Origin of the sequence: Streptomyces sp. ATexAB-D23, assembly GCF_000373645.1 — a bacterium.
GTDB lineage: Bacteria > Actinomycetota > Actinomycetes > Streptomycetales > Streptomycetaceae > Streptomyces > Streptomyces castrisilvae.
Window position 1 is genome coordinate 57,672 of sequence record NZ_KB892019.1, and the last position, 55,307, is coordinate 112,978.

Annotated in this window: 58 protein-coding genes (1 of these 58 only partly in view); 36 read left to right on the forward strand and 22 right to left on the reverse strand. The window is 71.9% G+C overall.

What is annotated here, in order from left to right:
- From B082_RS0118600 to B082_RS0118610, 3 genes are all read left to right on the forward strand, one after another.
- Positions 1-126, forward strand: the final stretch of a protein-coding gene (locus B082_RS0118600) for a class II aldolase/adducin family protein (RefSeq protein ID WP_018553328.1). 534 nt of this gene lie to the left of the window's left edge; the window shows 126 of its 660 coding nt (coding positions 535-660); its start codon lies off the left edge, out of view; its stop codon occupies positions 124-126.
- Between the two features lie 72 nt (positions 127-198).
- Entirely contained in the window at positions 199-1,326 is a 1,128-nt protein-coding gene (locus B082_RS0118605) for an alpha/beta hydrolase (RefSeq protein ID WP_018553329.1), read from the forward strand.
- Positions 1,327-1,512: 186 nt separating this feature from the next.
- Positions 1,513-2,823 carry a hypothetical protein gene (locus tag B082_RS0118610; protein ID WP_018553330.1) on the forward strand — a complete coding sequence of 437 codons (1,311 nt, stop codon included), beginning with the start codon at positions 1,513-1,515 and terminating at the stop codon, positions 2,821-2,823.
- 34 nt (positions 2,824-2,857) lie between these two features.
- On the opposite strand, the gene B082_RS0118615 is transcribed toward B082_RS0118610, so the two are convergent.
- Positions 2,858-3,271 carry a VOC family protein gene (locus tag B082_RS0118615; RefSeq protein ID WP_018553331.1) on the reverse strand — a complete coding sequence of 138 codons (414 nt, stop codon included), beginning with the start codon at positions 3,269-3,271 and terminating at the stop codon, positions 2,858-2,860.
- Between the two features lie 285 nt (positions 3,272-3,556).
- On the opposite strand from B082_RS0118615, the gene B082_RS0118620 reads away from it, so the two are divergent.
- The 3 genes from B082_RS0118620 to B082_RS0118630 all read left to right on the forward strand — a co-directional run bounded on the left by B082_RS0118620 (position 3,557) and on the right by B082_RS0118630 (position 6,640).
- Positions 3,557-5,155 (forward strand): ABC-F family ATP-binding cassette domain-containing protein, encoded by a 1,599-nt coding sequence (locus tag B082_RS0118620; protein ID WP_018553332.1) that lies wholly within the window; start codon positions 3,557-3,559, stop codon positions 5,153-5,155.
- A 319-nt stretch (positions 5,156-5,474) separates the two neighbouring features.
- Positions 5,475-5,696, forward strand: a complete 222-nt coding sequence (locus B082_RS0118625) for a helix-turn-helix domain-containing protein (RefSeq protein WP_018518904.1) — start codon at positions 5,475-5,477, stop codon at positions 5,694-5,696.
- A gap of 152 nt (positions 5,697-5,848) precedes the next feature.
- Positions 5,849-6,640, forward strand: a complete 792-nt coding sequence (locus B082_RS0118630; RefSeq protein WP_018553333.1) for an enoyl-CoA hydratase/isomerase family protein — start codon at positions 5,849-5,851, stop codon at positions 6,638-6,640.
- A gap of 45 nt (positions 6,641-6,685) precedes the next feature.
- Here B082_RS0118630 and B082_RS0118635 read toward each other — a convergent pair whose 3' ends face one another.
- Positions 6,686-7,396 carry a hypothetical protein gene (locus B082_RS0118635; protein ID WP_026249931.1) on the reverse strand — a complete coding sequence of 237 codons (711 nt, stop codon included), beginning with the start codon at positions 7,394-7,396 and terminating at the stop codon, positions 6,686-6,688.
- A 93-nt stretch (positions 7,397-7,489) separates the two neighbouring features.
- On the opposite strand from B082_RS0118635, the gene B082_RS0118640 reads away from it, so the two are divergent.
- The 5 genes from B082_RS0118640 to amaP are packed head-to-tail and all read left to right on the forward strand — an operon-like array spanning position 7,490 to position 9,822.
- Positions 7,490-7,972 carry an Asp23/Gls24 family envelope stress response protein gene (locus tag B082_RS0118640; protein WP_018553335.1) on the forward strand — a complete coding sequence of 161 codons (483 nt, stop codon included), beginning with the start codon at positions 7,490-7,492 and terminating at the stop codon, positions 7,970-7,972.
- A 32-nt stretch (positions 7,973-8,004) separates the two neighbouring features.
- Positions 8,005-8,196: a hypothetical protein gene (locus B082_RS0118645; protein ID WP_018553336.1), complete on the forward strand. Its 192-nt coding sequence runs from the start codon at positions 8,005-8,007 to the stop codon at positions 8,194-8,196.
- The gene (locus B082_RS0118650) at positions 8,193-8,555 is read left to right on the forward strand and encodes an Asp23/Gls24 family envelope stress response protein (protein ID WP_018553337.1); all 363 of its coding nucleotides are present in this window, start codon (positions 8,193-8,195) and stop codon (positions 8,553-8,555) included. Before B082_RS0118645 ends, B082_RS0118650 begins: the two co-directional genes overlap by 4 nt.
- Positions 8,552-9,238 (forward strand): DUF6286 domain-containing protein, encoded by a 687-nt coding sequence (locus B082_RS0118655; protein WP_018553338.1) that lies wholly within the window; start codon positions 8,552-8,554, stop codon positions 9,236-9,238. The genes B082_RS0118650 and B082_RS0118655 overlap by 4 nt, the downstream gene beginning before the upstream one ends.
- On the forward strand, positions 9,235-9,822 hold the full coding sequence (amaP, locus tag B082_RS0118660; protein WP_018553339.1) for an alkaline shock response membrane anchor protein AmaP: 588 nt from the start codon (positions 9,235-9,237) through the stop codon (positions 9,820-9,822). The genes B082_RS0118655 and amaP overlap by 4 nt, the downstream gene beginning before the upstream one ends.
- A gap of 57 nt (positions 9,823-9,879) precedes the next feature.
- Here the strand turns inward: amaP and B082_RS0118665 are convergent, their stop codons facing one another.
- The 5 genes from B082_RS0118665 to B082_RS0118685 form a co-directional block, all read right to left on the reverse strand.
- The gene (locus tag B082_RS0118665) at positions 9,880-10,635 is read right to left on the reverse strand and encodes an SDR family oxidoreductase (protein ID WP_018553340.1); all 756 of its coding nucleotides are present in this window, start codon (positions 10,633-10,635) and stop codon (positions 9,880-9,882) included.
- 4 nt (positions 10,636-10,639) lie between these two features.
- Positions 10,640-12,469, reverse strand: a complete 1,830-nt coding sequence (locus B082_RS0118670; RefSeq protein ID WP_018553341.1) for a glycoside hydrolase family 15 protein — start codon at positions 12,467-12,469, stop codon at positions 10,640-10,642.
- Positions 12,470-12,551: 82 nt separating this feature from the next.
- Complete coding sequence (locus B082_RS0118675) at positions 12,552-13,361, reverse strand: SURF1 family protein (protein WP_018553342.1); 810 nt, start codon at positions 13,359-13,361, stop codon at positions 12,552-12,554.
- Positions 13,362-13,432: 71 nt separating this feature from the next.
- A complete protein-coding gene (locus tag B082_RS0118680; protein ID WP_026249933.1) occupies positions 13,433-13,666 on the reverse strand; it encodes a hypothetical protein in 234 nt (77 codons plus the stop codon).
- A 64-nt stretch (positions 13,667-13,730) separates the two neighbouring features.
- Positions 13,731-14,735 carry a DEDDh family exonuclease gene (locus B082_RS0118685; RefSeq protein WP_026249934.1) on the reverse strand — a complete coding sequence of 335 codons (1,005 nt, stop codon included), beginning with the start codon at positions 14,733-14,735 and terminating at the stop codon, positions 13,731-13,733.
- Between the two features lie 114 nt (positions 14,736-14,849).
- Here B082_RS0118685 and B082_RS0118690 point away from each other — a divergent pair, with 114 nt between their 5' ends.
- The 3 genes from B082_RS0118690 (at position 14,850) to B082_RS36285 (ending at position 17,280) form a co-directional block, all read left to right on the forward strand.
- Positions 14,850-15,563 carry a VIT1/CCC1 transporter family protein gene (locus B082_RS0118690; RefSeq protein WP_018553345.1) on the forward strand — a complete coding sequence of 238 codons (714 nt, stop codon included), beginning with the start codon at positions 14,850-14,852 and terminating at the stop codon, positions 15,561-15,563.
- A gap of 122 nt (positions 15,564-15,685) precedes the next feature.
- The gene (locus B082_RS0118695; protein WP_018553346.1) at positions 15,686-16,582 is read left to right on the forward strand and encodes a sterol desaturase family protein; all 897 of its coding nucleotides are present in this window, start codon (positions 15,686-15,688) and stop codon (positions 16,580-16,582) included.
- A complete protein-coding gene (locus B082_RS36285; RefSeq protein WP_018553347.1) occupies positions 16,579-17,280 on the forward strand; it encodes a lysoplasmalogenase in 702 nt (233 codons plus the stop codon). The genes B082_RS0118695 and B082_RS36285 overlap by 4 nt, the downstream gene beginning before the upstream one ends.
- Here the strand turns inward: B082_RS36285 and B082_RS0118705 are convergent.
- On the reverse strand, positions 17,255-17,746 hold the full coding sequence (locus B082_RS0118705) for a pyridoxamine 5'-phosphate oxidase family protein (protein ID WP_018553348.1): 492 nt from the start codon (positions 17,744-17,746) through the stop codon (positions 17,255-17,257). The genes B082_RS36285 and B082_RS0118705 overlap by 26 nt on opposite strands.
- 240 nt (positions 17,747-17,986) lie before the next feature.
- Here B082_RS0118705 and B082_RS0118710 point away from each other — a divergent pair, with 240 nt between their 5' ends.
- Positions 17,987-18,466 carry a hypothetical protein gene (locus B082_RS0118710; protein WP_018553349.1) on the forward strand — a complete coding sequence of 160 codons (480 nt, stop codon included), beginning with the start codon at positions 17,987-17,989 and terminating at the stop codon, positions 18,464-18,466.
- A gap of 141 nt (positions 18,467-18,607) precedes the next feature.
- Here the strand turns inward: B082_RS0118710 and B082_RS0118720 are convergent, their stop codons facing one another.
- Positions 18,608-19,930 (reverse strand): globin domain-containing protein, encoded by a 1,323-nt coding sequence (locus tag B082_RS0118720; RefSeq protein WP_018553350.1) that lies wholly within the window; start codon positions 19,928-19,930, stop codon positions 18,608-18,610.
- A gap of 328 nt (positions 19,931-20,258) precedes the next feature.
- Between B082_RS0118720 and B082_RS0118725 the strand changes: the two genes are divergently transcribed.
- Positions 20,259-21,002, forward strand: coding sequence for a response regulator (locus B082_RS0118725; protein WP_018553351.1), 744 nt, complete (start codon positions 20,259-20,261; stop codon positions 21,000-21,002).
- Positions 21,003-21,113: 111 nt separating this feature from the next.
- Here the strand turns inward: B082_RS0118725 and B082_RS0118730 are convergent, their stop codons facing one another.
- Positions 21,114-22,784: a GAF domain-containing protein gene (locus B082_RS0118730; RefSeq protein WP_018553352.1), complete on the reverse strand. Its 1,671-nt coding sequence runs from the start codon at positions 22,782-22,784 to the stop codon at positions 21,114-21,116.
- Positions 22,785-23,448: 664 nt separating this feature from the next.
- On the opposite strand from B082_RS0118730, the gene ctaD reads away from it, so the two are divergent.
- Both ctaD and B082_RS0118740 read left to right on the forward strand, forming a co-directional pair.
- On the forward strand, positions 23,449-25,194 hold the full coding sequence (gene ctaD, locus B082_RS0118735; protein ID WP_018553353.1) for a cytochrome c oxidase subunit I: 1,746 nt from the start codon (positions 23,449-23,451) through the stop codon (positions 25,192-25,194).
- Positions 25,195-25,234: 40 nt separating this feature from the next.
- Positions 25,235-25,567 (forward strand): hypothetical protein, encoded by a 333-nt coding sequence (locus B082_RS0118740; RefSeq protein WP_018553354.1) that lies wholly within the window; start codon positions 25,235-25,237, stop codon positions 25,565-25,567.
- 46 nt (positions 25,568-25,613) lie between these two features.
- Here B082_RS0118740 and B082_RS0118745 read toward each other — a convergent pair whose 3' ends face one another.
- Positions 25,614-27,131, reverse strand: coding sequence for a S8 family peptidase (locus B082_RS0118745; protein WP_018553355.1), 1,518 nt, complete (start codon positions 27,129-27,131; stop codon positions 25,614-25,616).
- 287 nt (positions 27,132-27,418) lie between these two features.
- Between B082_RS0118745 and B082_RS0118750 the strand changes: the two genes are divergently transcribed.
- The 3 genes from B082_RS0118750 to moaA all read left to right on the forward strand — a co-directional run bounded on the left by B082_RS0118750 (position 27,419) and on the right by moaA (position 30,582).
- Positions 27,419-27,784, forward strand: coding sequence for a DUF485 domain-containing protein (locus B082_RS0118750; protein ID WP_018553356.1), 366 nt, complete (start codon positions 27,419-27,421; stop codon positions 27,782-27,784).
- Entirely contained in the window at positions 27,781-29,418 is a 1,638-nt protein-coding gene (locus B082_RS0118755; RefSeq protein ID WP_018553357.1) for a cation acetate symporter, read from the forward strand. The genes B082_RS0118750 and B082_RS0118755 overlap by 4 nt, the downstream gene beginning before the upstream one ends.
- Before the next feature lie 174 nt (positions 29,419-29,592).
- Positions 29,593-30,582: a GTP 3',8-cyclase MoaA gene (moaA, locus tag B082_RS0118760; protein ID WP_018553358.1), complete on the forward strand. Its 990-nt coding sequence runs from the start codon at positions 29,593-29,595 to the stop codon at positions 30,580-30,582.
- 10 nt (positions 30,583-30,592) lie between these two features.
- On the opposite strand, the gene B082_RS0118765 is transcribed toward moaA, so the two are convergent.
- Positions 30,593-30,856 carry a hypothetical protein gene (locus B082_RS0118765; RefSeq protein WP_018553359.1) on the reverse strand — a complete coding sequence of 88 codons (264 nt, stop codon included), beginning with the start codon at positions 30,854-30,856 and terminating at the stop codon, positions 30,593-30,595.
- A gap of 216 nt (positions 30,857-31,072) precedes the next feature.
- On the reverse strand, positions 31,073-31,453 hold the full coding sequence (locus B082_RS0118770; protein ID WP_018553360.1) for a DUF3099 domain-containing protein: 381 nt from the start codon (positions 31,451-31,453) through the stop codon (positions 31,073-31,075).
- A 205-nt stretch (positions 31,454-31,658) separates the two neighbouring features.
- On the opposite strand from B082_RS0118770, the gene B082_RS0118775 reads away from it, so the two are divergent.
- Positions 31,659-31,934 carry a GlsB/YeaQ/YmgE family stress response membrane protein gene (locus B082_RS0118775; RefSeq protein WP_018553361.1) on the forward strand — a complete coding sequence of 92 codons (276 nt, stop codon included), beginning with the start codon at positions 31,659-31,661 and terminating at the stop codon, positions 31,932-31,934.
- A gap of 106 nt (positions 31,935-32,040) precedes the next feature.
- On the opposite strand, the gene B082_RS0118780 is transcribed toward B082_RS0118775, so the two are convergent.
- The 4 genes from B082_RS0118780 to B082_RS0118795 all read right to left on the reverse strand — a co-directional run bounded on the left by B082_RS0118780 (position 32,041) and on the right by B082_RS0118795 (position 37,661).
- Positions 32,041-33,105 (reverse strand): 2,3-butanediol dehydrogenase, encoded by a 1,065-nt coding sequence (locus B082_RS0118780; RefSeq protein ID WP_018553362.1) that lies wholly within the window; start codon positions 33,103-33,105, stop codon positions 32,041-32,043.
- 228 nt (positions 33,106-33,333) lie between these two features.
- Complete coding sequence (gene tyrS, locus B082_RS0118785; protein ID WP_018553363.1) at positions 33,334-34,602, reverse strand: tyrosine--tRNA ligase; 1,269 nt, start codon at positions 34,600-34,602, stop codon at positions 33,334-33,336.
- Positions 34,603-34,660: 58 nt separating this feature from the next.
- Positions 34,661-36,055, reverse strand: a complete 1,395-nt coding sequence (locus B082_RS0118790; RefSeq protein WP_018553364.1) for a metallopeptidase TldD-related protein — start codon at positions 36,053-36,055, stop codon at positions 34,661-34,663.
- 82 nt (positions 36,056-36,137) lie between these two features.
- Positions 36,138-37,661 carry a TldD/PmbA family protein gene (locus B082_RS0118795; protein WP_026249937.1) on the reverse strand — a complete coding sequence of 508 codons (1,524 nt, stop codon included), beginning with the start codon at positions 37,659-37,661 and terminating at the stop codon, positions 36,138-36,140.
- A gap of 220 nt (positions 37,662-37,881) precedes the next feature.
- Here B082_RS0118795 and fabG point away from each other — a divergent pair, with 220 nt between their 5' ends.
- The 3 genes from fabG (at position 37,882) to B082_RS0118810 (ending at position 39,922) form a co-directional block, all read left to right on the forward strand.
- Positions 37,882-38,601, forward strand: coding sequence for a 3-oxoacyl-[acyl-carrier-protein] reductase (gene fabG, locus B082_RS0118800; protein ID WP_018553366.1), 720 nt, complete (start codon positions 37,882-37,884; stop codon positions 38,599-38,601).
- 5 nt (positions 38,602-38,606) lie between these two features.
- On the forward strand, positions 38,607-39,374 hold the full coding sequence (fabI, locus tag B082_RS0118805; protein ID WP_018553367.1) for an enoyl-ACP reductase FabI: 768 nt from the start codon (positions 38,607-38,609) through the stop codon (positions 39,372-39,374).
- Between the two features lie 173 nt (positions 39,375-39,547).
- Complete coding sequence (locus B082_RS0118810) at positions 39,548-39,922, forward strand: hypothetical protein (protein WP_018553368.1); 375 nt, start codon at positions 39,548-39,550, stop codon at positions 39,920-39,922.
- A gap of 212 nt (positions 39,923-40,134) precedes the next feature.
- On the opposite strand, the gene B082_RS0118815 is transcribed toward B082_RS0118810, so the two are convergent.
- The gene (locus B082_RS0118815; protein WP_018553369.1) at positions 40,135-40,821 is read right to left on the reverse strand and encodes a FadR/GntR family transcriptional regulator; all 687 of its coding nucleotides are present in this window, start codon (positions 40,819-40,821) and stop codon (positions 40,135-40,137) included.
- A 101-nt stretch (positions 40,822-40,922) separates the two neighbouring features.
- On the opposite strand from B082_RS0118815, the gene B082_RS0118820 reads away from it, so the two are divergent.
- From B082_RS0118820 to B082_RS0118835, 4 genes are all read left to right on the forward strand, one after another.
- A complete protein-coding gene (locus tag B082_RS0118820) occupies positions 40,923-42,233 on the forward strand; it encodes a CynX/NimT family MFS transporter (RefSeq protein ID WP_018553370.1) in 1,311 nt (436 codons plus the stop codon).
- 26 nt (positions 42,234-42,259) lie between these two features.
- Positions 42,260-42,370, forward strand: a complete 111-nt coding sequence (locus B082_RS40265; protein ID WP_018553371.1) for an SGM_5486 family transporter-associated protein — start codon at positions 42,260-42,262, stop codon at positions 42,368-42,370.
- A gap of 145 nt (positions 42,371-42,515) precedes the next feature.
- Complete coding sequence (locus B082_RS0118830) at positions 42,516-42,722, forward strand: hypothetical protein (RefSeq protein ID WP_018553372.1); 207 nt, start codon at positions 42,516-42,518, stop codon at positions 42,720-42,722.
- A gap of 86 nt (positions 42,723-42,808) precedes the next feature.
- Entirely contained in the window at positions 42,809-43,327 is a 519-nt protein-coding gene (locus tag B082_RS0118835) for a SixA phosphatase family protein (protein WP_026249938.1), read from the forward strand.
- A gap of 86 nt (positions 43,328-43,413) precedes the next feature.
- On the opposite strand, the gene serB is transcribed toward B082_RS0118835, so the two are convergent.
- Positions 43,414-44,670, reverse strand: coding sequence for a phosphoserine phosphatase SerB (gene serB / locus B082_RS0118840; protein ID WP_026249939.1), 1,257 nt, complete (start codon positions 44,668-44,670; stop codon positions 43,414-43,416).
- 228 nt (positions 44,671-44,898) lie between these two features.
- Here serB and B082_RS0118845 point away from each other — a divergent pair, with 228 nt between their 5' ends.
- Entirely contained in the window at positions 44,899-47,418 is a 2,520-nt protein-coding gene (locus B082_RS0118845; protein WP_078622597.1) for an FHA domain-containing protein, read from the forward strand.
- 85 nt (positions 47,419-47,503) lie between these two features.
- Here B082_RS0118845 and B082_RS0118850 read toward each other — a convergent pair whose 3' ends face one another.
- Complete coding sequence (locus B082_RS0118850; protein ID WP_018553376.1) at positions 47,504-48,241, reverse strand: transglycosylase SLT domain-containing protein; 738 nt, start codon at positions 48,239-48,241, stop codon at positions 47,504-47,506.
- A 434-nt stretch (positions 48,242-48,675) separates the two neighbouring features.
- Between B082_RS0118850 and B082_RS0118855 the strand changes: the two genes are divergently transcribed.
- Both B082_RS0118855 and B082_RS0118860 read left to right on the forward strand, forming a co-directional pair.
- Positions 48,676-49,821: a GAF domain-containing sensor histidine kinase gene (locus B082_RS0118855; RefSeq protein ID WP_018553377.1), complete on the forward strand. Its 1,146-nt coding sequence runs from the start codon at positions 48,676-48,678 to the stop codon at positions 49,819-49,821.
- Positions 49,814-50,464 carry a response regulator gene (locus B082_RS0118860; RefSeq protein WP_018553378.1) on the forward strand — a complete coding sequence of 217 codons (651 nt, stop codon included), beginning with the start codon at positions 49,814-49,816 and terminating at the stop codon, positions 50,462-50,464. The genes B082_RS0118855 and B082_RS0118860 overlap by 8 nt, the downstream gene beginning before the upstream one ends.
- Positions 50,465-50,537: 73 nt before the next feature.
- Here the strand turns inward: B082_RS0118860 and B082_RS0118865 are convergent, their stop codons facing one another.
- Positions 50,538-51,317 carry a hypothetical protein gene (locus B082_RS0118865; protein ID WP_018553379.1) on the reverse strand — a complete coding sequence of 260 codons (780 nt, stop codon included), beginning with the start codon at positions 51,315-51,317 and terminating at the stop codon, positions 50,538-50,540.
- A gap of 154 nt (positions 51,318-51,471) precedes the next feature.
- Here B082_RS0118865 and B082_RS0118870 point away from each other — a divergent pair, with 154 nt between their 5' ends.
- From B082_RS0118870 to B082_RS0118885, 4 genes are all read left to right on the forward strand, one after another.
- Positions 51,472-52,269 carry an ABC transporter ATP-binding protein gene (locus B082_RS0118870; RefSeq protein WP_018553380.1) on the forward strand — a complete coding sequence of 266 codons (798 nt, stop codon included), beginning with the start codon at positions 51,472-51,474 and terminating at the stop codon, positions 52,267-52,269.
- Positions 52,270-52,348: 79 nt separating this feature from the next.
- On the forward strand, positions 52,349-52,780 hold the full coding sequence (locus tag B082_RS0118875; RefSeq protein WP_018553381.1) for an NfeD family protein: 432 nt from the start codon (positions 52,349-52,351) through the stop codon (positions 52,778-52,780).
- 74 nt (positions 52,781-52,854) lie between these two features.
- Positions 52,855-53,784 carry an SPFH domain-containing protein gene (locus tag B082_RS0118880; protein ID WP_018553382.1) on the forward strand — a complete coding sequence of 310 codons (930 nt, stop codon included), beginning with the start codon at positions 52,855-52,857 and terminating at the stop codon, positions 53,782-53,784.
- Positions 53,785-53,846: 62 nt separating this feature from the next.
- On the forward strand, positions 53,847-54,614 hold the full coding sequence (locus tag B082_RS0118885; RefSeq protein WP_018553383.1) for a sulfite exporter TauE/SafE family protein: 768 nt from the start codon (positions 53,847-53,849) through the stop codon (positions 54,612-54,614).
- A gap of 61 nt (positions 54,615-54,675) precedes the next feature.
- Here the strand turns inward: B082_RS0118885 and B082_RS0118890 are convergent, their stop codons facing one another.
- On the reverse strand, positions 54,676-55,182 hold the full coding sequence (locus B082_RS0118890; RefSeq protein WP_018553384.1) for an HNH endonuclease: 507 nt from the start codon (positions 55,180-55,182) through the stop codon (positions 54,676-54,678).
- Positions 55,183-55,307: the final 125 nt, after the last annotated feature.

The window sequence follows — 55,307 nt, forward strand, 5'->3', positions numbered from 1 at the left end:
TGGCTCTGCCGCGTCTGGCTCACCGCCGGCTCCGTCCCCGGCCGCTCCCCGGCCCTGCTCACACCGGACCAGCTGGACGAGGTGGTGGAGGCGCTCAAGGGGTACGGGCAGCGCCGACGGGGTTGAGTCCGCACCCGTCCGGCCACCGGACGGCCCTGTCCACTGGCATCGTGCCGCCCCGGCCCCGAGACTGATGGCGTGCGCCCGGTAACAGCGACGGCACTGGCCGTCACCACACTCATCGGCGCCGGAGCGGCAGCGGTCGCGGTCGGCCGGTTCGCCGGCGACCGCGCCCTCAGGACACCGCCCGGACGCCCCCTGCCCGCCGACCGTGAACTCACCGTGCACGCGACAGCGGCCGGACAGATCACCCTGACCCGGTCGCTCACCTCGCTGCGCCCCGGCGTCTACGGGCTGACCGGCAAGGACGTCCACGCCGTCGTCGGCCCCGTGATCGACCGCGCCCACCAGGCCGCCGACACCGTCGTACGCCGGCTGGAACGCGTCGACCACGGCATCCTGGCGCCCGGCGACAAGGTCCGCATGACGCCCCAGGTCTACACCGGTGACCCGGAGACCGCGCTCGGCCTCGCCTTCCGCGAGGTGGAGATCCCCGGCGAACTCGGCGCACTGCCCGCCTGGTACGTACCGGCCCCCCGCTCCACCTGGGTCATCATCGTGCACGGCATCGGCGCCACCCGCGAACAACCCCTCAACATCATGGGCTTCCTGCACGGACAGCAGCTGCCCGTGCTCAACCTCGCCCACCGCGGCGACCCGGGCGCGCCCCGCTCCCCGGACGGCCGCGGCCACCTCGGCGAGTCCGAGTGGCGCGACCTGGACGCCGCCATCCGCTTCGCCGTCCGCAACGGCGCCGAGCAGGTCGTCCTGCACGGTTGGTCCACCGGCGCCTCCATGGCCCTGCACGCCTGCGTCGGCTCCGCGCTCCGGGACCGGATCTGCGGCCTCGTCCTCGACTCCCCGGTGCTGGACTGGGCCACCACCCTGCGCAGCCTGGCCTCAGCCCGCGGCGTCCCCGCCGCCCTGCTGCCGCTCGCCGTGCGCGCCGCCCAGGGACAGACCGGGCTGCACGGGGCCAGGCTCCTGGACACCACCCTGCCCGCGACCCTGCACACCCCGACGCTGATCTTCCACGGTCCCGACGACACGCTGGCCCCCTGGCTGCACTCCCGCCGGCTCGCCGCCCGCCGCCCCGAACTGATCGCGCTGCACACCGTGGCCGGGGCTCCGCATGCGTCGATGTGGAACGCCGACCCGGCCCACTACGAAGAGACCTTGCGCCGCTTCCTCACGCCCCTGATGTGAGGTGATGCGCCGCTTCGGCCGATTGGTCCCGGCCGGAGCGCGCTGCCTGCGGACACCGGTGCACCGGGTTCCGTTTGGGCTTTCGGGCCGACAGGGGCAAGACTGCTCCCCGTGACGTCCCGTACCCCGCGCGACTCCAGGCTGCGACTTGTCCGCCCGCGACCCCTCGCCACCGCTCGCAAGGCCGTGACGACCCGGCGCACCAGGCCCGCGCCGCGCCCGCCCGAGGGCACACCGCCCCGGGCGGAACTGGCCCGCCAGGCCAGGAAGGCCCTCGCCGACGCCGTGCGGATCGCCCGCTGGGCGGCCGACGGGGCGGGACCCGGCGGCCCGCCGCTGGCCGCCCAGGCCCTGGAGCACGCGGCCGCCGCGCTGGAACTGTCCCCGGCCCAGGTGCGCTCGGGCTGGGACCGGGCCCGCCTGGCCGGCCTGGTGGAACTGCACGGCGACACCGCACGGCCCGGCTGGCGGCTGCGCGCCTGGGACCGGGACGACTCCGCGGTGCTCCGCGGCTGGGTCGCCCTCTTCGACGCCTGGTCGCTCGTCCACCCCGCGCCCCGGGACATCGAGTCCACCGCCGTCGCCGAGGCCGTCGAGGCCGTGCCCCAGGTGCTCTCGCTGCTCCAGCTCTCGGCGGGGCCGGTCACCGTGCCCGCCCTGCTCGACCTCCTCGGCCAGCGCGTCGCGGAACTCCACGAGGAGCGCTGCGAGGTGCCGTACGGCCCCCAGCCGCTGCCCGCCCCCGCCGAACCCGCGCCCACCGCCCACTCCCCGGAGCTCGTCGCCCTCCTGCTGGACTGGGCCCTGGAAGGGCTGGCCGCCGTCGGGGCGCTCACGCTCGGCGCCGGGCAGGCCACCCTGACGCCGCTCGGCAACTGGGCGGTCTGGGTCAAGCTGGAGCAGATCTGCGTCGCCGCCCAGAGCCCCGCGGGCAACATCGAGCAGGCCGCCGCCGACATGCTGCTCGGCTGCGCCCGCCTCACCCCCGGACCCGCCCGTGCCGAATACCGGGCCTGGCTGGCCGCCCGCCCGGTCGGCAGCGCCGTCGCCGAACTGCTCGGCGTCGCACGGGGCGAGGACGCGCTGCTGCGCGGACTCGCCTTCGAGGCGCTCCGCGTCGTCGGCGCCCCCGCCGAACCCGAGGTCCGGGCCGTGGCCACCGACCCGTCGCTGCGCCCCTACGCCCTGCTCTGGCTCGCCGAGTACGACGGAGCGGACCCGGAGGACGCGCAGGAGGTCCTCAGCCGCGAGGAGGCCACCTGGCTCTGGGTCGACACCGCCGCGGCCGTCGCCGACCACGGGGAGACGGGGCTCCTGGTGCGCCACCTCGACACGGCCGTGCAGGGCACCGTCCCTGCCCTGCTGGACGAGGTCCGGGCCGTCGGCCACCCGCGCACCGTCCAGGTGCTCGTCGCGCTGGCCGCGGCGCACCCCGACCCGGCGCTCGCCAAAGCGGTCCGCAAAGCGGCGTTCCAGGTGCACACCGGGGGAGCCTGACCGCGCCGCCCGTCCCTCCGGCCCGGGGGCGGGCTCAGCCCGCCGCCCCCGGGGCGTACGTCCCGAAGCTCCACACGTTGCCCTCCGCGTCGCGCGCCATGTAGTCCCGGGAGCCGTAGTCCTGGTCGGTGGGCGGCATCAGGATCTCCACCCCGTGCTCCACGGCCCGCGCGTGGTGTGCGTCGACCTCGTCGACCACCACGTAGACGCCGGCCGGGCCCGCTCCCGCCATCGCCTTGGCGAAGACCCCCTCGCGGCCCCGCGAGCCCAGCATCACCCTGCCGTTGCCGCAGGACAGCTCCGCGTGCGCCACCGAGCCGTCCTCGCCCTCGTACACCGCTTCCTCGGTGAAGCCGAAGGCTTCGGTCAGCGTCCTGATCGCGGCCTTCGCGTCGTCGTAGAGGATCGTCGGATACACCGTCGCCACGCCTGTTCCCGCGTCCGCCATCGTGATCGGCCCCTTTCCGTACGCCTGTGCTCCGGGCCGCCGGAGCGCCCGGTTGTGATCTGTATCTCAGTCTGGCACCGGGCACTGACAACGTCGCCCCGGCACCGGGGCCCGGGGGTGAGCGTCGGGCGGCCCGGCCGCCCGGAGCACGCGGAAAAGTCGTTGGACACCGCCAGTAGACTGGTCCCCATGGCAATTCTCCTTGTGCGTGTGCGTGAGTAACGGCGTCGAGTCGTGAACCGCTAGCCGTTCCTCCGCCGTCCATTCCGCCCTGGAGTTCTTCCCGTGATCACCGCTTCCGGCATCGAGCTGCGCGTCGGCGCCCGCCTGCTCATCGAATCCGCCACCTTCCGCATCGCCAAGGGCGACCGCATCGGCCTCGTCGGCCGCAACGGGGCGGGCAAGACCACCCTCACCAAGTGCCTCGCGGGCGAGGGCACCCCCGCCGCCGGCACCATCAGCCGCTCCGGCGAGGTCGGCTACCTCCCGCAGGACCCGCGCACCGGCGACCTCGACGTGCTGGCCAGGGACCGGGTCCTGTCCGCCCGCGGCCTCGACGAGATCCTGCGCAGGATGCGGGAGAACGAGGACCGGATGGCGAACGGCAAGGGCGCCACCCGCGAGAAGGCGATGAAGAAGTACGAGCGCCTGGAGACGGAGTTCCTCACCAAGGGCGGGTACGCCGCCGAGGCCGAGGCCGCCACCATCGCCGCCGCGCTCAGCCTGCCCGACCGTGTGCTCGGCCAGCCGCTGCACACCCTCTCGGGCGGTCAGCGCCGCCGCGTGGAGCTGGCCCGCATCCTCTTCTCGGACGCCGACACCCTGCTCCTGGACGAGCCCACCAACCACCTCGACGCGGACTCCATCGTCTGGCTGCGCGACTACCTCAGGAACTACCGCGGCGGCTTCATCGTGATCTCCCACGACGAAGAACTGGTCGAGACGGTCGTCAACAAGGTCTTCTACCTCGACGCCAACCGCTCGCAGATCGACGTCTACAACATGGGCTGGAAGCTCTACCAGCAGCAGCGCGAGGCCGATGAGAAGCGCCGCAAGCGCGAGCGGCAGAACGCCGAGAAGAAGGCCGCGACCCTCAACGCGCAGGCCGACAAGATGCGCGCCAAGGCCACCAAGACCGTCGCCGCGCAGAACATGGCCAAGCGCGCCGACCGGCTGCTGTCCGGCCTGGAGAGCGTCCGGGTCGCCGACAAGGTCGCCAAGCTGCGCTTCCCCGACCCCTCGCCGTGCGGCAAGACGCCCCTGATGGCGGAGGGCCTGTCCAAGTCCTACGGGTCGCTGGAGATCTTCACCGACGTCGACCTCGCGATCGACAAGGGCTCCCGCGTCGTCATCCTCGGCCTCAACGGCGCCGGCAAGACGACCCTGCTCCGGCTCCTCGGCGGCGCCGAACAGCCCAACACCGGCCGGATCATCCAGGGCCACGGGCTCAAGCTCGGCTACTACGCCCAGGAGCACGAGACCCTGGACCCCGACCGCACCGTCCTGGAGAACATGCGCTCCGCCGCGCCCGACCTCGACCTGGTCGCGGTCCGCAAGACGCTCGGCTCGTTCCTCTTCTCCGGTGACGACGTGGACAAGCCCGCCGGCGTGCTCTCCGGCGGTGAGAAGACCCGGCTGGCCCTGGCGACCCTGGTGGTCTCGTCGGCCAACGTCCTCCTGCTCGACGAGCCCACCAACAACCTCGACCCGGCCAGCCGCGAGGAGATCCTCGGCGCGCTGCGCACGTACAAGGGCGCGGTCGTCCTCGTCACGCACGACGAGGGAGCCGTCGAGGCCCTCCAGCCCGAGCGGATCATCCTGCTCCCGGACGGGATCGAGGACCTGTGGGGTGCGGACTACCGGGACCTGGTCGCACTGGCCTGATCCCCCGCACTGGATCATTCGGCCTACACGTGATCCATCATCTGCGTGAGTACGTCTCGTACCTCGGCGCGGCGCCCGGCAGATAGCTGCCGGGCGCAGTCATTTCGGCGGTCCTTCCCTTGCGGCCCCTGACCTGGACGTTCCTTCGGAGCGGCGCCCAGGAGGGCTTCCGCGGCCCGGTGGAATTCTGGATTCCGGTCGCTCCGGCGCGCTGCCGGGGCGTGAATCCGGTCGCAGAGACCTTGCCGAATGGGTGGCCAGGAAGCGCCCGAGGGGTGATCATGAGAGTCCAGAGCGCACTTCCCATGAGGAGGCACGGGTGGCCGAGACTCTGAAGAAGGGCAGCCGGGTGACCGGCGCCGCGCGCGACAAGCTCGCGGCAGACCTGAAGAAGAAGTACGACTCCGGTGCGAGCATCCGGGCGCTGGCCGAGGAAACGGGCCGCTCCTACGGATTCGTCCACCGGATGCTCAGCGAGTCCGGAGTGACGCTGCGCGGACGCGGCGGCGCTACACGAGGCAAGAAGGCCGCGACGGCCTGACGGCCGGCCGCGGTCCGGGGTGCGTCCCAGGACGGCTCCGGGGGCTCACCGGTTCCGGGTGCCGCCACCCGGTCGACCGTATGGTCGATCAGGTGGTTACTGTTCAGTCACTTAGCTCCACGTGCTGACTGCACCCGATCCGGAGGCTCCCCATGACCTCGCTCGACTCCGTGCTCGACAAGGATGGCGTACGACTCACCGTCGATGACGCGATAGCCACGGTGACCCTCACCAACCCGGCCAAGCGCAACGCTCAGTCCCCCGCTCTGTGGCGGGCGTTGACCGAGGCCGGACGGGCCCTGCCCGGCAGTGTGCGGGTCGTCGTGCTGCGCGGCGAAGGCGTGTCGTTCTCCGCCGGGCTCGACCGCCAGGCGTTCACCCCCGAGGGATTCGACGGCGAGCCGTCCTTCCTCGACATGGGGCGCGGCCCGGAGGCCGAGCTCGACGCGCTGATCGCCGGGTACCAGGAGGCGTTCACCTGGTGGCGCCGCAACGACCTCGTGTCGATCGCGGCCGTCCAGGGCCACGCCATCGGCGCGGGCTTCCAGCTCGCCCTCTCCTGCGACCTGCGCATCGTCGCCGACGACGTGCAGTTCGCCATGCGCGAGACGAGCCTCGGGCTGGTGCCCGACCTCACCGGCACGCACCCCCTCGTCCACCTCGTGGGCTACGCGCGCGCGCTCGAAATCTGCGCCACCGGCCGCTACGTCCACGCCGCCGAGGCCGAGCGCACCGGCCTGGCCAACCTCGTCGTGCCCGCCGCCGAGCTCGAAGGCGCCGCCCGCGACCTGGCCGGCGCCCTGCTGGCCGCCCCGCGCGACGCCGTCATCGAGACCAAGGCGCTGCTGGGCGGGGCCGTCTCGCGCACGTACGACGAGCAGCGCGCCGCCGAGCGGGCCGCGCAGGGCCGCCGGCTCCGCGACCTGGCGGGTGCCCTCGACTGAGACATGTCCCGGGAGCACCGGCCGGCCGGACGCGGTACGCCTCCGTCAGCCGGCCGGGTCCTCCCCGGTCACCGCCGTGACCAGCACCGCGACCGGCGGGCGCCCCTCGACCGCGTCCGCCACCGCCTCCCGTACCGCCAGCGCCACGTCGAGCGCCCGGTGACCGCTCTGCGTCGCCAGCTCGACCCGTACCTGATCCGCACCCGTGTGCACCGCGTCGCCCAGCACACCGGTCAACGCCGCCACACCGCTCACCCCTTCGGCCGCACGCCCCGCCGCGTCTTCCGCAGGCGCCGGGCGCACCTCCACGGGCTCCGGTTCGACCCGTTCGGCCGAGGCGTCGAGCAGGCCGGTCACCCGCAGGTCCACCTCGGCGACCACCAGACCGAGCCGCCGCGCGGCAGCCGAGAGAAGGGCCGCGCGCAGTGCGTCGGCGGCTGCGGGCAGGGGCTGGTCGGCCGTCGCGGTCATCGTCGCCTCGATTCGTAGAGGACCCGGCGGCAGCGCGCTCGGGGGTGGGGGCACCTGGGCGGCGGGCGCCGATTCCGGGTCGGCCACGGAGATCCGCAGCTCACCGATGACCGGTCCGGGCGCCGGACCGCTCACCGCCTGCCGCAGCACCGCGGCGGCGGCCCGCTCCGAGATCCAGGCGCCGTCCGCCGGACCGCCCAGAGGGAGCAGCCGGCCCAGAGAGAGCCGTTGCCGTACCGCAGCCGTCCACGCATGGGCCCTGTTCGGGCTGTCAGCCGTCGTCATGGCCACCAGACTGCCGCATCCACGGCGCGAGTCGGGGCAAGCGCACTTAATGTGTGCAAGGAAGTCAAACCTCCTCCGAAGGGAAGAACGGCGATGACCGAGACCCCACAGCGGAACCGGCCCGAGAACCCCGACAACAACGGTTCCGGCGGCAGCAGCCTGACCAAGCGTGGTGGAGGGGACCCCGGCGGCCGCGGCCGTACCACGATCGCCGACGGAGTCGTCGAGAAGATCGCCGGAATGGCGGCCCGTGACGTCTTCGGGGTGCACGCGATGGGCAGCGGCCTGTCCCGGACCTTCGGCGCGGTCCGCGACCGGGTCCCCGGCGGCACCAAGTCGGTCACCCGCGGGGTCAAGGCCGAGGTCGGCGAGTCCCAGACCGCCCTGGACCTGGAGATCGTCGTGGACTACGGCGTGTCGATCGCCGATGTCGCCCGCGATGTACGGGAGAACGTGATCTCGGCCGTCGAGCGCATGACGGGCCTTGAGGTCGTCGAGGTGAACATCGCGGTCAGCGACGTGAAGCTGCCCGACGAGGACGACGATGACGACGATTCCGAGTCGCGCGTCCAGTAGCCCATGCGCCCACAGCAGTTGAGGAGCACACGATGAGCATGGCTGTGGTCGGCCTGTTGGCCGGCATGGCGCTCGGGTTCGCCGGGTACTTCGGCGGGTTCGGAGCCTTCCTGTTGGTGGCGGCCCTCGGGGCGATCGGCTTCATCGCCGGCCGGTTCCTCGACGGTGACCTGGAACCCGGCGACTTCTTCCGGAGTCGCGAGCGCGGCGACCGACGGCGGTGACGGCGTTGTCGGGGGCGAGCGGCCCGGTCGAGGCGGGGCAACGGGGAGAGACACGGATCGCCGACCGGGTGGTCGCGAAGATCGCCGCGCAGGCGGCGAAGGAGGCGGTCGACACGCCGCCCGATGACGCGGCGACGCCGCGCGCCACGGTCACCGTGCACCGTGACACCGCCCGCGTACGGGTGAGTCTGGAGCTGGGATACCCCGGCGACATCGGCCGGCAGTGCGGTGCCGTGCGTCGGCGGGTCACCGAGCGGGTAAAGGCGTTGGCGGGGATGGAGGTGCCCGAAGTGGCCGTACAGGTCGAACGCCTGCACCCCTCAGGAGCGAGCCTCGCGGCACAGGGGAGGATCCGATGACCGAGCCCCATGACCCGGACGACGGCACGCGGCGCCCGTCCCCCGACGGCGCGGTGGAACACGGCGACGTCCTCGCACTCGACCAGTCCGCCTCGTCCGCGGCGTACGACCCCGCGCCCGGCAAGGAACGCACCGGAGGCCACGCCGGCCGCTTCTGGTCGGGCCGCCGCATCCCGGCGGGCATCGTCGCCCTGGTGACCCTCGGCGCCTGCGGTCTGCTCCTCTACGACGTGTCGGCGGTCCGCGCCGGCCATCCGGCGATGCAGTGGCGCCGCTCGCTGGCCGACGAACTCGCCCATCGGCGGCTCGACGACGTCTGGGTGCTGACCGGCGCGTCCGTCGCCGCGGCCCTCGGCCTCTGGCTGCTGTTCCTCGCGCTGACCCCCGGGCTGCGCGACCTGCTTCCGATGCGCCGTGAACAGCCCGACGTGCGCGCCGCGCTCGACCGGACGGCGGCCGCCATGGTCCTGCGGGACCGGGCCGTCGAGGTCGCGGGTGTGCAGTCGGTCCGGGTCCGGATGGGCCGCGGCAAGGTGGGGGTGCGCGCCGTGTCGCACTTCCGTGAACTCGACGACGTACGGGCCGATCTGGACAACGCGCTCTCCACGGGCATCGGAGAGCTGGGACTCGCCAGGCAGCCGAGCCTGTCGGTCCATGTCCGCCGGCCGGCGAAGAAGGGGTGAACGGCGTGCTGAGGACCGTCAACCGGGTGCTGCTGGGCCTTGCCGGGCTGGTACTGATCTGTGTCGGCGGCGGCGTCCTGGCCGCCGCGACCGGTCTGTCCGTACCGTCCTGGTGGCCCTGGTACGGCAAACACGATGTGCTGCTCAGCGAAGCGGACCGGGACCGCTGGCGCTCCGAGGGCTGGTGGTGGCCGACGGTGATCGCGGTCCTCGCCGTCCTCGTGGTCCTCGCCCTGTGGTGGCTGCTGGCCCAGCTGCGCCGCTCCCGGCTGTCCGAGGTGCTGGTGGACAGCGGCGACGGCGAAGGCGCCCTGCTGCGCGGCCGGGCCCTGGAGGGCGTGCTCGCCGCGGAGACGGGCGCCCTGGACGGGGTGTCCCGCGCCAATGTCACGCTGACCGGCAAGCGCAGCACCCCGGCCGCGAGGGTCCGGCTGCTGATGGAGCCGCACGCCGCGCCGGACGAGACCCTGGACCGGCTGAGCGACGAGGCACTGGCCCACGCCCGGAACTCCGCGGGCCTTGAGCGGCTGCCCGCCGAGGTGCGGCTGAAGGCCGTCAAGCACCGGGCCGAACGGGTCACCTGACGGACGGTGCGGCGGCGCGGGCTCCCGGCTGCGGCGCCCGCGCCGCAGCGCGCGGGCTCAGAAGCCGTGCCGGTACCCGCCGTCGACCGGCACCATGATGCCCGTCAGATACGAGGCGGCGGGGGAGAGCAGGAAGGCCGCGGTGCGGCCGAACTCCTCGGTGGTGCCGTAGCGGCGCAGCGGGATGCGCGCCTCGTTGGCGGTACGCGAGGCCTCCGCGTCGCCCGAGAGCGCGTCCAGCTCCCGCACCCGGTCCGTGTCGATCCGGGCCGGCAGCAGCCCCACCACCCGGATGCCGCGCGGGCCGAGCTCGTCGGCCATCGACTTGGCGACCCCGGCCAGACCGGGGCGCAGCCCGTTGGAGATGGTCAGCCCGCCGATCGGCTCGTGGACGGAGCCGGAGAGCACGAAGCCGATGACACCGCCCTCGCCGAGCGCCGCCGCCGCCGACCTGGCCAGCCGTACCGCGCCGAGGAAGACCGAGTCGAAGGCGGACTGCCACTGCTCGTCGGTGTTGTCCGCGATGCCGCCGGGCGGCGGCCCGCCGACGCTGATGAGGATGCCGTCGAGCCGGCCGAGCCCCTCCCGCGCGGCCGCCACCAGCCGCTCGGCCGACGCCGGGTCGGCGTTGTCGGCGGCGAGTCCGACGGCGGACGGGCCCAGCTCGGCGGCGGCCGCCTCGGCGCGCCGCGCGTCCCGGCCGGTGATGATCACCTTCGCGCCGTCGGCCACCAGGGCGCGGGCGGTGGCGTAGCCGAGGCCGCGCGTCGCTCCGGTGACGATGTACACACGGTCCTTCAGTCCAAGATCCATGGCCCTATCCTGCCGTGCCGCCCCCGGCGTCGTCCTCGGCGGCCCGCGCTTCGGCGGGCTGCGCCTGTTCGGCCAGCGCCACCGCCGTGCCGACCAGGCCGATGTGGCTGAAGGCCTGCGGGAAGTTGCCCAGCTGGCGCCCGGCCGCGGTGTCGTACTCCTCGGCGAGCAGGCCCACGTCGTTGCGCAGGGCCAGCAGCCGTTCGAAGAGTGCGGTGGCCTCGTCGGTGCGCCCGGTCATCCGCAGCGCGTCCGCCAGCCAGAACGAGCAGGCCAGGAACGCGCCCTCGCCGCCCGGCAGCCCGTCGATCGAGGTGCCGTCGGTGCTGTAGCGGCGCAGCAGGCCGTCGCTGCCCAGCTCGTCGCGTACGGCGTCCACCGTTCCGACCACGCGCGGGTCGTCCGGCGGCAGGAACCCGGTTCTGGCGATCAGGAGCGTCGCCGCGTCCAGTTCCCGGGAGCCGTACGACTGGGTGAAGGTGTTGCGCACCGGGTCGTAGCCCTTCTCGCACACCTCCCGGTGCACGGCGTCCCGCATCGCCCGCCAGCGGTCGGCGTCACCGGAGAGCGTGGGGTCCTCCTCCAGGCTGCGCACCGCGCGGTCGGCGGCGACCCAGGCCATCACCTTGGAGTGCACGAAGTGGCGGCGCCGGCCGCGGATCTCCCACAGCCCCTCGTCCGGCTCGCGCCAGGTGGACTCCAGGAACCCGAGCAGGCTGAGCTGGAGGCTCCAGGCGTGCGGTTTGTCGTCGAGACCCGCGTCCCGGGCCAGCCGGAGCGAGTCGATGACCTCCCCGTACACGTCGAGCTGGCGCTGACGCACCGCCGCGTTGCCGATCCGGACCGGGGCGGAGTTCTCGTAGCCGCGCAGCCACGGCAGCTCGGACTCGGGCAGTCTGCGCTCCCCGGCCAGGCCGTACATGATCTGGAGGTCGGCCGGGTCGCCGGCGACCGCGCGCAGCAGCCAGTCGCGCCAGGCGGCGGCCTCCTCCAGGTAGCCGGCCGAGATCAGCGCGCCGAGGGTGAGGGTGGAGTCGCGCAGCCAGCAGAAGCGGTAGTCCCAGTTCCGTACGCCGCCGATCTCCTCGGGCAGCGAGGTGGTGGGGGCCGCCACGATGCCGCCGGTCGGGCCGAAGGTGAGCGCCTTCAGGGTGATCAGCGACCGGATCACGGCGTCCCGGTAGGGCCCCTGGTACTTGCAGCGGGCCGACCACTCGGCCCAGTCGGACAGGGTGTTCTCCAGCGCCTCGTACGGGTCGACGAGCTTGGGGCGGGGCGAGTGCGAGGGGTGCCAGGTCAGCACGAAGGCCACCCGCTCGCCCGCCGAGACGCGGAACGAGGAGCAGGTCGAGAACTGCTGGCCCCACGTCTTGACCGGCGGTTCGCTGCGCAGCCAGGCGGAGTCCGGCCCCGCGACCGCCACCCGGTGGCCGTCCGAGCGGCGCATCCACGGCACGATGGAGCCGAAGTCGAAGCGGAGCCGGATCACCGAGGACATGTCGACGGTGCCGCTGACCCCCTCGACGATCCGCATCACGTCCGGCTCCTTGTCGCGCTGCGGCATGAAGTCGATGACCTTGACGGTGCCGGTGCGCGTCTCCCAGTACGTCTCCAGGACGAGGGATTCGCCCGCGTAGGCACGCCGGGTGCAGGTGTCCGCGCCCTTGGGGGCGATCCGCCAGTGGCCGTTCTCCTCGTCGCCGAGCAGGGCGGCGAAGCAGGCGCCCGAGTCGAAGCGGGGCAGGCACAGCCAGTCGACAGAACCGTTTTTTCCGACCAGGGCGGCCGTCTGGAGATCGCCGATGAGGGCGTAGTCCTCGATGCGTGGGGTCACGTTCTGGCGTCTTCCCGAACCTGGCCCCCGTTAAGCAGGCAGCCGGTGAGGAGAGGCGGGAGTCACCCCCGCGGGCCCGGCGTCACGCCTGCGCGGGCTCGGGCTCCGGTGTCGCGTCCTCGGCCGCGGCGGCAGCGGTGGCGGCCGCCGCGACCCGGTCGCGCTTCTCGCGCCGGGCCAGCACCACGAAGCCGACCGGGACCCCGGCGGCGAACAGCCACCACTGCACGGCGTACGCCATGTGCGGGCCGATGGAGCTGTCGTCGGGGGCCTCGATCAGCTCGGGGGAGTTGTTCTCCGGCGCCGGACCGGTCTGCTCGATGTAGCCGCCGAGCACCGGGCGGGAGAGCAGCTCGGCCTGCTGGGCGCTGTTGATCAGCATCACCTGGCGGTCCGGGAGATCCGAGATGTCCTTGATGCCGCTGGCGCCGGTCGTCTCGTCGGCCTTCAGCCGCCCGGTGACGGTCACCTCGCCCTTGGGTACCGGCGGTACGTCGGGGAAGGCGTGCTGGTCGGCGGCGGAGGGGACCCAGCCGCGGTTGACCAGGACCGTGCCGCCGCCCTTGAGGTCGAACGGGACCAGCACATGGACGCCGATGCTTCCGTCGGTCGCCGTCCGGCGGCGTACGACGACCTCGTGCTTCTCGTCGTACGTCCCGGTGGCCGTCACCGCGCGCCAGTAGTCGGAGCGCGGAACGGTGTGGCCGGGGGAGGTGAGCGCGGAGACGGGAACCGGGGCCGCCTTCAGGTTGCGCGAGATCAGGGCGTTCTGCGCGACCTTGTGCTCATGCCGGTGCAGCTGCCAGAAACCCAGCTCGACCATCGTGGGAATGAGGACGAGGGAGAGGAGGGCGAGGATCAGCCACTGCCGGGTCATCAGGAAGCGGTACACCCCACGACGGTACAACCGGTCGTGGGGCGCATCGCGCAGGGGGTGGCCGAAGGGGCGGGCACCGGTTGATCTCAGACCTTGTCGACGATGCCCACCTTCCCCTCCGCGCGGGCGCAGTGCCCGCCGCAGAACCAGTGCCCGTCGACCTCGACGCCCTGGCCGATGACCTGGACCCGGCAGTGCTCGCAGATGGGCGCCATGCGGTGGATGGCGCAGGCGAAGCAGTCGAAGACGTGCACCGCGCCCTGCGCGTGCACCTCGAAGGACATCCCGTAATCGTTTCCGCAGACCTCACAACGTGCCATGCGCCACAGGGTGGGACGCGAGGGCGGCGGCGGGCGAGCGGAGGGCGGGCGAGTCGCCCCCGGTTCACTCCGATGACGGCGTCGGCGCCGGCACCTTCGCGACGGCCGGGGCGACATCCCGCAGGAGATGGGTGAAGGCGCTCTCGTCCAGGATCGGCGTGCCGAACGACTTGGCCTTCACCGTCTTCGACGTCGCCGAGTCCGGGTCGTTGGTGACGAGCAGGCTGGTCAGCCGGGACACGCTGGTCGCCACATGCAGCCCGGCCTCCACGGCCCGGTCCTCCAGCAGTTCGCGGTCGACCGAGGTGTCCCCGGAGAACGCCACCCGCATGCCCTGCATGAGCGGTTTGTCCTTCTCGTACCGCCCCGGATTCGGATACGGGCAGGCCGGGCGCTTGCGCGAGGGCCGCCAGCTGTTCTGTCCCCCGTACGAGGAGGAGCCGGTCCGCGGGGTCACCGGTGAGTGGGACCACTCGGTCAGCGGACGGCACTCCAGCAGTGGCAGCCGCACCCCGCCCCGCGCCGCCGCGTGCAGGCTCGGGCGGAACGCCTCGGCCAGCACCCGGGCGTCGTCCAGCGCGTGGTGCGCGTGCTGCTGCACGACCCCGAAGTGCTCGGCCAGCGACGCCAGCTTGTGGTTGGCCAGCGGCAGCCGCAGCTCCTTGGCGAGCGCGATGGTGCACAGTCGCTGCCGCACCGGCGCGGTCACCGACGCCCGCGCGTACTCCCGCGCCAGCATCGACCAGTCGAACGCGGCGTTGTGCGCGACGAGCACCCGGTCCGCGAGCCGCTCCGACAACTCGGCGGCGACCTCGGGGAAGAGCGGGGCGCCCTCCAGCACCTCGCTCGTCAGCCCGTGGATCCAGACCGGCCCGGGATCGCGCTCCGGATTGACGAGTGTGTACCAGTGGTCCTCGACATCGCCCCGCGCGTCCAGGCGGTAGACGGCCGCGGACACTATCCGGTCGTCCCGGGCGAGCCCGGTGGTCTCCACGTCGACGACCGCGTACCCCTGCGGGTAGGCGGCCGGCCATGGTGCTGCGGTCTGCGGGTCGTCGAGCATGGTCACAGAGAATACGGGCCACGACCGACAGTCCCCTATTCGGCTGCCGCCCCGGTCCCTGGCGGACCGTCACCCGGGCCGTACGCGTCCGGCGGCGCCGCGGGGTGAGACCATCCCGGGATGACGCGAACCCCGGCGCACGACGAACCCCACGGAACCGGTCTGGGGGCCCGGCTGAACTGGCTGCGGGCCGCCGTGCTCGGGGCGAACGACGGTGTGGTCTCCACCGCCGGGCTCGTCGTGGGCGTCGCAGGCGCGACCGACGACCGGGGCGCCCTGCTCACGGCGGGGCTGGCCGGGCTGCTGGCCGGGTCCCTGTCGATGGCGGCGGGCGAATACGTGTCGGTCTCCACCCAGCGCGACTCGGAGAAGGCGGCGCTGGCGACCGAGAAGCGCGAGCTCCAGGAGACACCGGAGGCGGAACTCGCCGAGCTGACAGGGCTGCTGGAGGGCAAGGGGCTCAGCCGCGAGGTCGCCCGCGAGGCCGCGGTCCAGCTCACCGAGCGCGACGCGCTGCGCGCCCACGCGGAGGTCGAACTGGGCATCGACCCGGACGACCTCACCAACCCGTGGCACGCGGCGGGCGCCAGTTTCCTCGCCTTCACGGTGGGAGCACTGCTGCCCCTGCTGGCCATCGTGCTGCCGCCCTCCTCCCTGCGGGTGCCGGTGACCGTGCTGTCGGTCCTCGCGGTGCTGGCCGTGACCGGCTGGTGGAGCGCCCGGCTGGGCGAGGCGGCGGCAGGGCCCGCGGTGCTGCGGAACATGGGCGGGGGAGCGGTGGCCATGGCCGTGACGTACCTGGCGGGGCACCTGCTGGGGGCGGCCGGGGTCTGACGGCGCGCGGCCGTGCGGCGCACCCGCTGTCGGAACTCACCAAAGACCGCTGACACCACGTCTCACATACTTGTTGGTAACAACGTCTAGCACCCGGCCGGACCCCGCTCTACGGTGCAGGTATGCCGACGAACCTGCCCGACGTAGTGCTCTGGTCCATACCGGCCTTCGTGCTGCTCACCGTCCTGGAAATGGCGCTGCACCACTTCCACCCGGACGAGGAGGCCGCCGGGTACGAGGCGAAGGACGCCGCCACCAGCATCACCATGGGGCTGGGCAGCCTGGTCTTCGACCTGATGTGGAAAGTACCCATCGTCGCCGTCTACACCGCCGTGTACGAGCTGACGCCACTGCGCGTTCCGGTCCTGTGGTGGACCGTCCTGCTGATGCTGCTCGCGCAGGACTTCTTCTACTACTGGTCCCACCGCGGCCACCACGTCATCCGCATCCTGTGGGCGTGCCACGTGGTCCACCACTCCAGCCGGAAGTTCAACCTCTCCACCGCGCTGCGCCAGCCCTGGACCTCGCTGACCTCCTGGCCGTTCTACCTGCCGCTCATCGCGTGCGGGGTGCACCCGGCGGCGCTCGCGTTCTGCTCGTCGGCCAATCTCGTGTACCAGTTCTGGGTGCACACCGAGCGCGTCGGGAAGCTGCCCCGGCCCTTCGAGTACGTGCTGAACACGCCGTCCCACCACCGGGTGCACCACGCCTCGCAGGGCGGCTACCTCGACCGCAACTTCGGCGGCATCCTCATCGTGTGGGACCGGTGGTTCGGTTCGTTCGCCTCGGAGACGGTACGGCCGGTGTACGGGCTCACCAAGAACATCGAGACGTACAACCCGCTGCGGGTCGCCACCCACGAGTACGCCGCCATCGCCCGTGACGTGCGCGCGGCGGGCAGCTGGGGCGAGCGGGCCGGGCGGGTCTTCCGCGGACCGGGCTGGCAGCCGGCCGGAGCGCCCACCGTGCCCGCGTCCGCCGCACCCGTCGCCGCTCCGGCACCGGAGCGCACCGGATGAGCGACGGCCCCGCGCCCGAGCGGCGCGAACGGTACGCACGGCCCCTGCTCATCGCCTTCCTCATCGCCTGCGCCGCCGACCTCGTCGGCGTACTCACCGGCCCCGACGCCCTCCACCTGGTGGCCAAGCCGCTCCTGATGCCGCTGCTCGCCGGGTACGCCGTCGCGCGGGGCGGACCCCGGCTGCTGACCGCCGCGCTGCTGTGCGGCTGGGCCGGTGACGTGTTCCTGCTCGCCGACTCCGATCCCGCCTTCCTCGTCGGGATGGCCGGATTCGCCGCCGGGCACGTCTGCTACCTGGTGCTGTTCGGGCGGGCGCGCGGGGCGCTGCTGCCGGCGATCGGGTACGCCGTCGTACTGAGTGTCTTCGTGGCCCTGCTCTGGGACGGGCTGCCGGGCGGGCTGCGGGTGCCGATGGCGGGCTACAGCCTGCTGCTGACCGCCATGGCCTACCGCGCCGGCGTCCTCGGCCGCTACGCGGCGACCGGCGGGGCTCTCTTCCTGCTCTCCGACGCGCTGATCGCGACCGGTGTCGCTGACTGGCCGCGGCTGCCGGGCCACGGCTTCTGGGTGATGCTCACCTATGTGGCCGCGCAGTTCCTGCTGACCCTGGGCGCGCTCGCCGCGGGGCGCGGGGGCGGCCGGCCGCCGCGGGCCACGGAGCCGCCTCCGGTCAGCCGGTCAGCCGGACCCCGCTGACCAGGTCGGGGCTGATGCGTACCGCGGCCTCCACCGGCCGGTCCGGCCAGGGTCTGATCAGCCGCCGGTACCGCAGCAGGGCCTCCGGTTCGGTGACGGGACGGCAGTACCCCGTGGCGACGACGCTCCAGCCCAGATGGGTCAGCGGATCGATGTCGTCGGCCTGGTAGGCGACGACGACCCCCGCGTCGCCGTGCCGGCGGACCTGGCGGAAGAGGTCCGATTCGTGGTGGGTCCGGATGACGATCCGGCCGCCGTCCAGCAGGTGGTTCACCGGGCGGATCGCGGGCAGCGCCCGCCGGGTGAAGACGATCCGTCCGAGGGGCGCACCGCCGAGCAGCGCGAGTGCCTGACCGGCCGTCAGCTCGACCCTGCGCCGGGGCGCGCCGGGATCCGGTACCAGAGGGGGCGCGGGCTCCGCCGCCCGCGCGGACGTCCGGGACGACTGATGCCGTATGTGGCTCATGGTGCGGCCTCGTCTTCCTCGGTCTGCCCGCCTGCCGCCCGAGTACACCGTGTGCCGCCGCCCGGCGGAAGGGCCGAACGGCCCGGGGCCGAACGGCCCTAGCCGGGCCGGGTCCCCGCTGGGTTCACTCGGGTGTCGCGTGCCTGGGCACCGGTCCGACGGCGGCTCCGGTGGCCGGGCCCAGGCATGCGACACGCTCCGCCGGACGGGCGGGACGCAGACGCGCGGGAGGGGAACGCGGTGATCGCGGTCGTCGGGCACAGGGACCTCAGCAACAGGACCCTGGAACTGGTGGAGGCCGAGCTGAGAGCGCGGCTGGAACGTCTCGCGGAGGGCGCGGCGGCCTTCGTACGGGCCGGAGCCGGGCTGCCCCTGGTGGTCGGGCGGGCCGCCCGGGAGGCCGGCCGGAAGCTGGCCGTCCTGCTGCCGGCCCAGGGCGTGGTGCCCGGACCCCTGCCCGAGCGGGACCGGCGGGCCACGGGCGAACTGCTCGTCCTGGCCGAACAGGTACGGCTCCTGGCCTTCGACGCGGCCGACCGGGATGCCTGTGTCGGCGCCGACGAACGCCTGGTCGAGGAGAGCCGGACCGTGTTCGCCGTGTGGGACGGTTCGCACTCCGACGGCCGGGACGCCACCGCGCATCTGGTCGCCTTCGCCCGTGCGCGGGGAATCCGGGTCGAGATCGTCTGGCCCGAGGGCTCCGCACGGGTGCGGGCGTGACGGTGGCGGAGCGCGGGCCGGGGACGGCCACGGCGAGGGACGCGCCCGACGCCGGCGGGCGTCCGGACCGCGGGGCGCGGCGGGGGTTCGGACGGCTGCTGGTGACCACCGTGGTGCCGGTGACCTGGTGCCTGATGATCCTCACACCGGCAGGCACCCGGTTCTGGCCGCACCGGCAGACGCTTCTGTGACGTCCGCGATCCCGGAGGCGTCCTGATGGACCCGCGCCACCGGCACCCCGGCGGCGGCCAGTGCGGCCGTGAGGGCCGGAGCCGGTCCGGCCGCCGGCGTCTCGGGGGCCAGGGCCAGGAAGGCGTGCGGAGGGACGGCGCTCCCGGGGAGCGGCCGGAGCACCTCGTCCAGGACCCGCAGGGCGCCTCCCGCGCCGTGGACCTCCGGGTGCGTCGGCAGGACGGTCAGCCACGGCCGCCCGCGCCGGAACGTCTCCAGATACGCCGTGTCGTACGGGGCCGCCCCGGACTCCTCCGGCGGACCGGTCTCCAGCAGCAGCCGCACCCGCGTGCGGCCCGGTGACAGGGCGTCGATCTCCTGGAGCAGCGCCTTCATCGGGGCCCAGCCCGTACCGGAGGCGATCAGCAGGATGTCGGAGGCCGGAGCGTCACCGGGGAGCGTCAGCAGGCCGCGGGGAGCACCGAGCCGGAGCGTGTCGCCCGCCCTCGTCCCGTGCGCCAGCGCGTCGCTCACCCCGCCGGCCCGACGGGCTCGTACATGGAATTCGAGTTCGCCGTCCTGGTGGGGGGCCCGCGCCAGGTAGTACGGACGCCAGGCCTGCTCCAGCAGCGGTGTCTCCAGCGAGGCGTACTGTCCCGCCCGGAAGGGATAGGGCTGCTGCGGCCGTACCCGCAGGACCGCGAGGCCGGGCGCGCGCAGCTCGTGCGCCGTCACCGTCGCCTCCCAGCTGGAGGGTTCGGCGATCGCGTCATTCTCGCCCCGGACCATCGAGGACACCGCCAGCCGCAGCATCCGCAGCCAGGCGTCCTCCAGCACACCGTTCCACCGGACCCCCGCACGCGCCCGCAGCGCCTCGACGAGCGCCGCTTCGAACGCGGCGAAGTGCGCCGGGCGCACACCGAGCTTGCGGTGGTCGCGGCCCAGCTGCGTGAAGCGCTCGGCCACCGCGTCCGTACGGTGCAGATTGCCGATCAGATACCGGAAGGCGACGGCCAGATGGGCCTGCTGGAACGCCATCGACTCCGGGAACAGCGACCGCAGATACGGATGCCGGTCGAACAGCGCCCGGTACAGATCCGCGATCAGCTCGTCCAACGGGCCCACCAGAGGCAGGAACTCCTCGACGAGCAACTGGTCGGCCGTCCCGTCGTACGTCTGCGGGGCGGCGGTACGCCCGCCGGAACTTCCCTCCGGCAGCAGAATGCGTCGTCGCAGCCGCATCGCGTCGTGCCGCGCGAGCAGTGCGTGATAGTCCTCGCTCGGGGTGTTCATGGGCAGGTGACTCCTCGGGACAGCACGGTGGGGGACTTCCCGGCGGGCGTACGGCGACGGCTGCGGCACCGCGCGGCACGCTCGCCGCGCCGGGCGGCCGGGCCGGCGGGGCGGGTCTCGGCCGCGCAGGGCCGGCCGTGACGTGGGGACCTGCGGGGCGGCGCCAGTATGGCACCGCGTGCCGCCTGCTGACCGGCCCTGGTCACAGGGCCTTTCGGCCCCTTCCGCACAGCGGCCGACCGTGCCGCGGAACCCCACCGCCGCCCCGTCCGCGAGCGCCCACATACTGGTTCCGGTCCACCCCGAACCCCGACCGATCGAGCATGGTGTGAACGACGATCCCGCCCAGCCCCCGAGCAGTACGCCCCCGTCCGGTTCCGCCTCGCCGGTACGCGTCTTCATCCTCGACGACCACGAGGTCGTACGGCGCGGTGTACGCGATCTGCTGGAGGCCGACGACGGCATCCGGGTCGTCGGCGAGGCCTCCGACGCCCGGGAGGCGCTGGCCCGCGTACCGGCGGTCGCGCCCCAGGTCGCCGTGCTGGACGTACGGCTCGGCGACGACCGGGACGGGGACCACGCCGGCATCGAGGTGTGCAGGGAACTGCGGGCCCGGATGCCCGGACTGGCCTGTCTGATGCTGACGTCGTTCGACGACGACGAGGCGCTGTTCGACGCCATCATGGCCGGGGCGGCCGGTTATGTGCTGAAGCAGATCAACGGGGCCGGTCTGGTCGCCGCCGTGCACACCGTGGCGTCCGGCACCTCCATGCTGGACCCGCGGACGACCGCCCGCGTGATGGCCCGGCTGCGGGGACCCCAGCAGCCGCCCGCCGCCGAGGCGTCGGAGCTGGACCGGCTCACCCCCCGGGAGCGGCAGATCCTGGACCTCATCGGTGAGGGGCTCACCAACCGGGAGATCGCCGAGCGCCTCTTCCTCGCCGAGAAGACGGTCAAGAACCGCATCTCCGCGATCCTCGCCAAACTGGGCGTCGGCCGCCGCATCCAGGCCGCGATGCTCGCCGGCCGGATCCGGGAACGCCAGGCGCGACCGCCGGACCCCGGGCGCTGACCGGCGGGGTCGGCCGGGCGGGGTCGGTCAGCGCCCGGGGTCCGGCGGGGCGGGGCCGGCCGGGCGGGGTCCGTCGAGTGGGGCCGGCCGAGCGGGACCGGTCGAGCAGAGTCAGTCGAGCGGGGCGCGCCAGACGATCCGGGTGCCCCCACCGGCCGGCTGCTCGACGGCCAGGGTGCCGTCGCACAGCTCGGCCCGCTTGCGCATGTTGGCCAGCCCGCCGCCGCGCTCCGCCCCGGTCCCGGCCGCGGCGCCGCGGTCGTCGGTCCCGGTCGCGGCCCCGATCCCGGTCCCGTCGTCCGTGACGGTCAGCGTCACCGAGTCGCCGGCGGACAGCACGATGTCGATACGGCTCGCGCGTGCGTGGCGGGACGCGTTGGACACCGCTTCGGCGGCGACCGCCACGACGTGCTCCGCCAGTTCGTCCGGGACCACGGAGTCCACCGGTCCCTCGATCTGCACGGAGGGACGGAAACCGAGCGCGCGGGCCGCCGTACGGGCGGTCTCCGCGATCCGGTGCCGCAGCCCGCCGCGGCCCGACCCGTCCGTCGTCCGCAGGTCGAAGATGGTCGACCGGACGATCCGTATCGTGGTGTCCAGGTCGTCGACCGCGCGGCTGACGCGTTCGGCGGCCTCCGGGCGGTCCGCGATGGCCCGGGTGGTGCTCTGGAGCGTCATCCCGGTCGCGAAGAGGCGCTGGATCGCCAGGTCGTGCAGATCGCGGGCGATCCGGTCGCGGTCGTGCATGACGGCGAGCTCCTCGGACTCCGCCCGCCCGCGGGCCAGTTCGAGCGCGATGGCCGCCTGGTCGGCGAAACCGGACACGAGGGCGACCTCGGTGTCGTCGAACGGCGGACGGCCCACCGGGCGCCCCAGCCGCAGCGCGCCCATGGCCCCGGTGCCCACCCGCAGCGGCACCGCGACCACCGGGCCCAGGCCCTCCTCGGCCCCGTCGCCGAACGGGTGCGCACGCGGATCCGTTCGCACATCGGCACAGTGCACCGGCGTCCCGGTACGGGCCGCGAGCCCGGCCAGCGACCCGTGCGCCGGTACGGACAGGCCCCGCACCCGGCCGGCGTCACGGCCGTGGGCGACGGCGACGGTGAGACGGGCGTCGAAGGCCGCCGGGGCCGGTGCACCCGGCGGCGACGGGGGCAGCAGGACGGCGGCCCGGTCGGCGCCCGCGACCTCCATCGCCCGCTCCGCGACCAGGTGCAGCACCTCGTCGGCGTCCGTACCCGAGAGCAGGGCACGGGTGATCTCGCCCAGCGCCTCCAGGCGTTGTTCCCGGCGGCGGCTCTCCTCGTACATCCGGGCGTTGTCGATGGCGACCCCGGCCGCGATCGACAGGGTGGTCAGCAACGCCTCGTCGTCCGCGTCGAAGCTCCGCCCGCCCCGCTTCTCGGTGAGGTACAGGTTGCCGAACACCTCGTCGCGCACCCGCACCGGGACGCCGAGGAAGCTGTGCATCGGCGGGTGGTGGGGCGGGAAGCCGTAGCTGTGCGGGTGACTGCTCAGATCGGCGAGCCGCAGCGGTTGCGGGTGGTGGATGAGCTCGCCGAGGATGCCGCGCCCGCACGGCGTCTGCCCGATCCGCGCGGTCAGTTCGTCCGGCATGCCGACGGTCAGGAACTCCAGCAGCGTCTGCCCGTCGCCGACGATGCCGAGCGCCCCGTACTCCGCGTCGGTCAGGGTCACCGAGGCCTCCACGATGCCCCGCAGTACCTCTTGCAGCTCCAGGCCGCGCCCCAGGCTCATCACGGCGTCCAGCAGGCCGCGCATCCGGTCCGGCGGGCTGGGCCGCGGCCGGCTTCCGGGACCGGAGTCCCCGGCGCCGTGGCCCGTGACGGGGCAGGAGGGGGCTTGGGGCGCCGGGGACTCTGCGTCTGTCATCGGGGCGCCGCTCTCTGGGTCCGTATGCCGTAGGCCGGGTCATCGCTCACCGGCTCACAGCGGAGCTGGGACCGGTCCACGGGCGGTCAGTTTACGGCAGCCGCCGCGGGCGCGGCCCGGCGGCGGGGGCCGACGCACGCGCTGTCGCGGGCCCTGCGGGCGACCACCGAAGGCGTCCCCCGCAGGGGCTGGGCAGGCCGCCGTAGGCCTCCCGCACGGGGACCGCCCCCGCTCGTTGCCCGCCCCGCCCGCGCCGGGACCGCCCCCGCTCGTCGCCCGCGCCGCCCCCGCCGCGCCCGCGCCAGGGCCGACCGGCCCCGGCCGAGGGTGCCCCCCGGCCCCCGCCGAAGGTGTCCCCCGGCCCGGCCCCGCGGTGCCCCTCGGCCCCTGGAGACCGCCCTGCGCCGCGGCCAGCATGGTGCGGCCGGGAAGGCCGGCTCTGTCCCCCGCATGAAATCGGCCTTCCCGGCCGCGTCCCCGTCCCGCCGTCCCGCCCGGGACGGCGGGACGGGGACGCGCTCGGAGAACCGCACGAGCTGGAGGACACGGTCCGGTGGACGCAACGGAATCGCAGGGTGGCAAGGCCGCTCCCGCACAGGGCCCCAAGCCCCCCGACGGCCCGCACCCCGGGCTCCGGCCGGCCGGGGCCGAACCGCCGGCGCCGCGCGACCGCTCGGGCCGGCCCTCGCGCGGACGCCTCGTCGTCTCGTGGCTCACCACGACCGACCACAAGCAGATCGGCAGCCTCTATCTCGTCACCGCTTTCGCGTTCTTCCTGATCGGCGGTGTGATGGCACTGGTCATGCGCGCCGAACTCGCCAGGCCCGGCACGCAGATCGTTTCCAACGAGCAGTTCAACCAGGCATTCACCATGCACGGTTCGGTCATGCTGCTGCTGTTCGCGATGCCTCTGTTCACCGGGTTCGCCAACTGGCTGATGCCGCTCCAGATCGGCGCACCGGACGTGGCTTTCCCGCGCCTGAACATGCTGGCCTTCTGGCTGTTCCTGTTCGGTTCGCTGATCGCCGCGGGTGGATTTCTCACACCGCAGGGAGCGGCGGACTTCGGCTGGTTCGCCTACGCCCCGCTCTCCGACGCCACGCATTCCCCTGGCGCCGGCGCGGACATGTGGATCATGGGTGTGGCGCTGTCCGGCTTCGGGTCCATTCTCGGGGCGGTCAATTTCATCACCACCATCATCTGCATGCGTGCCCCCGGAATGACCATGTTCCGCATGCCGATCTTCACCTGGAACGTGCTGCTGACCGCGCTGCTCATCCTGCTGGTGTTCCCGGTCCTCGCCGCTGCGCTGTTCGCGCTGGAGATGGACCGAAAATTCGGTTCGCACATCTTCGACCCGGCCAACGGGGGCGCGCTGCTGTGGCAGCACCTCTTCTGGTTCTTCGGCCATCCGGAGGTCTACGTCCTCGCCCTGCCCTTCTTCGGCATCGTCTCCGAGGTCGTTCCGGTCTTCTCCCGGAAGCCGATGTTCGGCTATGTCGGACTGATCGCCGCGACGATATCCATAGCCGGTCTCTCCGTCACCGTATGGGCGCACCACATGTACGTGACCGGTGGGGTGCTGCTGCCCTTTTTCGCCTTCATGACGTTCCTGATCGCCGTGCCGACCGGAGTGAAGTTCTTCAACTGGATCGGCACGATGTGGAAGGGATCGCTGTCCTTCGAGACGCCGATGCTGTGGGCCACCGGATTCCTGGTCACCTTCCTCTTCGGTGGCCTGACCGGTGTCATCCTGGCGTCACCACCGCTGGATTTCCACGTCTCCGACTCCTACTTCGTGGTCGCCCACTTCCACTACACGCTCTTCGGCACGGTGGTGTACGCGATGTTCGCCGGATTCCATTTCTGGTGGCCCAAGTTCACCGGGAAGATGCTCGACGAACGCCTCGGGAAAATCACCTTCTGGGTGCTGACCGCCGGATTCCACCTCACCTTCCTCGTACAGCACTGGCTGGGTGCCGAGGGAATGCCCCGCCGTTACGCCGACTACCTCGCCGCCGACGGCTTCACCGCCCTCAACACCGTGTCCACCGTCGGCTCGTTCCTGCTGGGCCTGTCGTTCCTGCCCTTCTTCTACAACGTCTGGAAGACCTCCCAGTACGGCAGGAAGGTGGAGGCCGACGACCCCTGGGGGTACGGCCGCTCGCTGGAGTGGGCCACGTCGTGCCCGCCGCCCCGGCACAACTTCACGTCACTGCCCCGCATCCGCAGCGAGTCCCCGGCGTTCGACCTGCATCACCCGGAGATCGCCGGGACCATCCCCGCCGCCCCGCACTGAACCGCCGTCCCCGCGGCCGTCCTGAGGAGAGTGCCGTCCCATGTCCCACGGTGTTCTGGCACTGGGAATCACCGCCGTCTGCCTGGCGGGCAACGTCTGGTACCTGCCGGCCTGCGTCGACCTGCGGGCGGGCCCGGACCGCCCGCGCTCCCGGCGGGCGGCGGCCGGCGCCGTACTGACCGGCTGGGCGTCCGCCGCCCTGACGGCGCTGCTCCTGCTGACCCCCGCACCGCTCGCCGCGGTCGCGGTGACCGCGACCGCGGGCGCCGCCGCCATGGGGTGCCTGGGTGTCGTGGCGGGGCTGCGGCGCAGGGAGGAGCGCCGTGAGACCGCGGCCCTCACGGCGGCCTTCGGTTCCACCCGCACCCCGTGATCCGGCGGTCCGGGGGCGGCGTCACGCGCGCCCCCGGACCCCGGCGTCACCAGCGCACGGCGTCCAGCGCGTCCACCACACCGGCCCCGTAGAAGCCGTTGTGGTTCCTGCCGCCCTCGCAGACCGCGTCGACCTCGCCGTCACCGTCGATGTCGTACGGCGCGCCGCACGCCTTCGCGTCCGCCTCCAGCGTCAGCAGCGCCTTGACCACGGCGGGCGACGCGTACGGGTGCTTCGACTTGATCAGCGCCACGACGCCCGCGACATGCGGGGACGCCATCGACGTACCGGCCTTGTAGCCGTACGCGCCGCCCGGCAGCGTCGAGAGGATCAGACCGCTCGTCGCCGGCGGCTGTGGCGTCTGGTAGACCGTCGAGTCCCCGCCGGGCGCCGCCACGTCGATGACCCCGTTCCCGTAGTTCGAGTACGAGGCCTTCAGGCCCTTCGCGCCCGTCGCCGAGACCGTCACCACGCCCGGCAGCATCGTCGGGATGTCGGGGCACTGCTTCGGGTCGACGGTCCGGTCGGCCGTGGTGGTGTCGTTCGGGCTGGTCGAGTCCTCGACGGTGTCCGCCGCCAGGTCCTCGGCGGAGTTGCCCGCGGCGGCGACGTTGACCGCGCCCCTGCGCTCGGCGTACCGGGTGGCCCGCGCGACGGCCTCGACCAGGGCGCCCTGGTCGGGGTCGTCCTTGCAGTTGTACATCCACGGGTCGGTGTAATAGCTGTTGTTCGTCACGTCCACGCCGTGCTCGGCCGCCCAGACGAAGCCGCAGACGACGGCCTCGGTGTAGAAGAAGCCGTCCGGGTTGCCCACCTTGATGCCGGCGACCTTCACGCCCGGCGCCACGCCCGTCACGCCGACGCCGTTCTTCGCCGCCGCGATGGTGCCCGCCACATGGGTGCCGTGGTCGCTCTCGCCGGCCTTCGGACGCCAGGCGCCCTCCGTCGTGTCCGGGGTGCCCGACACACAGTTCGCGGAGGCCGCCCGGTCGAAGTTCGGCGCGAGGTCCGGGTGCGTGTCGTCGACCCCGGTGTCGATGACCGCGACCGTCACCTTCCGGCTGCCCAGCGACTTCTGGTGCGCCTTGTCCGCCTTGATGGCGGGCAGGTCCCACTGGAGCGGCTCCATGGGGTCCTGGCCGGCTGTCGCCTTCGCCGCCGCGGCCCGCTCCTGCTCGGCCGTCAGCGGCTGGTCCACCCCGATGTCCTTGGTGGCCTGCGGCACGATCGGGTTGGTACGGGTGGCGCCCGCCGACAGGACGCCTCTGACCCGGCGGACCGTCTTCGCGAAGTCCGGGTTCCGCGAGTGGACGACGATGACACCGATCCGGTCGTAGGCGGTCACCACCGTGCCGCCGGCCCGCTCTATCGCCTCGCGCACCTGCCCGGCGGTGCCGGCACCGCCCTGCGTGTTGACCACGTACGAAAGCTTCGGGCCGTCCGCCGGTGCCGTCGCCGTCGCGGCGGAGGCGGCGCCCGTCGGCAGGAAGCCGAGCGAGGCGGTGAGGGCCAATCCGACGGGCAGCGTCAGTGCGCGCGTCCGCCTGGATCCCAGATGAGCCATGGGGTCTCCACATCATCCGTGCCAGTCGACCGGACACGGGCCGTGTCCGGTCGCGTACATGACGAGTGAAGCTATCGCCGTTCATCCCGGCACATCAATCGAATCCTGCGAACACGTGCCCGGCGAAGCGCCCGAAGGAGTGATCCGGAGAAGGCGCGCGCCGTGGTGAACCGCTTCGCCTCGCGCCGCGTGCCGTTGTCAGGGGAAGCGCACCACCACCCCCGATCACGAGGTTCACAGTGAAATCCACCGTCCCCACCACCGCACCCGCGTCGCGAGGAGAATCCGTGGCTACCGATGCACCGCCGCCCGAGGGCAGTACGGAGAACAGCCCTGCCCAGCCCACGACCGAGGCGTTCCTCGCGGAGCAAGGCAGTGCGGAATTCGGCGAACTGCGCCGCTCCTACCGCTCCTTCGCCTTCCCGCTGACCATCGCCTTCGTCCTCTGGTACCTGCTGTACGTGCTGCTCTCCAACTACGCGGGCGGCTTCATGGGCACCAAGGTGTTCAGCAACATCAACGTGGCCTTCGTCTTCGGCCTCGCCCAGTTCCTCACCACCTTCCTCATCGCCTGGTTCTACTCGCGGCACGCCAACGCGAAGCTCGACCCGAAGGCCGAGGCCATCAAGTCCCGTATGGAGGCCGACGCATGAGCGCCGCGTACCACTCCCACGCCACCGTGACCCTCGCCGCGTCGGCCACCGAGCACCGGCCGCTGATCATCACGCTCTTCGCGGTCTTCGTCGCGGCCACCCTCGGCATCACCGTCTGGGCCGGCCGCCAGACCCGCAGCGCCTCCGACTTCTACGCGGGCGGCCGCCAGTTCACCGCCTTCCAGAACGGCCTCGCGGTCTCCGGCGACTACATGTCCGCCGCGTCCTTCCTCGGCATCGCCGGCGCCATCGCCCTCTTCGGCTACGACGGCTTCCTCTACTCCATCGGCTTCCTCGTCGCCTGGCTGGTGGCGCTGCTGCTGGTCGCCGAACCCCTGCGCAACTCCGGCCGCTACACCATGGGCGACGTCCTCGCCTACCGGATGCGCCAGCGCCCGGTCCGCACCGCGGCGGGCGTCTCCACCATCGTCGTATCGATCTTCTACCTGCTGGCGCAGATGGCGGGAGCGGGCGTCCTGGTCTCGCTGCTCCTCGGAATCACCAGCGACGCCGGAAAGATCCTCATCGTTGCGCTGGTCGGCGTACTGATGATCGTCTACGTCACCATCGGCGGCATGAAGGGCACCACCTGGGTGCAGATGGTCAAGGCCGTACTGCTCATCGCCGGCGCCATCCTGATGACCTTCATGGTGCTGTGGAAGTTCAACTTCAACGTCTCCGACCTGCTGGGCACCGCCGCCGAGAAGAGCGGCCACGGCGCCTCGTTCCTGGAGCCCGGCCTGAAGTACGGCGCCACCGGCACCTCGAAGCTCGACTTCCTCTCCCTCGGCATCGCCCTGGTCCTGGGCACCGCGGGCCTGCCGCACATCCTGATCCGCTTCTACACGGTGCCGACCGCCAAGGCCGCCCGGAAGTCGGTCAACTGGGCGATCGGCATCATCGGCGCGTTCTACCTGATGACGATCGCCCTCGGGTTCGGCGCCGCAGCCCTCATCGGGCCGGACGAGATCAAGGCGAAGAACCCCGCGGGCAACGCGGCCGCCCCGCAGCTCGCCGAATACCTCGGCGGGGTCGGCACCACAGGCGGCGCCGTCCTGCTCGCCGTCATCTCCGCCGTCGCCTTCGCCACCATCCTCGCCGTCGTCGCGGGACTGACCCTCGCCTCCTCGTCGTCCTTCGCCCACGACATCTACGCCAACGTCATCCGCAAGGGGAAGGCCACCGAGAAGGAGGAGATGAGGGCCGCCCGCTGGGCCACCGTCTTCATCGGCGCCGCCGCGATCGTCCTCGGCGCCTTCGCCCGCGACATGAACGTCGCCGGCCTGGTCGCCCTCGCCTTCGCCGTCGCCGCGTCCGCCAACCTGCCGACGCTCCTCTACAGCCTCTTCTGGAAGCGCTTCACCACCCAGGGCGCGCTGTGGTCGATCTACGGCGGCCTGGCCTCCTCCGTGATCCTGGTGCTCTTCTCGCCGGTCGTCTCCGGCAACGAGAAGACCTCGATGTTCAAGGGCGTCGACTTCGCCTGGTTCCCGCTGGAGAACCCCGGCCTGATCTCCATCCCGCTCGGCTTCCTGCTCGGCTGGATCGGCTCCCTCCTCTCCAAGGAGGAGCCCGACAAGGGCAAGTACGCCGAGCTGGAGGTCAAGTCCCTCACCGGCATCGGCGCCCACTGAGAGCAGAAGTTCACCGGGTGCGGACCCCGCCGTACGAGGCCGCGTCGTAGAGTCCTACGACGCGGCCTCGCCGCACCTCGTGGCAAACGGTCCCCCTGCGCCGTCACCGGTCTCGCGTAGGCTCGAAGGAGTCAGCTACCGCGACCGGGAAGTCACCGGGGGAGGGGGCCCACCATGCTCATCGACACCTACGACCGGGTCGCCACCGACCTGCGCGTCTCGCTCACCGACCGCTGCAATCTGCGCTGCACCTACTGCATGCCGGAAGAGGGCCTGCAGTGGCTCGCCAAGCCCGACCTGCTCAGCGACGACGAGATCGTCCGGCTCATCCGCATCGCCGTCACCCGGCTCGGCGTCACCGACGTCCGCTTCACCGGCGGCGAGCCGCTGCTGCGCCCCGGACTCGTCTCCATCGTCCAGCGCTGCGCGGCCCTCGAACCCCGCCCCAGGATGTCCCTCACCACCAACGGCATCGGGCTGAAGCGGACCGCCGCCGCGCTCAAGGGCGCCGGACTCGACCGGGTCAACGTCTCCCTCGACACGCTGCGCCCCGACGTCTTCAAGACCCTCACCCGCCGCGACCGGCACCACGACGTGCTGGCGGGCCTGGAAGCCGCCCACGAGGCCGGGCTCACCCCCGTCAAGGTCAACAGCGTCCTGATGCCGGGGCTCAACGACGACGAGGCCCCCGACCTGCTCGCCTGGGCCGTGGAACACGGCTACGAGCTCCGCTTCATCGAGCAGATGCCGCTCGACGCCCAGCACGGCTGGAAGCGCGAAGGCATGATCACCGCGGGCGACATCCTCCGCTCGCTGCGCACCCGCTTCGACCTCGCCCCCGAGGGCGACGCCGACCGCGGCTCCGCCCCCGCCGAGCGCTGGACCGTCGACGGCGGACCGCACCGGGTCGGCGTCATCGCCTCCGTCACCCGCCCGTTCTGCCGGGCCTGCGACCGCACCCGGCTCACCGCCGACGGACAGGTGCGCACCTGCCTGTTCGCCCGCGAGGAGACCGATCTGCGCGCCGCGCTGCGCTCGGAGGCGCCCGACGAGGAGATCGCCAGGCTCTGGCAGCTCGCCATGTGGGGCAAGAAGGCCGGATCCGGCCTTGACGACCCGAGCTTCCTCCAGCCCGACCGCCCGATGTCCGCGATCGGCGGCTGAGCCCGCCCGGTTACGCGGACGGGGGCCTCGACTCCCACTCCGCCAGCGTCACCACGTCCTTGAGGAAACCCCGCACGTCCAGGAACGAGGACAGGTGCTCCCGGTGCTCGTCGCAGGCCAGCCAGGTCTTGCGGCGCTCCGGCGTGTGCAGCTTCGGATTGTTCCAGGCCAGCACCCATACGGCGGCGGCCCGGCAGCCCTTGGCCGAACAGACGGGGGCGGCATCGGACGGTGCGGGGGAGCCGGGGAACGCGGCGGAATCGGGGGAGTTCACGGACTCAACCCTAGAGGGTGCCGACACGGGCCCTGCCGGTGAGAGGCCGGAGAAATGGCGACGCCGGGCAGCCACGGGGGGAGCTGCCCGGCGTCGGTCCATCGCTCCGACGGGGGATGCGGAGCGCGTACAAAGTATGTCACGCACACCCCGCCGCGGTGCACTGGAACTTCATGATTGATCTGAGCTTTTCTTGAGCTTGGGCCCACCGTGGCCTCAGTCGTGCTCCTGCGCATCCGGAGACCGGAAGGAGCGTCCGGACTGCGGTGAGGCGGGCCCGGTACCCGCCGCCGGAGCGGCGTCCAGCGCCGGACGGGCCGGAGCCGGCAGCACGAAGGTCGACGGCAGCGCGGGGGTGTTCTCACGGCCGGCGTTGGCGATGACGACCGCGACGTACGGCAGCAGGACCCCGAGCCCGAGCGCCACGAACGCGATGTGCCGCTCCACGTTCCACAGGAGCGCGGCCGCCACCACCGACACCGTCCGCACGGACATCGAGATCACGTAGCGCCGCTGCCTGCCGCGCACGTCGTCCGCGAGCCCCTGCCGGGCTCCCGTGATCCGGAAGACCTCCGCACCGCTCTGCTTGCGCACCACGTCCCCACCAACCTTCCCCGGACCCGGACCGGCCGCTCCCACGCTACGCCCGGCACCCGGCGCGTTCGAGACCGGGGCGCGCCGTATCCGTACATTCCGCCACCCGGCCGCGATACCCGTTCGGCTCCGCCCGGCATGCGGCACCCCGGCCCGGCGCCGAGACTGGGCGGGACATGCGCGGCACCGCGTCGCTCAAGGAGGCAGCATGGGCTGGTTGTGGGCAATCATCGTGGGCCTGGTGCTCGGTCTGATCGCGAAGGCGATCCTCCCCGGCAAGCAGCAGATCCCACTCTGGCTGACGATCATCTTCGGCATGATCGGCAGCGTCCTCGGAAATGCTGTCGCCACCTGGATCGGTGTCAACGACACCAAGGGCATCGACTGGACGCGCCATGTGCTCCAGCTGATCGGAGCGGTGGTGGTGGTCGGAGTCGGCGACATGTTGTGGGCCTCGCTGCGAGGCACCAAACAGCGGACCTGAACCGCGCGTCCGGAAGGAATCCCGGATGCGCCGACGGCACTCACCGATGCCGAAGACCTCCTGGGCGATGCCCAGGAGGTCTTCGGCCGTGAGGCGGGGCCGGCCGTCAGGAACGGGGGTCCACCAGGACCTTGACCGCCGTCTCGTTGTGGTGGATCAGGGTGTCGAAGCCCTCGGATACGAGACCGTCCAGCCCGATGGTCCCGGTGATGAACGGCTTCAGATCGACACGGCCCTCCCGCACCAGCTCGATGGTCTTCGGATGCGAGTTGACGTAGGCGATCGTGCCGCGCAGGTCGACCTCCTTGAGGACGAGCTTCTGCATGTCGAGCGAGGCCGGCTTGCCCCAGATCGAGATGACGGTGATGACGGCACCCGGCCGGACGGCGTCGAACAGGGTGTCGAGGACGACGTTGACCGACGTCGCTTCGAACGCCACATCCGCGCCCCTGCCGTCCGTGAGGCGGCGTACCTCCGCCGCGACGTCCGAGACCGCGGGGTCGATGACATGGTCGGCGACCCCGGCGTCCAGGGCCTTCTGCCGGCGCAGCCGGCTCAGCTCGGTGACCGCGACCTCGACATCCATGGCCTTCAGCACCGCACAGGTCAGCAGCCCGATGGGCCCCGCCCCGCCGACGAGCGCGAAGTCGCCCGCCTTCGCGCCGGAGCGCTCGAACGCGTGGTACGCGACAGCGAGCGGCTCGATGAGAGCGGCCTCGTCCAGCGGAATGTCCCCGACCGGGTGCACCCAGCGGCGCTCGACGACGATCTTCTCCGCGAGCCCGCCGCCATGGCCGGCCAGCCCGATGAAGTTCATGTCGGGTGAGAGGTGGTAGGCGGAGTTGTCCGGCCCGGTGTCGACCTCGGGCCGCAGGATGTAGGGCTCCACCACGACGCGGTCACCCGGCTTCAGGTCCTCCACCCCCTCGCCCACCGCGTACACGACGCCGGACATCTCGTGGCCGAGTGTCACGGGGGCGGACTCGCCCGACACCGGATGTGGATGACCGGCCGGCGGGACGAAGATCGGCCCGTCGAGATACTCGTGCAGGTCGGTACCGCAGATCCCGCAGTACGCGACGTCGATGCCCACCGTCCCCGGTTGGACCGTGGGCTCCGCGATGTCCTCGATACGAATGTCTCCGCGGTCGTAGTAGCGCGCAGCCTTCACTTGTACCGACTCCTTCGTCTGGTTCAAAGGGCGCCTCGGTCGAGCCGGCCTTCCCCTGCGATTCGTCCGGTCAGGGATGGTTTGTCGGCTACCAAAATGATAGGTACCCGGGCGCATGAGTGCGCGGTGCGCCGGCCAGGGCCGTCACGGCATACGCCGGAGGCCCTCAGGAGCATGCTCCTGAGGGCCTCCGGCCCGCGTCGTACGCCTGGAGGGCGCGCCCGGGGTTCAGCCGGCCGCGACCTCGATCGCCGCGAGGTTCTTCTTGCCCCGGCGAAGCACCAGCCAGCGCCCGTGCAGCAGCTCCTCGCGGGCCGGCGCCGCCTCGCCGTCGAGGACCTTCACGTTGTTCACGTACGCGCCGCCCTCCTTGACCGTGCGCCGCGCCCCCGACTTGCTCGGCGCGAGCCCGACCTCCACCAGCAGGTCGACCAGCGGGCCCAGCTCGGTGACCCGGGCGTGCGGTACCTCGGACAGGGCGGCGCTCAGCGTCGCCTCGTCCAGCTCACCCAGCTCGCCCTGGCCGAACAGGGCCTTCGACGCGGCGACGACCGCGGCGCACTGGTCCGCCCCGTGCACCAGCGTCGTCAGCTCCTCGGCCAGCGCGCGCTGCGCCGTCCGCGCCTGCGGGCGCTCCTCGGTGACCTTCTCCAGCTCCTCCAGCTCGGCCGGGGTCCGGAAGCTGAGGATGCGCATGTAGCGCGAGATGTCCCGGTCGTCCACGTTCAGCCAGAACTGGTAGAACGCGTACGGCGTCGTCATCTCCGCGTCGAGCCAGACGGCCCCGCCCTCCGACTTGCCGAACTTGGTGCCGTCCGCCTTCGTCATCAGCGGGGTCGCCAGCGCGTGGACCTCGGCGCCCGGCTCCAGGCGGTGGATCAGGTCGAGACCGGCGGTGAGGTTGCCCCACTGGTCGCTGCCGCCCTGCTGGAGCGTGCAGCCGTAGCGGCGGTACAGCTCCAGGAAGTCCATGCTCTGGAGCAGCTGGTAGCTGAACTCGGTGTAGCTGATGCCCTCGTCGGACTCCAGCCGCCGGGCGATGGAGTCCTTGGTCAGCATCTTGTTGACCCGGAAGTGCTTGCCGATATCCCGCAGGAACTCGATCGCGGACATGCCCGCGGTCCAGTCCAGGTTGTTCACCATGACCGCGGCGTTCTCGCCCTCGAAGGACAGGAACGGCTCGATCTGCGAGCGCAGCCGGGTCACCCACTGGGCGACCGTCTCCGGATCGTTCAGCGTGCGCTCGGCGGTCGGCCGGGGGTCACCGATCTGGCCGGTGGCCCCGCCCACCAGGGCGAGCGGCCGCAGACCGGCCCGCTGGAGCCGGCGCATGGTGAGCACCTGCACCAGGTGGCCGACGTGCAGACTCGCCGCGGTGGGGTCGTAGCCGCAATAGAACGTGACCGGACCGTCCGCGAGAGCCTTGCGCAATGCGTCCTCGTCGGTGGACTGGGCGAACAGCCCGCGCCACTTCAGCTCGTCGACGATGTCCGTCACGGTTCCGTGCTCCTTATCAAGACTGGTCAGGTTTTATGCGTCAGTCAGTCTAGGCGGGTCACACCCCCCGGCTGACCGAGCTCATGTTGAAGTCCGGGATGCGCAGGGCGGGCATCGCGGCCCGGGTGAACCAGTCGCCCCACTCGCGCGGCAGCGTCTTCTCGGTGCGGCCCGCCTCCGTGGCCCGGGACAGCAGGCCGACCGGGGACTCGTTGAAGCGGAAGTTGTTCACCTCGCCGGTCACCTCGCCGTTCTCGACGAGATAGACCCCGTCCCGGGTCAGCCCGGTCAGCAGCAGCGTCGCCGGGTCCACCTCGCGGATGTACCAGAGGCAGGTCAGCAGCAGCGCCGGGCCGCTCGTCGCGGCGACCATCTCCTCCAGCGACTGCTCGCCGCCGCCCTCCAGGATCAGGTTGTCGACCGCCGGGGCGAGCGGCAGCCCGGTCAGGCCCGCGGTGTGCCGGGTCGTCGTCAGCTGCTCCAGGCGGCCGTCACCGATCCAGTCGGTCCTGGCCAGCGGCAGCCCGTTGTCGAAGACCGAGGCGCCGTCCCCGGAGGAGTGGGCGATGACGAAGGGCGCCGACTCCAGCCCGGGGGCGTGCGGGTCGCTGCGCAGGGTCAGCGGCAGGGGGGACAGCGTCTCGCCGAGCCGGGTGCCGCCGCCCGGCTTGGAGAACACCGTCCGGCCCTCGGCGGCGTCCCGGGCCGTGGAGGACCAGAGCTGGTAGATCAGCAGGTCCGCGACAGCGGTCGGCGGCAGCAGCGTCTCGTACCGGCCGGCGGGCAGCTCGATGCGGCGCTCGGCCCAGCTCAGGCGGCGCGCCAGCTCCGTGTCCAGCTCGGCCGGGTCGACGTCCTTGAAGTCCCGCGTGGAGCGGCCCGCCCAGGCCGAACGGGAGCGGTCGGGCGACTTGGCGTTCAGCTCAAGCGTGCCGTTCGGCTGGTCGTGGCGCAGCCGCAGCCCGGTGGACGTGCCGAGGTAGGTGGAGGTCATCTCGTGGTGCGCGAAGCCGTACAGCTCGCGCCCACCGGAGCGGGCGCGGGCGAAGGCGTCGCCGAGTGCCGGGGCGAACGCGGCGAACACGTCCGAGTCCGTCTCGGCCGGCGCGTCCGTGAAGTCGGGCGACGCGGGCACCCCGCTGACCAGCGGCTGCGCGTCCTCGGCCGGTCCGGCGCCGCGCGCGGCGGCCTCCGCGGCCCGCACCAGCGGTTCCAGGTCGGCGTCGGTGACGGCGGACCGGGACACCACACCGGACGCGGTGCCCTCGGCGCCGTCGACCGTGGCGATGACGGTCAGCGTGCGGCCCCGGGTCACCCCGTTGGTGGTCAGCGCGTTGCCGGCCCAGCGCAGATTGGCCGACGACTCCTCGTCCGCGATGACCACACAGCCGTCGGCGGTGGACAGGTCGAGCGCGCGCTCGACGATCTCGTACGGCTTGCTGACGCGGCTCATCGCCCGGCCTCCTGCGTCGTATTGAGGCTGTGCTCTGCCGGGGGACGACCCCCGGACCCCCAGCCGGTCCCGTGGTCGCGGCTCATCGCCCGGCCTCCTGCGTCGTATTGAGAATGTTCACGCCTCGGAAGAGGGCGGAGGGGCAGCCGTGCGAGACGGCCGCGACCTGGCCCGGCTGGGCCTTGCCGCAGTTGAAGGCGCCGCCCAGGACGTACGTCTGCGGGCCTCCGACCTTCTCCATCGAGCCCCAGAAGTCCGTCGTCGTCGCCTGGTAGGCGACATCGCGCAGCTGTCCGGCGAGCCTGCCGTTCTCGATGCGGAAGAACCGCTGCCCGGTGAACTGGAAGTTGTACCGCTGCATGTCGATGGACCACGACCGGTCCCCGACCACGTAGATCCCGCGCTCGACCCCGCCGATCAGGTCCTCCGTGGACAGCCCGCCCGGGTCCGGCCGGAGCGACACGTTCGCCATGCGCTGCACGGGGACGTGGCCCGGCGAGTCCGCGTACGCGCACCCGTTGGACCGGCCCAGGCCCGTCAGCTTCGCGATCCTGCGGTCCAGCTGGTAGCCCACCAGCGTCCCGTCCTTGATCAGGTCCCAGGACTGCGCCTCGACGCCCTCGTCGTCGTAGCCGATCGTCGCGAGCCCGTGCTCGGCGGTGCGGTCACCCGTCACGTTCATCACGGGCGAGCCGTACGCCAGCTTCCCCAGCTGGTCGAACGTGGCGAACGAGGTCCCCGCGTACGCCGCCTCGTAACCGAGCGCCCGGTCCAGCTCGGTGGCGTGGCCGATCGACTCGTGGATGGTCAGCCACAGGTTGGACGGGTCCACGACCAGGTCGTACGTCCCCGCCTCGACGCTCGGCGCCCGCATCTTCTCGGCGAGCAGCCCCGGGATGCGCTCCAGCTCCGCGTCCCAGTCCCAGCCGGTCCCGGTCAGGTACTCCCAGCCGCGCCCGGCCGGCGGTGCGATGGTGCGCATCGAGTCGAACTCACCGGTCGCCGCGTCCACGGCCACCGCGCTGAACTGCGGATGCAGCCGGACGCGCTGCTGCGTGGTGACCGTGCCCGCGGTGTCCGCGTAGAACTTGTTCTCGTGGACGGTCATCAGTGAGGCGTCCACATGCGCCACGCCCTCGGCCGCCAGCAGCCGCGCGCTCCACTCGGCGAGCAGTCCCGCCTTCTCCTCGGCGGGTACGTCGAAGGGGTCGACCTCGTACGCCGAGACCCAGCTCCGCTCCCCGTGCGACGGCTCGTCCGCCAGCTCCACCCTCTCGTCGGAGCCCGCCGCCGCGATCACCTTCGCCGACAGCTTCGCCATCGCGACCGCCTGCGAGGCCACTCTCGCCGCGGCGTCCATCGTCAGATCGACGCCGGAGGCGAACCCCCAGGCCCCGCCGTGCACGACCCGCACCGCGTACCCGAGGTCCGTGGTGTCGGAGCCCCCGGCGGGCCGGGCGTCCCGCAGCCGCCAGGTGGCGCTGCGCACCCGCTCGAAGCGGAAATCGGCGTGCGTCGCCCCGAGCGCCCGCGCGCGGGCCAGCGCCGCGTCGGCGAGGGCCCGTAGCGGGAGCGCCAGGAACGACTGATCTACCTCATGGGGCACGGGCGGCCTCTCCTTCGCGGTCATACCCTCGGATCGTTTACGAGGCAGTGAAGCACGGCCCATGCCGTGACGCGGCCCAATTCTCCGGGCGGGACCGGGCGCGCGACTGTAGGAACCCCACAGTGACCGGGGGGAGGCCCTGTCAGGGGGCGATTCCCCGCGGCGCGGGCGGTACCGATAGGTTTTCGAGGTACCAGACCGCTATCGAAAGGGTGATCCGTTGAGCCGCTCGGTTCTCGTCACCGGAGGAAACCGGGGCATCGGCCTCGCCATCGCCCGCGCTTTCGCCGACAACGGCGACAAGGTCGCGATCACCTACCGTTCCGGCGAGCCACCCGTGGCGCTCACCGATGCCGGTGTTCTCGCGGTCCGTTGCGACATCACCGACACGGAACAGGTGGAGCAGGCCTACAAGGAGATCGAGGAGAAGCACGGCAACGTGGAGGTGCTGGTCGCCAACGCCGGTATCACCAAGGACCAGTTGCTGATGCGGATGTCCGAGGACGACTTCACGTCCGTCCTCGACACCAACCTCACCGGCACCTTCCGGGTCGTCAAGCGCGCCAACCGCGGCATGCTGCGCGCCAAGAAGGGCCGCGTGGTCCTCATCTCCTCGGTCGTCGGCCTCCTCGGCTCGGCCGGCCAGGCCAACTACGCCGCGTCCAAGGCCGGTCTGGTCGGCTTCGCCAGGTCGCTGGCGCGCGAGCTCGGTTCGCGCAACATCACCTTCAACGTCGTCGCGCCCGGCTTCGTCGACACCGAGATGACGCAGGTGCTCACCGATGAGCAGCGCAAGGGCATCCTGTCCCAGGTGCCGCTGGCGCGTTACGCGCAGCCCGAGGAGATCGCCGCGGCGGTGCGCTTCCTCACCTCCGACGACGCGTCGTACATCACTGGAGCCGTCATTCCCGTTGACGGCGGATTGGGCATGGGTCACTGATCACCATGAGCGGAATTCTCGACGGCAAGCGCATCCTCATCACCGGGGTGCTGATGGAGTCGTCCATCGCGTTCCACGCCGCCAAGGTGGCCCAGGAGCAGGGCGCCGAGGTCATTCTGACCGCGTTCCCCCGGCCCACGCTGACCGAGCGCATCGCCAGGAAGCTGCCCAAGCCGGCCAAGGTCATCGAGCTGGACGTGACCAACGCCGAGCACCTGGACCGCCTCGCCGGCCTGGTGCGCGACGAGCTGGGCTCGCTGGACGGTGTCGTGCACTCCATCGGCTTCGCGCCGCAGGACGCGCTCGGCGGCAACTTCCTGAACACCCCGTTCGAGTCGGTCTCCACGGCGATGCACGTCTCGGCGTTCTCGCTGAAGTCGCTCGCCATGGCGTGCAAGCCGCTGATGAGCGAGGGCGGCTCGATCGTCGGCCTCACCTTCGACGCCCAGTTCGCCTGGCCGCAGTACGACTGGATGGGCCCGGCCAAGGCCGCGCTGGAGGCCACCTCCCGCTACCTCGCCCGTGACCTGGGCCCGGACGGCATCCGCTGCAACCTGATCTCGGCCGGACCGCTCGGCTCCATGGCCGCGAAGTCCATCCCGGGCTTCGACGGGCTCGCCGACGTGTGGAACACCCGCGCGCCGCTCGCCTGGGACATGAAGGACCCGGAGCCGGCCGGCCGCGGCATCGTCGCGCTGCTCTCGGACTTCTTCCCGCGGACGACCGGCGAGATCATCCACGTCGACAGCGGCGTGCACATGATGGGCGCCTGACCGCTCCGACGTACGCACCGGCCGCGCACCGCCTCCCCGGAGGCGGTGCGCGGCCGTTTCCGTGCCCGGTACGGGCTGGGGGCGCTCAGGTCGAAAAGCCGGCCGATCCACCGCAGAATGTGGAGGAACCGGACTTCTAACCGGACTTCTGGTCAGGCGGGGAGGAGATCGCTGTGCGTCGCACACATCGCCGAACCCGGTCCCTGCTGGCGTCCGGCGCGGCCGTCGCCGCGCTCCTCGTCCCGGCCGGCCTGTACGCGGCCGGTCACGTGGGTGCCGCCGGCGCCGCCGCACCCCCCGCCCCCAGCCCCGAACCCTCCGGCGCCGAGTGCCGTACGGCCGTCCACGGTTCCCGGGTCGTCGCGTACTGCCACAATCCGTACCCCTCGGCCGACCGGGTCCAGCTGCACACCGAGTGCGCCCGGTGGTGGGACATCGACGCGGACTCGGCGCCGGTCGAGATCGGACCGGGCCGGACCGTACGGCTGGACGACCGCTGCTGGAAGGAAGTCGCCGCGGTGTGGATCACCCACGCGACGAGTGCCTGAGGGCCGGTCTTCACACTGCCGTCGTCGCCCGAAGGGCGGCCGGGCGGCGTCAGGCGCGTCCCCGAGTTCTCGGCTCCGCTCGAACAGGGGAGACCCCACTCCTCGGCGTGCCGGCCCCGGGCCCCTGTACTGGACGTACCGGGGTCTGGGACCGGTGCGGCGAGAGTGCGTGTGTGGCGTCGCCCGGCAGACGGCAGTTCGAAGACAGGTCCTTAGACGCCCGTCCGGCCCCGGTCCGCCAGGCAGGTCAGCGCGTGGGCGGCCGCCTCGGCCGCCGCCGTCTCGGCGTCGCCCGCGCGGATCGCCTCGACCAGCCGGCCGTGGTCCATGTGGTTCTCCGGCCGCAGCTCACGGCCGACGTCGACCCGCAGGTAGTCCCGCAGCAGATCGCCCAGGTCGGCGTACAGGCCGGTCAGCACGTCGTTGTGGGAGGCGGCGACCACGGCCAGGTGCAGGGTGGCGTCGGCGGCCACGAACGCCTCGGCGTCCCCCGCCGCCCAGGTCTCCTCCCGGCGCCGCATGAGCGCGTCCAGCTGCTTCAGATCGCGCTCGGTGCGCCGGGCGGCGGCCAGGCGGGCGGCCGACGACTCCAGCGTCGAGCGCAGCTCGGCCACGTGCCGCGGGTCGGCGGTGGCGAACCGGCGGTGCATCACGCCGGCCAGCTCGCTGGTGGCCACCACATACGTGCCCGAGCCCTGCCGGATGTCGAGGAGGCCGTTGTGCGCGAGCGCGCGCACCGCCTCACGGACGGTGTTACGGGCCACCCCCAGCTGCTCGACCAGCTCGGGCTCGGTCGGAATGCGGGAACCCACCGGCCACTCACCCGTGGTGATCTGGTTCCTCAGCTGGGCAATCACCTGGTCGGCGAGTGCCGAACGCCGCGTGGACGTCAGCGCCATGGTGCTCCTCGGTCGCAACTTCTCATGGGCCTGGATCTTCTCAGGGTTCGGTGGGTGGACGGAATGGACAACCAATCATCCCATGATTCTATGATGACCTCATGCGTGACGACGAAACCATTCCCCAGACCGCCACCGGGACCCTGAGCCCCACCACCCCAGCGGCCCCCGCCCGGCGGACCGGCACCTCGCCGTGGACGCTGCGCCTGGTGGCGATCGGGCTCGTCCTCACCGCGCTCAACCTCCGCCCCGCCATCACCAGCCTCGGCGCCCTCCTCGAAGAGGTCCGGGACGGGCTGCACATGAGCGGCAGCGTGGCCGGTGTCCTCACCTCCGTACCGCCGCTGTGCTTCGCGGTCTTCGGCGTCATGGCGCCCCGGCTGGCCCGCCGCTTCGGGCCCGGCGCGGTGGTCTGCGCGGGTATGGTCGCCATCGCCGCGGGCCTGGTGATCCGGCCCCTGATCGGCGGCACGGCGGGCTTCCTCGCCGCCAGCGCCCTGGCCCTCATGGGCATCGCCGTCAGCAACGTCCTGATGCCGGTCATCGTCAAGCGCTGGTTCCCCGACCGCGTCGGCTCCATGACCGGGCTCTACTCCATGGCCCTGGCCCTCGGCACCTCGCTGGCCGCCGCAGTGACCGTGCCCCTGACCGACGCCATGGGCGGCAGCTGGAAGGCCGGCCTCGGCATCTGGGCCGTCCTGGCCGCCGCCGCGATCCTGCCCTGGCTCCCGCACGTACGGGACCGGGCCGGTGACCGGGGACAGTCCGAGGCCGACCGGGGCACGCCCGCGGCCGGGGGACAGTCCACCGCGCACCGGCCGCAGGCGGCCGCCCTCCGGATCACCCGCAGCCGCACCGCCTGGGCCCTCGCCTGCTTCTTCGGCCTCCAGGCCACCGCCGCCTACATCACCATGGGCTGGATGCCCCAGATCTTCCGCGACGCCGGGGTCTCCGCCGGCACGGCGGGCGTCCTGCTCGCGCTCACCATGGCCATGGGCGTCCCGCTCGCCTTCGTGATCCCGCGCGTCGCCGCCCGGATGAAGAACCAGGGCCCGATCGTCGTCGTCCTCGGCGCCTGCGGCCTCGCCGGCTACGCGGGCCTCTACCTGGCCCCGTCCGGCGGCGCCTGGGCCTGGGCGCTGCTCCTGGGCATCTCCAACTGCGCCTTCCCGCTCGCCCTCACCATGATCGGCATGCGGGCCCGCAGCGGCGCCGGCGTGGTCCGGCTGTCCGCGTTCGCCCAGTCCACCGGCTACCTGATCTCGATCCCCGGCCCCCTCCTGGTCGGCGTCCTCTACCAGCACAGCGGGGGCTGGGGGCTGCCCATCGCGCTGATGGCCGCCCTCATGGTGCCGCAGATGGCCGCGGGCATCCTGGCCGGCCGGGACCGGACGATCGAGGACGAATCCTGAGATGCGAGACTGGGGCCATGTCACCTGTGCTCGATCCGAATCCCCAGAACGGTCAGAAGAAGCTGCTCCTCGTCTTCGGGGCGATGCTGCTGATCACGGTCGTCGTCGGAGTCATCGCCTCCATCGCCTCCCCGTGACGCCGGCCGGCGGCGGGGGTGGGGCTAGCACCACCGTCCCCTAGGGGGCCAAGGCCAGGGTGAAGTGGGTGGGTCACCGGATGGGAGCGGCGCCCCCGCATCCGTAGGTTCTGAGTATCAGAACCGACCACCCACGGAGGCGGACATGCCGGCCCCTACGCACACCCGGACCACCCAGCCGGATGCGAGCAGCGTCGATGTCCGGCTGCCGTGGTGGGCCATCGCGCTGCCCGCCGTCGCCTTCGCCGCGCTCCTGCTCCTGATCGCCGGACCGGGCCAGGCGCACGCCGCCACCGGAGACTCGTCGACCGGCCAGTTGCTCCAGCGAATCGTGGAGCTGCTGATCCGCTGACGCCCGGCGCCCGGGGCGGTGAGGCTCCCGGGAGAAGGCTCCAACACCCTGCGCCAGCTGGCACATTTCATGCGAAGCTGAGATGTATGAGCGCCGATACATCTCGCAGGATCGTCCTTCTCAGGCATGCCAAGGCGGAATGGTCGCAGGAGTCCGACCACGAGCGGCCCCTCGCCGAGCGCGGCCGCACGGACGCCCCCGTGGCGGGCCGCAAACTCACCGATTCGGGGATCGTCTTCGATCTGGCCCTCTGCTCGACCGCCGTCAGAACGCGTGAGACGTGGAAGCTGGCCGTGCACGAGATGCCGCAGCGCCCGAAGACCGTGTACGAGGAGCGAATCTACGAGGCCTCGCTCGGCGAACTGATCGCTCTGGTCAACGAGACCCCGGACGACGTCTCCAACCTGCTGGTCATCGGCCACAACCCCGGCATGCACGCCCTCGCGGACGCCCTCTCCGGCAGCAGTGAGGGCGACGCGCTCGCCCGGCTGGCCCGCGGCGGCTTCCCGACCGCGGCCTTCGCCGTCGTGGAGTTCTCCGGCCCCTGGAAGACCGTGGAGCACGGCGTCGGCCGGCTCACCGCCTACTGGACCCCCAACGACTGACCGGCCACGCGTACGCACAGGGCCCCGGCACACACCGCGAGGTGCGCGCCGGGGCCCTGTCCGTGTTCCCGGCGGGGGGAGGGAGGCTACTCGACCAGGCCGTCGGCCGCCTCGACCTCCTCGCGGGTGACGCCGAGCAGGTAGAGCACGGTGTCCAGGAACGGCACGTTCACCGCCGTGTGCGCGGCCTCGCGGACCACCGGCTTGGCGTTGAAGGCGACCCCGAGCCCGGCCGTGTTCAGCATGTCCAGGTCATTGGCCCCGTCGCCGATCGCCACCGTCTGCGCCAGCGGCACCCCCGCCTCGGAGGCGAAGCTCCGCAGCAGCCGGGCCTTGCCCGCCCGGTCGACGATGTCCCCGGTCACCCGGCCCGTGAGCTTTCCGTCGACGACCTCCAGCGTGTTGGCAGAGGCGAAGTCGAGCCCCAGGCGCTCCTTCAGATCGTCGGTCACCTGTGTGAACCCGCCCGAGACCACACCCACTTGGTAGCCGAGCCGCTTCAGCGTACGGATCAGCGTCCGGGCGCCCGGCGTCAGCCGCACCTCGGAGCGGACCTTGTCCACCACCGACACGTCGAGCCCCGCCAGCAGCGCCACCCGGGCGTGCAGCGACTGCTCGAAGTCCAGCTCGCCCCGCATCGCCCGCTCGGTCACCTCGGCGACCTCGGCCTCGCAGCCGGCATGGGCCGCGAAGAGCTCGATCACCTCGTCCTGGATCAGCGTCGAGTCGACGTCCATCACCACGAGCCGCTGCGCCCGGCGGCTCAGCCCGGCCGAGACGACCGCCACGTCCACGCCGATGCCCGCGGCCTCCGGCGCCAGCGCGCTGCGCAGCTCCTCGGTCCCCGTACCGGACACCGCGAACTCGACCGCGGTGACCGGATACTTCGCCAGCCGGAAGATGCGGTCGATGTTGCCGCCGGTCGAGGTGATCCGGGCCGCTATGGCGGCGGTCGACTCCGCGGTCAGCGGGTGCCCGAGCACCGTGACATGGGAACGGCCGTAGCCGCGCGGCCGGTTGTCACCCGTACCGGAGATGATCTCGGCCTGGAGCTTCAGCGACTCGGCCCAGCTGTGCACGGTGGCCCGCAGATCGCCCTCGGTGGTCCCGCCCGCGGTGGGGGCCGTGACCAGCGCGCACAGGACGATACGGCCACGCGTGACGACCTGCTCGATGTCCACGACATCGACCGAGTACGCGGCGAGGGTGTCGAAGAGGCCCGCGGTGATCCCGGGGCGGTCCTTCCCGAAGATCTTCACCAGAAGGGTCGGAATGTCCGGACCCTGCGGTGATACGGGAGGCTCGGGAGACGGGGAGGACTCAGGGGGCTGCGATGCGCTCATGGTGCCTCCCACCGTATCGGTCCGCGCGCCGCCCCCGGCAGCCCGTCCCGAGTGCCGGACAGCGCGTCCCGCACGCACCGGTCCGTCCCTTTGGCCACGCTATGCAGGTCTCGGTGAGGTCACCCTGCGCCGCCCGGCTTTCGTATCGGGGACGGGTCCTGGAATAGTTCCCCACGATGTTCAGCATCCCTAGACTCCCTGCAACGGGGGTAACACGGGGGACAACTAGTGGGGCGCGGAGTGCCGGAACTCGTACTGGAATTGAATGGCAGGACCTGGACGCTCGATCCGTCCAGGTCGTACACCCTGGGACGTGATCCGCAGGGGGACATGACGATCGACGACGCCAGGGTGTCGTGGCGGCACGCCACGATCAGCTGGAACGGCCGCAGTTGGTCCATCGAGGACCACGGCAGCACCAACGGCACGTACCTGCACGGTCAGCGGATCCAGCAGGTGGAGCTCGCGGCCGGCTCCACCGTGAACCTGGGCAACGCCACCGACGGGCCCCGGCTCGCCTTCAGCGGCGCCGGTGTGTACAGCGGACAGGCCGCCGGGGGCGCCGCCGCACCCGTGCAGCCGCAGCAGGCCCCGCCGCAGCGGCCCCAGCAGGGCCCCGGCCCGCAGCAGGCCTGGCAGCAGCCGCAGCAGCCCCATGTGCCGCAGCAGCAGGGCATGGCACAGGGCCCGCCCGGACCGGGAGCCGGCGCTCCCGCCGGGACGCCCCCGGTGTACGGGGACCGCAGCCCGACCACGTTCCACCAGCTGGCGCTCGGCCGGGTGATGCGGATCGGCCGTGCCCTGGAGAACGAGCTGGTCGTCTCCGACCTCCAGGTCTCCAGGCACCACGCCGAATTCCACGCCACCCCGGACGGCCGCTTCGAGATCCGGGACCTCGGATCGCACAACGGCACGTACGTCAACGGCCAGCCGCTCTCCAAGTCCGGCTCGGCCCTCATCGGCCCGAACGACATCGTCGGCGTCGGCCACTCCACGTTCCGGCTCGTCGGCGACCGGCTGGAGGAGTTCGTCGACACCGGCGAGGTCTCCTTCGCGGCCCGCCACCTCACGGTGACGGTCGACGGCGGCAAGCAGATCCTCAAGGACGTCTCCTTCGGCGTCCCGGAGAAGTCGCTGATCGGCGTCATCGGCCCGTCCGGCTCCGGAAAGTCCACCCTGCTCAAGGCGCTCACCGGCTACCGGCCCGCCAACCAGGGCGACGTCCTCTACGACAACCGGAACCTCTACAAGCAGTTCGCCGAGCTGCGCCAGCGCATCGGCCTGGTCCCGCAGGACGACATCCTGCACAAGGAACTGACCGTCACCCGCGCCCTCAAGTACGCGGCCAAGCTCCGCTTCCCCGCGGACACCACCGAGGCCGAGCGCCAGTCCCGTATCCAGGAGGTCCTCGCCGAGCTCAAGCTCGACGTCCACAAGGACAAGAAGGTCACCTCGCTCTCCGGCGGCCAGCGCAAGCGCGTCTCCGTGGCGCTCGAACTGCTCACCAAGCCGTCGCTGATCTTCCTCGACGAGCCCACCTCGGGCCTCGACCCGGGCATGGACCGCGACGTCATGCAGCTGCTGCGCGGCCTGGCCGACGACGGCCGCACGGTCCTGGTCGTCACACACTCGGTGGCCGAGCTGGCCATCTGCGACAAGCTCCTGGTGATGGCACCGGGCGGCGCCGTGGCCTACTTCGGCCCGCCGGACGAGGCGCTGAACTTCTTCGGCTACACCAGCTGGGCCGACGTCTTCTCGGCGTTCGAGAACTACCGCGACTACGACTGGTCGGGCCGCTGGCGCGGCTCGCAGCACTACCAGATGTACGCCGCCGACATCGACGCCGTCGCCGTGCAGTCCGTGCACATGCCACCGCCGCAGCAGATGCGCCCGCCGAAGCCGCAGGGCTGGGGGACGCAGCTGTGGACGCTGATGCGCCGCTACCTCTCGGTGATCGCGTCCGACAAGGGCTTCATGGGCCTGATGGTGATCCTGCCCGCGGTGCTCGGCGTCGTCAGCGTGGTCATCCCGTCGGACTACGGCCTCGCTCCGCCCAAGCCGCCCCACAAGTTCAACAGCGACGCCGGAACGATCATGCTGATCCTGGTGATCGGCATGACCTTCTCGGCCGCGGCCAACTCCGTACGCGAACTGATCAAGGAACGCGTCATCTACGAACGGGAACGGGCCACCGGCCTCTCCCGCTCCGCCTACCTGATGTCCAAGGTCATCGTCCTCGGCGTGATCACCGCGATCCAGGGCGTCATCATCTGCGGCATCGGCTTCGCCACCCGCGACCTGCCGGCCGAGGGCCTGATCATGCCGCCGGCGGTCGAGATCTGCCTGACGATCATCGCGCTCGGCTTCACCTCGATGATGTTCGGCCTGGTCATCTCCTCGCTGGTGAAGACCTCCGAGAAGACCATGCCGCTGCTGGTCATGTTCGCGATCGTCCAGGTCGTCTTCACCGGCATCCTCTTCCAGGTCTACGGATCGCCCGGCCTGGAGCAGTTCGCCTGGCTGATGCCGTCCCGCTGGGCGATCGCGGGTGCCGGCACGACGCTCGACCTCGCCCACCTCATGCCGCCGTGGGACCAGAACAACCCCACGGACCTGGACCCGCTGTGGGAGCACTCGGCGAGCCAGTGGGGGATCAACATCACGGTGCTGCTCTTCCTCGGCGTCATCTGCGGCTTCGCGGTCGCACGGCTGCTGCGCCGCCACGAGCCCGAGGTCATGCGCAAGTAACCGGGCCGTAGGCACGCCGGAGGGCGGCACCCCGCGTGGGGTGCCGCCCTCCGGCATGTGCCGTCGGCGTACGGATCGCTGCGGATCAGTACGCGCTGTTGACGTTGTCGATCGAGCCGTACTTGTCGGCGGCGTAGTTGGCCGACGCGGTGATGTTGGCGACCGGGTCGTACTGCGTGTGCGGGGTGCCGGAGACGTGGTAGTAGTCGAACGTCGGCTTGATGATCTGGAGCAGACCGATCGACGGAACACCGTTGATCGCGTTGATGTCCCAGTCGTTGATGGCGTTCGGGTTGCCGCTGGACTCGCGCATGATGTTGCGGTGCAGGCCCTCGTAGGTGCCCGGGATGCCCTTGGCCTTCATGATGGACAGGGATTCCTTGATCCAGCCGTCCAGGTTGTTCCCGAAGGCGTGCGTACGGGCGGACGAGCGGCTCGCGGACTGGTCGCCGCGCGAGGCGGCGGCCTTGCGGGCCTTGGCCTTCGCCTTCTTCAGCTTGGCCTTCTTGGCCTTCGCCTCGGCCTTCTCCTTCACCGCGGAGGCCTTCTTGGCCTTGGCGGCGTCGGCGGCCTTGACCAGCTTCTCGGCGGTCGAGTGCTGCTCGATGAGGCTGTCCTGGATGGCCTTGGTCTGCTTGGAGGCGGCGGAGTCGAAGATGACCGGAGCAGCGGAGAGTGCCTGGGGCTCGGTCTCGGCCTCGGCGTTACCGGGCACCAGGGACAAGGAGAGGGCAGCGGCGGCGACGGCGGACACGCCGGCGGCGGAGAGCTTCTGGGTCTTGTTCAGGCGGCGGAGACGGCCGGTGATGCGGGACGCGGACATACAGGCTTACCTCTTCGTATTCGCGGGGGTCCTCACGGAGGACGAAGACGGGAGCGGCTACGCATCTCCGTCGGGGACGAGAGCAATTCTTAGCGCCCGCAAAATGCCGTGGCAAAGGTGTGACGTACGAAGCCGGGTAGTGGATTACCGGGCCGTTCGCGCAACGGCATCCCAGGCCAAGCCCACCCAAATCGCCCTTTTTGCTCCACTAGGCAGCTTCGTAAGTGACGTGGGCCCTATGCGCGGCCTCACATCGGGCGGGTAACGGAATCACCATGTGTTGCGCCAGCAATGCGGAATGTGACGTTCCGGAAGGGGGGTTGCGGGCAAGGGCCCGCAGCCCCGTACGGGCCTCTGGTCCTAGTCCTCACGCCCCGGCCCCCGGCCGTCCGCAGCCCGATACGGGGCCGGGAGGGCGCCGGTACGGTGAGGCCATGAGCCACCGCCCACCCTCGGGCCTCGCAGCCGTCAGCGCCGCGCTGCTCGCCATGAGCCGCCACCTGGAGGTACGGGACGTCCTGAAGACGATCGTCGCCTCGGCCCGCGAACTCCTGGACGCCGAATACGCCGCCCTCGGGGTCCCCGACGACCACGGCGGCTTCGCCCAGTTCGTCGTCGACGGCGTGAGCGACGAGCAGTGGAAGGCCATCGGCCCGCTGCCCCGGCAGCACGGCATCCTCGCCGCGATGCTCCACGGCGCGCAGCCCGAGCGGCTGGCCGACGTCCGCAAGGACCCGCGCTTCGAGGGCTGGCCCAGCGCCCACCCCGACATGTCGGACTTCCTCGGCCTGCCCATCCGGGACGGCGACGAGACCATCGGCGCGCTCTTCCTCGCCAACAAGAGGTGCCCCAAGCCCGAAGGCAGCTGCGGCTTCACCGCCGAGGACGAGGAACTGCTCTCGATCCTCGCCCAGCACGCCGCGATAGCCCTCACCAACGCCCGGCTCTACGAGCGCAGCCGCGAGCTCACCATCGCCGAGGAACGCTCCCGCCTCGCCCACGAGCTCCACGACGCGGTCAGCCAGAAGCTCTTCTCGCTCCGCCTCACCGCCCAGGCCGCCGCCGCCCTCGTCGACCGCGACCCGGCCCGCGCCAAGGGCGAGCTCCAGCAGGTCGCCGCACTGGCCGCCGAGGCCGTGGACGAGCTGCGCGCCGCCGTCGTGGAGCTGCGCCCGGCCGCCCTGGACGAGGACGGCCTCGTCGCCACCCTCCGTACCCAGATCCAGGTCCTGGACCGGGCCCACAGCGCCCGCGTCACCTTCACCGCCTCGGGCGTCCGCGCCCTGCCCGCCGCCCAGGAGGAGGCGCTGCTGCGGGTCTCCCAGGAGGCCCTGCACAACGCCCTGCGCCACTCCGGCGCCGCGCACGTCGACGTCACCCTCGCCCGCCGCGACGGCTCCACCGTGCTGCGGATCACCGACGACGGCCGGGGCTTCGAACCCGCGGCCACCCGCCAGGCCGGGCGCCATCTGGGCCTGGTATCCATGCGGGACCGGGCGAGCGGCGTCGGCGGCCGGCTCACCGTCGAATCCGAGCCCGGCAGGGGCACCACGATCGAGATGGAGATACCCGGTGGCTGACACGATCATCAGGGTGCTGCTGGTGGACGACCACCAGGTGGTCCGCCGCGGCCTGCGGACCTTCCTGGAGGTCCAGGACGACATCGCGGTCGTCGGCGAGGCGTCCGACGGCGCCGAGGGCGTGGCCAGGACCGAGGAGCTGCGGCCCGATGTGGTGCTGATGGACATCAAGATGCCCGGCACCGACGGCATCGAGGCGCTGCGCAGGCTCCGCGAACTGGCGAACCCGGCCAAGGTGCTGATCGTCACCAGCTTCACCGAACAGCGCACGGTCGTCCCCGCCCTGCGCGCCGGCGCCTCCGGCTACGTGTACAAGGACGTCGACCCCGACGCGCTGGCCGGCGCCATCCGCTCGGTGCACGCCGGGCACGTCCTGCTCCAGCCAGAGGTGGCCGGGGCGCTGCTGGCCCAGGACGATCCGGGCTCGGGAACCGGCCGGGGGAGCACCCTGACCGAACGGGAGCGGGAAGTGCTCGGCCTGATCGCCGACGGCCGGTCCAACCGGGAGATCGCGCGGGCCCTGGTCCTGTCCGAGAAGACCGTCAAGACCCATGTCTCGAACATCCTGATGAAACTGGACCTCTCGGACCGCACCCAGGCCGCCCTGTGGGCCGTCCGCCACGGGGCCGCCGGACAGGACTAGGCGTGCTGCCCGGCGGCTGGGCCATGTCCGGCGGATCTGCGCGCGCCCGCCAGGGATCACTACGGGACAGCTCTCAGCGCGCCCGCTCCTCCACATACGCGTTGTACGCCGCCACCTGTGCCCGCCGGGCCACCCGCTCCACCGGCCGCAGCGCCTCGCCCCGGGCCGCCATCTCCGAGGCGCTCACCGCACCGCCGTGCCCGTTCTCGTACGCCACCGAGACCAGCAGCCCGACCCGCTGCGCCAGCTCCAGCACCCGCACCGCCCGGGGCGGATACCCGGGGGCCAGCACCTCGCGCCCGCGCTCGGCCCGTGCCCGGTACGCGTCCACCGCCGCCTCGGCCACCGGCCCCGAACCGGCCACGTCGAGCCGGGACAGCACGGCCGTCGCGTCCCGCAACGCCTCCGCCAGCTCCCGCTCCGCCTCGCCCAGCGAGGGCACATCGGCCGGCGGAGCCTCCCGCACCGCCAGGCAGTGCCAGACCACGTCCACGTGCAGATCCCCGGCGGGCCCCGCCTCGCGCGCCTCGGGCACCAGTCCGTACGGCGCACCGTGCGTGACCACCGCCTCCTCCGCCTCCAGCGCCCGCGCGTTGAAATCGGCCGGACCGCTCAGCCCCAGCGGATGCCCCGGCACCGGCAGCGCCACCCGGAACCCGCTCACCCCCAGCGACCGCAGCCGCCCCAGCGCGAACGTGAGGCCGACCGGCCCCGCCTCGCCCGGCAGGCCCTCGACGCGGTGCACCGCGTCCTCTCCGACGATCGCGAGCGCCGCGTCGTCCGGCGACACGAGCCCCGAGAGCAGCGCGTTGCCCCAAGCGGCCAGCAGCCCTGAGCGTGGTTCCGAAAGCATGCCGACAGCTTAGAAGCTCCCGCCGCACCCCCCGTCCGCCTCGCGACGACGGGCCCAGCGCCCTTCGCGCTCCTGCGGTGGCGTAGGTTTTCCCTGGGAGCTGTGCCCACAGGCACGCGACGATCTCGACACTGCATGGGGAGACAACGCGCTCATGAGCGATGTACTGGAGCTGGTGGACGTATCCGTGGTCCGCGACGGACGCGCTCTGGTGGACGACGTCTCCTGGTCGGTCAAGGAGGGCGAACGCTGGGTCATCCTCGGCCCCAACGGCGCCGGCAAGACCACCCTGCTGAACATCGCGTCCAGCTACCTCTTCCCCACCAAGGGCAGCGTCACCGTCCTCGGCGAGCGCCTCGGCGGCGTCGGCACCGACGTCTTCGACCTGCGCCCCCGCATCGGCATCGCGGGCGTCGCCCTCGCCGAGAAGCTCCCCAGGCGCCAGACGGTCCTGCAGACGGTGCTCACCGCCGCCTACGGCATGACCGCCACCTGGAACGAGAACTACGACAAGGTCGACGAGGACCGAGCCCGCGCCTTCCTCGACCGGCTCGGCATGACCGAATACCTCGACCGGAACTTCGGCACCCTCTCCGAGGGCGAGCGCAAGCGCACCCTGATCGCCCGCGCCATGATGACCGACCCCGAGCTGCTCCTCCTGGACGAGCCCGCCGCCGGTCTCGACCTCGGCGGCCGCGAGGACCTCGTCCGGCGCCTCGGCCGGCTGGCCCGCGACCCGTACGCCCCCTCCATGGTCATGGTGACCCACCACGTCGAGGAGATCGCCCCCGGCTTCACCCACGTCCTGATGATCCGGCAGGGCAAGGTGCTCGCCGCGGGACCCATGGAGACCGAGCTGACCTCCCGCAACCTCTCCCTCTGCTTCGGCCTGCCCCTCGTCGTGGAGCACCAGGGCGACCGCTACACCGCGCGCGGACTGCCCCTCGCCTGAGCCGGTACGGCGGCCCGCCCGCCGTACGGGCCCGGTTGCGCCCTGTCGGTGGAGGTGCTCGCGGACCTACGATGACCACGTGGACATCGACGCGTGGGTGTGGTGGCTGATCGGTGCGGCAGGACTGGGCATTCCGCTCGTCCTCACCGCGATGCCCGAGTTCGGCATGTTCGCCGTGGGGGCGGTCGCCGCCGCGGTCGTCGCGGCCCTCGGTGGCGGAATCGTCGCCCAGGTCCTGGTCTTCGTCATCGTCTCCGTGGCGCTGATCGCCGTGGTGCGTCTGATCGCGGGCAGGCAGCGCGCGGACCGTGCCCCGCGGCATGCCACCGGCATCGACGCCCTGAAGGGCCGTCAGGCCGTCGTCCTGGAACGGGTGGACGGAGCCGGCGGCCGCATCAAGCTGGCCGGAGAGATCTGGTCGGCACGCGCGCTCGACGCCGGAATCAGCTTCGAACCGGGCCAACAGGTCGATGTGGTCGACATCGACGGGGCGACGGCCGTCGTCATGTGACCGAACGGCCCCCGGACCGCGGCGTGTTCTGACAGACTTGATGACGATCATCAACCGAAGGGCACGAGGAAACGATGCAACCGATCATCATCGTCCTGATCATTCTGGTGGTGCTCGTCTTCATCGCTCTGATCAAGACGATCCAGGTCATCCCCCAGGCCAGCGCCGCCATTGTCGAGCGCTTCGGCAGGTACACCCGCACCCTGAACGCGGGCCTGAACATCGTCGTCCCGTTCATCGACTCGATCCGGAACCGGATCGACCTGCGCGAGCAGGTCGTGCCCTTCCCGCCGCAGCCCGTGATCACCCAGGACAACCTGGTGGTCAACATCGACACCGTCATCTACTACCAGGTGACCGACGCACGGGCCGCGACCTATGAGGTCGCCAGCTACATCCAGGCCATCGAGCAGCTCACCGTCACCACGCTGCGCAACATCATCGGCGGCATGGACCTGGAACGGACCCTCACCTCCCGCGAGGAGATCAACGCGGCCCTGCGCGGAGTCCTCGACGAGGCCACCGGCAAATGGGGGATCCGCGTCAACCGCGTCGAGCTCAAGGCGATCGAGCCGCCCACCTCCATCCAGGACTCGATGGAGAAGCAGATGCGCGCCGACCGCGACAAGCGCGCCGCCATCCTCCAGGCCGAGGGCACCCGCCAGTCCGCGATCCTCACCGCCGAGGGCGAGAAGCAGTCGGCGATCCTGCGCGCCGAAGGTGAGGCCAAGGCCGCCGCCCTGCGTGCCGAGGGTGAGGCCCAGGCCATCCGTACGGTCTTCGAGTCCATCCACGCCGGTGACCCGGACCAGAAGCTCCTGTCGTACCAGTACCTCCAGATGCTGCCGAAGATCGCCGAGGGCGACGCCAACAAGCTCTGGATCGTGCCCAGCGAGATCGGCGACGCCCTCAAGGGCCTGAGTGGCGCCTTCGGCAACCTCGGCTCCGGCGTACCCGGCTTCAACACCGGCAAGGAGCGCCGCGAGGAACCCCCGGTCGACTGACGTGTACATCCCCCGTGCATGATTCGGTGCACCAAGCACCGATCACGCACGGGGGATACGCCATGTCCATCTGGGAGATGCTCGCCGTCTTCGCGGCGGGGATCAGCGCAGGCACGATCAACACGATCGTCGGCTCGGGGACGCTGATCACCTTCCCCGTGCTGCTCGCCACCGGCCTGCCCCCGGTCACCGCCACCGTCTCCAACGCACTCGGCCTGATCCCCGGCTCCATCAGCGGCGCGATCGGCTACCGCAAGGAACTCGAAGGCCAGCGCCCCCGCGTCCTCAAACTCACCGTGGGCGCCCTCGTCGGCGGCCTGACCGGCGCCACCCTGCTGCTTGCCCTGCCCTCCACGGCCTTCGAGACCATCGTCCCGGTCCTCGTCGCGCTGGCCCTCCTCCTGGTCATCCTGCAACCGCGCATCAGCAAAGCGGTTCAGTCCAGGCGCGCCCGCACCGGGACGCCGGCCCATCCGGACGGCGGGCCCCTGCTCTTCATCGGCCTGACGCTCGCCAGCGTCTACGGCGGCTACTTCACCGCCGCCCAGGGGATCATCTACCTCTCCCTCATGGGCATGCTCGTCGACGACACCATGCAGCGCCTCAACGCCGTGAAGAACGTCCTCGCGGCCATCGTCAACAGCATCGCCGCGCTCTTCTTCCTCTTCGTCGCCGACTTCGACTGGACGGCCGTCGTACTGATCGCGGTAGGCTCCGCGCTCGGCGGCCAGATCGGCGCCAAGGTCGGCCGCCGGCTCAGCCCCGCCCTCCTGCGCGCCCTCATCGTCACGGTCGGCACGGCGGCCATCGTCCAGCTGGTACTGCGCTGACGGCCCGAGGCCCGCCTCCTCGCGGAGACGGGCCTCGGTCACGGCGCCGGGCGTACGGCGGCTACGCCGCGGACTGCGCGAGCCACTCCGGCAGCGCCGACCGGTCACCGGCCCCGAGCGCCAGCAGCATCGCGTCCGCCGGGGACGGCACGAACGGCTGCCGCAGCAGCGGCATCCCCGCCTGCTCCGGCGTACGGGCCGCTTTGCGGTGGTTGTCCTCGGCGCACGAGGCCACCGTGTTGAGCCAGGTGTCCTGCCCGCCCTGGGCGCGTGGCACGACATGGTCGACGGTGCTCGCACGCTTCCCGCAGTACGCGCACCGGTGCTGGTCCCGGACCAGCACACCCCTTCTGGACCACGGGGCCTGTCTTCGGAACGGCACCCGTACGTACCGGCAGAGCCTGATCACCCGGGGCACCGGTATGTCCACGGCGGCCCCGCGCATCCGGAGGCCGGGGTGCGACTGCTCGACGACGGCCTTGTCCTGCAGAATCAGCACCACCGCGCGATTCAGCGTCACCGTCGACAGCGGCTCGAAGCTCGCGTTCAGAACCAGCGTGTCCCGCATCCCGCCCACCTCCCGTGTGCCGGCCGCCCCCTGGCAGGCCCGGATCAACTCTGGCCGGGCGGGCCGTGATGGACAACGCATTAAAAAATGCCCTGCCCTGATCTCTCCAGGACCAGGGCAGGGCA

Excerpts from the sequence above, each read along its gene's own strand:
- B082_RS0118890 (WP_018553384.1), bottom strand. The coding sequence starts at position 55,182 with ATGCGGGACACGCTGGTTCTGAACGCGAGCTTCGAGCCGCTGTCGACG.
- B082_RS0118835 (WP_026249938.1), top strand. The coding sequence starts at position 42,809 with ATGAGCGCCGATACATCTCGCAGGATCGTCCTTCTCAGGCATGCCAAG.
- serB (WP_026249939.1), bottom strand. The coding sequence starts at position 44,670 with ATGAGCGCATCGCAGCCCCCTGAGTCCTCCCCGTCTCCCGAGCCTCCC.
- B082_RS0118790 (WP_018553364.1), bottom strand. The coding sequence starts at position 36,055 with ATGAGCCGCGTCAGCAAGCCGTACGAGATCGTCGAGCGCGCGCTCGAC.
- B082_RS0118755 (WP_018553357.1), top strand. The coding sequence starts at position 27,781 with ATGAGCGCCGCGTACCACTCCCACGCCACCGTGACCCTCGCCGCGTCG.
- B082_RS0118730 (WP_018553352.1), bottom strand. The coding sequence starts at position 22,784 with ATGCGCGGCCTGCTGGACGCCGTGATGAGCCTGGGGCGCGGCCTGGAG.
- B082_RS0118640 (WP_018553335.1), top strand. The coding sequence starts at position 7,490 with ATGACCGAGACCCCACAGCGGAACCGGCCCGAGAACCCCGACAACAAC.
- B082_RS0118695 (WP_018553346.1), top strand. The coding sequence starts at position 15,686 with ATGCCGACGAACCTGCCCGACGTAGTGCTCTGGTCCATACCGGCCTTC.
- B082_RS0118635 (WP_026249931.1), bottom strand. The coding sequence starts at position 7,396 with ATGACGACGGCTGACAGCCCGAACAGGGCCCATGCGTGGACGGCTGCG.
- B082_RS0118830 (WP_018553372.1), top strand. The coding sequence starts at position 42,516 with ATGCCGGCCCCTACGCACACCCGGACCACCCAGCCGGATGCGAGCAGC.
- B082_RS0118820 (WP_018553370.1), top strand. The coding sequence starts at position 40,923 with ATGCGTGACGACGAAACCATTCCCCAGACCGCCACCGGGACCCTGAGC.
- B082_RS0118870 (WP_018553380.1), top strand. The coding sequence starts at position 51,472 with ATGAGCGATGTACTGGAGCTGGTGGACGTATCCGTGGTCCGCGACGGA.
- B082_RS0118880 (WP_018553382.1), top strand. The coding sequence starts at position 52,855 with ATGCAACCGATCATCATCGTCCTGATCATTCTGGTGGTGCTCGTCTTC.
- B082_RS36285 (WP_018553347.1), top strand. The coding sequence starts at position 16,579 with ATGAGCGACGGCCCCGCGCCCGAGCGGCGCGAACGGTACGCACGGCCC.
- B082_RS0118720 (WP_018553350.1), bottom strand. The coding sequence starts at position 19,930 with ATGAACACCCCGAGCGAGGACTATCACGCACTGCTCGCGCGGCACGAC.
- B082_RS0118690 (WP_018553345.1), top strand. The coding sequence starts at position 14,850 with ATGACGCGAACCCCGGCGCACGACGAACCCCACGGAACCGGTCTGGGG.
- B082_RS0118705 (WP_018553348.1), bottom strand. The coding sequence starts at position 17,746 with ATGAGCCACATACGGCATCAGTCGTCCCGGACGTCCGCGCGGGCGGCG.
- B082_RS0118885 (WP_018553383.1), top strand. The coding sequence starts at position 53,847 with ATGTCCATCTGGGAGATGCTCGCCGTCTTCGCGGCGGGGATCAGCGCA.
- B082_RS0118865 (WP_018553379.1), bottom strand. The coding sequence starts at position 51,317 with ATGCTTTCGGAACCACGCTCAGGGCTGCTGGCCGCTTGGGGCAACGCG.
- B082_RS0118740 (WP_018553354.1), top strand. The coding sequence starts at position 25,235 with ATGTCCCACGGTGTTCTGGCACTGGGAATCACCGCCGTCTGCCTGGCG.
- fabI (WP_018553367.1), top strand. The coding sequence starts at position 38,607 with ATGAGCGGAATTCTCGACGGCAAGCGCATCCTCATCACCGGGGTGCTG.
- B082_RS0118745 (WP_018553355.1), bottom strand. The coding sequence starts at position 27,131 with ATGGCTCATCTGGGATCCAGGCGGACGCGCGCACTGACGCTGCCCGTC.
- B082_RS0118850 (WP_018553376.1), bottom strand. The coding sequence starts at position 48,241 with ATGTCCGCGTCCCGCATCACCGGCCGTCTCCGCCGCCTGAACAAGACC.
- moaA (WP_018553358.1), top strand. The coding sequence starts at position 29,593 with ATGCTCATCGACACCTACGACCGGGTCGCCACCGACCTGCGCGTCTCG.
- B082_RS0118665 (WP_018553340.1), bottom strand. The coding sequence starts at position 10,635 with ATGGATCTTGGACTGAAGGACCGTGTGTACATCGTCACCGGAGCGACG.
- B082_RS0118775 (WP_018553361.1), top strand. The coding sequence starts at position 31,659 with ATGGGCTGGTTGTGGGCAATCATCGTGGGCCTGGTGCTCGGTCTGATC.
- B082_RS0118615 (WP_018553331.1), bottom strand. The coding sequence starts at position 3,271 with ATGGCGGACGCGGGAACAGGCGTGGCGACGGTGTATCCGACGATCCTC.
- B082_RS0118680 (WP_026249933.1), bottom strand. The coding sequence starts at position 13,666 with ATGGCACGTTGTGAGGTCTGCGGAAACGATTACGGGATGTCCTTCGAG.
- B082_RS0118645 (WP_018553336.1), top strand. The coding sequence starts at position 8,005 with ATGAGCATGGCTGTGGTCGGCCTGTTGGCCGGCATGGCGCTCGGGTTC.
- B082_RS0118855 (WP_018553377.1), top strand. The coding sequence starts at position 48,676 with ATGAGCCACCGCCCACCCTCGGGCCTCGCAGCCGTCAGCGCCGCGCTG.
- B082_RS0118815 (WP_018553369.1), bottom strand. The coding sequence starts at position 40,821 with ATGGCGCTGACGTCCACGCGGCGTTCGGCACTCGCCGACCAGGTGATT.
- B082_RS0118630 (WP_018553333.1), top strand. The coding sequence starts at position 5,849 with ATGACCTCGCTCGACTCCGTGCTCGACAAGGATGGCGTACGACTCACC.
- B082_RS0118655 (WP_018553338.1), top strand. The coding sequence starts at position 8,552 with ATGACCGAGCCCCATGACCCGGACGACGGCACGCGGCGCCCGTCCCCC.